This is a genomic window from Anthropogastromicrobium aceti (assembly GCF_020687335.1).
GTDB lineage: Bacteria > Bacillota > Clostridia > Lachnospirales > Lachnospiraceae > Anthropogastromicrobium > Anthropogastromicrobium aceti.
This window is the reverse complement of the sequence record NZ_JAJEQN010000009.1, coordinates 57,672-102,658: the sequence shown is the minus strand read 5'-3', so window position 1 is coordinate 102,658 and position 44,987 is coordinate 57,672. Positions and strand designations below refer to the sequence as shown.

Annotated in this window: 49 protein-coding genes and 2 pseudogenes (1 of these 51 only partly in view); 3 read left to right on the top strand and 48 right to left on the bottom strand. The window is 41.4% G+C overall.

The annotated features are described in order from the left end of the window. Positions 1-68: 68 nt before the first annotated feature. From LKD48_RS05380 to LKD48_RS05310, 15 genes and pseudogenes are all read right to left on the bottom strand, one after another. Positions 69-398: a YgjP-like metallopeptidase domain-containing protein gene (locus LKD48_RS05380; RefSeq protein ID WP_308731439.1), complete on the bottom strand. Its 330-nt coding sequence runs from the start codon at positions 396-398 to the stop codon at positions 69-71. A gap of 322 nt (positions 399-720) precedes the next feature. Next, the gene (locus LKD48_RS05375; protein WP_308731438.1) at positions 721-1,377 is read right to left on the bottom strand and encodes a vWA domain-containing protein; all 657 of its coding nucleotides are present in this window, start codon (positions 1,375-1,377) and stop codon (positions 721-723) included. Between the two features lie 166 nt (positions 1,378-1,543). Next, positions 1,544-2,545, bottom strand: coding sequence for an O-acetyl-ADP-ribose deacetylase (locus tag LKD48_RS05370; RefSeq protein ID WP_308731437.1), 1,002 nt, complete (start codon positions 2,543-2,545; stop codon positions 1,544-1,546). Between the two features lie 47 nt (positions 2,546-2,592). Then, on the bottom strand, positions 2,593-3,462 hold the full coding sequence (locus LKD48_RS05365; RefSeq protein WP_308731436.1) for a PHP domain-containing protein: 870 nt from the start codon (positions 3,460-3,462) through the stop codon (positions 2,593-2,595). A 127-nt stretch (positions 3,463-3,589) separates the two neighbouring features. Further along, a pseudogene (gene hisI, locus LKD48_RS05360) lies at positions 3,590-3,892 on the bottom strand (phosphoribosyl-AMP cyclohydrolase); the annotation flags it as partial. Between the two features lie 93 nt (positions 3,893-3,985). Continuing rightward, entirely contained in the window at positions 3,986-4,576 is a 591-nt protein-coding gene (gene hisB, locus LKD48_RS05355; protein WP_308731434.1) for an imidazoleglycerol-phosphate dehydratase HisB, read from the bottom strand. 25 nt (positions 4,577-4,601) lie between these two features. Next, positions 4,602-5,903: a histidinol dehydrogenase gene (gene hisD, locus LKD48_RS05350; protein WP_262535754.1), complete on the bottom strand. Its 1,302-nt coding sequence runs from the start codon at positions 5,901-5,903 to the stop codon at positions 4,602-4,604. Positions 5,904-5,926: 23 nt separating this feature from the next. Then, positions 5,927-6,574, bottom strand: coding sequence for an ATP phosphoribosyltransferase (gene hisG, locus LKD48_RS05345; protein WP_227099817.1), 648 nt, complete (start codon positions 6,572-6,574; stop codon positions 5,927-5,929). A 17-nt stretch (positions 6,575-6,591) separates the two neighbouring features. Continuing rightward, positions 6,592-7,860, bottom strand: a complete 1,269-nt coding sequence (hisZ, locus tag LKD48_RS05340) for an ATP phosphoribosyltransferase regulatory subunit (RefSeq protein ID WP_118612943.1) — start codon at positions 7,858-7,860, stop codon at positions 6,592-6,594. A 102-nt stretch (positions 7,861-7,962) separates the two neighbouring features. Then, positions 7,963-8,520, bottom strand: coding sequence for a Holliday junction resolvase RecU (locus LKD48_RS05335; protein WP_118612942.1), 558 nt, complete (start codon positions 8,518-8,520; stop codon positions 7,963-7,965). Between the two features lie 5 nt (positions 8,521-8,525). Beyond that, the gene (locus LKD48_RS05330; protein ID WP_118612941.1) at positions 8,526-9,560 is read right to left on the bottom strand and encodes an RluA family pseudouridine synthase; all 1,035 of its coding nucleotides are present in this window, start codon (positions 9,558-9,560) and stop codon (positions 8,526-8,528) included. After that, on the bottom strand, positions 9,557-10,126 hold the full coding sequence (locus LKD48_RS05325; protein WP_308731433.1) for a hypothetical protein: 570 nt from the start codon (positions 10,124-10,126) through the stop codon (positions 9,557-9,559). Before LKD48_RS05325 ends, LKD48_RS05330 begins: the two co-directional genes overlap by 4 nt. A 17-nt stretch (positions 10,127-10,143) precedes the next feature. Beyond that, on the bottom strand, positions 10,144-10,791 hold the full coding sequence (locus LKD48_RS05320; protein WP_408628570.1) for an HAD family hydrolase: 648 nt from the start codon (positions 10,789-10,791) through the stop codon (positions 10,144-10,146). Beyond that, entirely contained in the window at positions 10,788-11,486 is a 699-nt protein-coding gene (locus tag LKD48_RS05315) for a pseudouridine synthase (RefSeq protein ID WP_118612939.1), read from the bottom strand. Before LKD48_RS05315 ends, LKD48_RS05320 begins: the two co-directional genes overlap by 4 nt. Next, positions 11,486-12,853 carry an RsmF rRNA methyltransferase first C-terminal domain-containing protein gene (locus LKD48_RS05310; RefSeq protein ID WP_308731431.1) on the bottom strand — a complete coding sequence of 456 codons (1,368 nt, stop codon included), beginning with the start codon at positions 12,851-12,853 and terminating at the stop codon, positions 11,486-11,488. Before LKD48_RS05310 ends, LKD48_RS05315 begins: the two co-directional genes overlap by 1 nt. Before the next feature lie 48 nt (positions 12,854-12,901). Between LKD48_RS05310 and LKD48_RS05305 the strand changes: the two genes are divergently transcribed. Next, complete coding sequence (locus tag LKD48_RS05305) at positions 12,902-13,810, top strand: hypothetical protein (protein WP_308731430.1); 909 nt, start codon at positions 12,902-12,904, stop codon at positions 13,808-13,810. A gap of 68 nt (positions 13,811-13,878) precedes the next feature. Here LKD48_RS05305 and LKD48_RS05300 read toward each other — a convergent pair whose 3' ends face one another. From LKD48_RS05300 to LKD48_RS05270, 7 genes are all read right to left on the bottom strand, one after another. Next, positions 13,879-14,478 (bottom strand): vacuolar family H+-ATPase subunit H, encoded by a 600-nt coding sequence (locus tag LKD48_RS05300; RefSeq protein ID WP_308731429.1) that lies wholly within the window; start codon positions 14,476-14,478, stop codon positions 13,879-13,881. A gap of 53 nt (positions 14,479-14,531) precedes the next feature. Beyond that, entirely contained in the window at positions 14,532-15,032 is a 501-nt protein-coding gene (coaD, locus tag LKD48_RS05295) for a pantetheine-phosphate adenylyltransferase (RefSeq protein ID WP_308731428.1), read from the bottom strand. Positions 15,033-15,038: 6 nt separating this feature from the next. Next, positions 15,039-15,626 carry a 16S rRNA (guanine(966)-N(2))-methyltransferase RsmD gene (gene rsmD, locus LKD48_RS05290; RefSeq protein ID WP_227099926.1) on the bottom strand — a complete coding sequence of 196 codons (588 nt, stop codon included), beginning with the start codon at positions 15,624-15,626 and terminating at the stop codon, positions 15,039-15,041. A 159-nt stretch (positions 15,627-15,785) separates the two neighbouring features. Continuing rightward, a complete protein-coding gene (locus tag LKD48_RS05285) occupies positions 15,786-15,995 on the bottom strand; it encodes an alpha/beta-type small acid-soluble spore protein (RefSeq protein ID WP_066558953.1) in 210 nt (69 codons plus the stop codon). 167 nt (positions 15,996-16,162) lie between these two features. After that, positions 16,163-18,160, bottom strand: a complete 1,998-nt coding sequence (recG, locus tag LKD48_RS05280; protein ID WP_308731427.1) for an ATP-dependent DNA helicase RecG — start codon at positions 18,158-18,160, stop codon at positions 16,163-16,165. A 19-nt stretch (positions 18,161-18,179) separates the two neighbouring features. Beyond that, positions 18,180-19,868: a DAK2 domain-containing protein gene (locus LKD48_RS05275; RefSeq protein ID WP_227099827.1), complete on the bottom strand. Its 1,689-nt coding sequence runs from the start codon at positions 19,866-19,868 to the stop codon at positions 18,180-18,182. Between the two features lie 35 nt (positions 19,869-19,903). After that, positions 19,904-20,260, bottom strand: a complete 357-nt coding sequence (locus tag LKD48_RS05270) for an Asp23/Gls24 family envelope stress response protein (RefSeq protein ID WP_066558948.1) — start codon at positions 20,258-20,260, stop codon at positions 19,904-19,906. Between the two features lie 314 nt (positions 20,261-20,574). On the opposite strand from LKD48_RS05270, the gene rpmB reads away from it, so the two are divergent. Next, positions 20,575-20,760, top strand: coding sequence for a 50S ribosomal protein L28 (rpmB, locus tag LKD48_RS05265; protein WP_082868519.1), 186 nt, complete (start codon positions 20,575-20,577; stop codon positions 20,758-20,760). A 282-nt stretch (positions 20,761-21,042) separates the two neighbouring features. Here rpmB and LKD48_RS05260 read toward each other — a convergent pair whose 3' ends face one another. From LKD48_RS05260 to LKD48_RS05215, 10 genes are all read right to left on the bottom strand, one after another. Beyond that, positions 21,043-21,441 carry a GerW family sporulation protein gene (locus LKD48_RS05260; RefSeq protein ID WP_066558946.1) on the bottom strand — a complete coding sequence of 133 codons (399 nt, stop codon included), beginning with the start codon at positions 21,439-21,441 and terminating at the stop codon, positions 21,043-21,045. After that, positions 21,422-22,429, bottom strand: coding sequence for a hypothetical protein (locus tag LKD48_RS05255; protein ID WP_308731426.1), 1,008 nt, complete (start codon positions 22,427-22,429; stop codon positions 21,422-21,424). Before LKD48_RS05255 ends, LKD48_RS05260 begins: the two co-directional genes overlap by 20 nt. Positions 22,430-22,440: 11 nt before the next feature. After that, the gene (locus LKD48_RS05250) at positions 22,441-22,746 is read right to left on the bottom strand and encodes a hypothetical protein (protein WP_066558941.1); all 306 of its coding nucleotides are present in this window, start codon (positions 22,744-22,746) and stop codon (positions 22,441-22,443) included. 59 nt (positions 22,747-22,805) lie between these two features. Beyond that, positions 22,806-24,173, bottom strand: a complete 1,368-nt coding sequence (locus tag LKD48_RS05245; protein ID WP_308731425.1) for a hypothetical protein — start codon at positions 24,171-24,173, stop codon at positions 22,806-22,808. 24 nt (positions 24,174-24,197) lie between these two features. Continuing rightward, positions 24,198-24,728, bottom strand: coding sequence for a CDP-diacylglycerol--glycerol-3-phosphate 3-phosphatidyltransferase (gene pgsA / locus LKD48_RS05240; RefSeq protein ID WP_308731442.1), 531 nt, complete (start codon positions 24,726-24,728; stop codon positions 24,198-24,200). Beyond that, complete coding sequence (gene rimO, locus LKD48_RS05235) at positions 24,712-26,064, bottom strand: 30S ribosomal protein S12 methylthiotransferase RimO (protein WP_308731424.1); 1,353 nt, start codon at positions 26,062-26,064, stop codon at positions 24,712-24,714. Before rimO ends, pgsA begins: the two co-directional genes overlap by 17 nt. Further along, complete coding sequence (rpoZ, locus tag LKD48_RS05230; protein ID WP_066558932.1) at positions 26,054-26,368, bottom strand: DNA-directed RNA polymerase subunit omega; 315 nt, start codon at positions 26,366-26,368, stop codon at positions 26,054-26,056. Before rpoZ ends, rimO begins: the two co-directional genes overlap by 11 nt. Before the next feature lie 61 nt (positions 26,369-26,429). After that, positions 26,430-27,047 carry a guanylate kinase gene (gene gmk, locus LKD48_RS05225; protein WP_066558925.1) on the bottom strand — a complete coding sequence of 206 codons (618 nt, stop codon included), beginning with the start codon at positions 27,045-27,047 and terminating at the stop codon, positions 26,430-26,432. Next, positions 27,040-27,312, bottom strand: a complete 273-nt coding sequence (locus LKD48_RS05220; protein WP_066558922.1) for a DUF370 domain-containing protein — start codon at positions 27,310-27,312, stop codon at positions 27,040-27,042. Before LKD48_RS05220 ends, gmk begins: the two co-directional genes overlap by 8 nt. A 22-nt stretch (positions 27,313-27,334) precedes the next feature. Then, positions 27,335-28,213 carry a YicC/YloC family endoribonuclease gene (locus LKD48_RS05215; RefSeq protein ID WP_227099833.1) on the bottom strand — a complete coding sequence of 293 codons (879 nt, stop codon included), beginning with the start codon at positions 28,211-28,213 and terminating at the stop codon, positions 27,335-27,337. Between the two features lie 177 nt (positions 28,214-28,390). Between LKD48_RS05215 and LKD48_RS05210 the strand changes: the two genes are divergently transcribed. Continuing rightward, positions 28,391-30,136, top strand: coding sequence for an Rqc2 family fibronectin-binding protein (locus LKD48_RS05210; protein WP_308731423.1), 1,746 nt, complete (start codon positions 28,391-28,393; stop codon positions 30,134-30,136). A 415-nt stretch (positions 30,137-30,551) separates the two neighbouring features. Here the strand turns inward: LKD48_RS05210 and glgA are convergent. From glgA to LKD48_RS05130, 16 genes and pseudogenes are all read right to left on the bottom strand, one after another. Then, positions 30,552-31,988, bottom strand: a pseudogene (gene glgA, locus LKD48_RS05205) (glycogen synthase GlgA); the annotation flags it as partial. 156 nt (positions 31,989-32,144) lie between these two features. Beyond that, positions 32,145-32,960: a sporulation transcription factor Spo0A gene (spo0A, locus tag LKD48_RS05200; protein WP_308731422.1), complete on the bottom strand. Its 816-nt coding sequence runs from the start codon at positions 32,958-32,960 to the stop codon at positions 32,145-32,147. A 201-nt stretch (positions 32,961-33,161) separates the two neighbouring features. Continuing rightward, positions 33,162-34,232, bottom strand: a complete 1,071-nt coding sequence (spoIVB, locus tag LKD48_RS05195) for a SpoIVB peptidase (protein ID WP_308731421.1) — start codon at positions 34,230-34,232, stop codon at positions 33,162-33,164. A 48-nt stretch (positions 34,233-34,280) separates the two neighbouring features. After that, on the bottom strand, positions 34,281-35,972 hold the full coding sequence (gene recN / locus LKD48_RS05190; RefSeq protein ID WP_308731420.1) for a DNA repair protein RecN: 1,692 nt from the start codon (positions 35,970-35,972) through the stop codon (positions 34,281-34,283). Positions 35,973-35,993: 21 nt separating this feature from the next. Beyond that, a complete protein-coding gene (locus LKD48_RS05185) occupies positions 35,994-36,446 on the bottom strand; it encodes an arginine repressor (RefSeq protein WP_118612922.1) in 453 nt (150 codons plus the stop codon). 39 nt (positions 36,447-36,485) lie between these two features. Further along, positions 36,486-37,346 carry an NAD(+)/NADH kinase gene (locus LKD48_RS05180; protein ID WP_118612921.1) on the bottom strand — a complete coding sequence of 287 codons (861 nt, stop codon included), beginning with the start codon at positions 37,344-37,346 and terminating at the stop codon, positions 36,486-36,488. An 18-nt stretch (positions 37,347-37,364) separates the two neighbouring features. Beyond that, positions 37,365-38,168, bottom strand: a complete 804-nt coding sequence (locus tag LKD48_RS05175; RefSeq protein ID WP_308731419.1) for a TlyA family RNA methyltransferase — start codon at positions 38,166-38,168, stop codon at positions 37,365-37,367. A 30-nt stretch (positions 38,169-38,198) separates the two neighbouring features. Beyond that, positions 38,199-40,055 (bottom strand): 1-deoxy-D-xylulose-5-phosphate synthase, encoded by a 1,857-nt coding sequence (gene dxs, locus LKD48_RS05170; protein ID WP_308731418.1) that lies wholly within the window; start codon positions 40,053-40,055, stop codon positions 38,199-38,201. A 40-nt stretch (positions 40,056-40,095) separates the two neighbouring features. Next, a complete protein-coding gene (locus tag LKD48_RS05165) occupies positions 40,096-40,983 on the bottom strand; it encodes a polyprenyl synthetase family protein (RefSeq protein WP_227099928.1) in 888 nt (295 codons plus the stop codon). Further along, positions 40,983-41,213 carry an exodeoxyribonuclease VII small subunit gene (xseB, locus tag LKD48_RS05160; RefSeq protein WP_118612918.1) on the bottom strand — a complete coding sequence of 77 codons (231 nt, stop codon included), beginning with the start codon at positions 41,211-41,213 and terminating at the stop codon, positions 40,983-40,985. Before xseB ends, LKD48_RS05165 begins: the two co-directional genes overlap by 1 nt. Positions 41,214-41,231: 18 nt before the next feature. Next, positions 41,232-42,443 carry an exodeoxyribonuclease VII large subunit gene (gene xseA / locus LKD48_RS05155; RefSeq protein WP_308731417.1) on the bottom strand — a complete coding sequence of 404 codons (1,212 nt, stop codon included), beginning with the start codon at positions 42,441-42,443 and terminating at the stop codon, positions 41,232-41,234. After that, entirely contained in the window at positions 42,443-42,880 is a 438-nt protein-coding gene (gene nusB / locus LKD48_RS05150) for a transcription antitermination factor NusB (protein WP_066558897.1), read from the bottom strand. Before nusB ends, xseA begins: the two co-directional genes overlap by 1 nt. 80 nt (positions 42,881-42,960) lie before the next feature. Continuing rightward, positions 42,961-43,335 carry an Asp23/Gls24 family envelope stress response protein gene (locus LKD48_RS05145; RefSeq protein WP_227099842.1) on the bottom strand — a complete coding sequence of 125 codons (375 nt, stop codon included), beginning with the start codon at positions 43,333-43,335 and terminating at the stop codon, positions 42,961-42,963. A 76-nt stretch (positions 43,336-43,411) separates the two neighbouring features. Beyond that, on the bottom strand, positions 43,412-44,041 hold the full coding sequence (locus LKD48_RS05140) for a SpoIIIAH-like family protein (RefSeq protein ID WP_118612957.1): 630 nt from the start codon (positions 44,039-44,041) through the stop codon (positions 43,412-43,414). Between the two features lie 8 nt (positions 44,042-44,049). After that, the gene (locus LKD48_RS05135) at positions 44,050-44,670 is read right to left on the bottom strand and encodes a SpoIIIAG-related protein (protein ID WP_308731416.1); all 621 of its coding nucleotides are present in this window, start codon (positions 44,668-44,670) and stop codon (positions 44,050-44,052) included. Between the two features lie 17 nt (positions 44,671-44,687). Then, positions 44,688-44,987, bottom strand: the 3' portion of a protein-coding gene (locus tag LKD48_RS05130; RefSeq protein ID WP_308731415.1) for a stage III sporulation protein AF. 219 nt of this gene lie beyond the right edge of the window; only the last 300 of its 519 coding nucleotides appear in the window; its start codon lies beyond the right edge, outside the window; it ends in the stop codon at positions 44,688-44,690.

Below are 44,987 nucleotides of genomic sequence, written 5' to 3'. Positions count from 1 at the left end.
CCAAAGTCCTTGCGATGTACGCAGGCACTAGAACTCCGTCAATGGAACCCCAGTGGCTTGCCGCTGGGTTAAGTCAGTTTTCCATATGTAACACCGATATGCTTTGCGAAATAGCTTACTCGCTTCGGAATGTGCTGCAAGGCTTTGTCTGCAAGTTTTTTAATCTCCTCATTTGTCAAATACTCACTTTCCACAAACTCGCCTTGTGTTTCCTTCCTCTTTGCTTCCTGCTCTCTGATTTTCTCGATATGCTTTTGTATCCAGCCTTCCTTCTCTCTTAAAATACGCTCAATATCGCTTTGAGGCGCATACATTGGTGCTCGCACTGTCACTGATAAATCTGGATTAATCTGGATTGCCAGCGTCTTTCTGTTTGAGCGTATTATTTTAACATTCATGGCGAATCTCCTATTTTTATGCGGTAATTATTTATACCCATCACAAAACACAATTTTGCATGGCTCCGAATAGTTACCATTATACTATACAAGAAAGATGCGTTCATTTCCAGATCAAATCACCGTTTTATCCATGAACTATAGCGTTACAGTTCACGGCAAAGCCCGAAGGTGAATGGATTTCACGAGACGGACACTTGGAGCAGGTCTTTCAAAGTAATGTATAATAAGAAATAACATAAAAGGAACCTGCGGAGTTTGGTCCGTCGACGAAACCATTGCACCGAAGGGCTTTCGTAACGTAGCCTCATGAACAGTAACACTATAACTTCTTTCTCCCCCTTTTCTTATAGTCCTCGTCTATCCGTTTCTTCCAGTCCGCCTTCAACGGTGCACTGCATCTTACGGAACAAATTGCATCACTGACTACTTCGTAGTTTAATGCAGTTCCCTCGCTGTCGCAGTTATAGTTGACTGCACGGTCTGCTCCTATGCCAAAGTGACTTGCTGTTTCTACTGCATCGATATTTGCTCCCAGGAAAAGAAATTCCCAGCCATACTTTACCTTCTGGCGCTCGATCATTTTCTTAACCTTGTCACTGCTGTAATACCGGCTAGCATTCTCCATTCCATCTGTCGTGATTACAAACATGGTGTGCTCTGGTACATCTTCTTGGCGTGCATACTTATGGACATTTCCAATATGATGAATTGCTCCGCCAATTGCATCTAATAAAGCTGTTGTTCCTCGTACCGTATAATCGTGTTCTGTCATTGGCTGAATATCCTTCACATTTACGCGATCATGCAAGACCTCGCTCACATTGTCAAATAAAACCGTTGAGATCAATGCTTCGCCCTCTGCCTGTTTCTGCTTTCTAATCATTGAATTAAATCCGCCAATGGTATCGCTCTCTAATCCACTCATGGAACCGCTGCGGTCGATAATAAAAACAAGTTCTGTCAAATCCTTTCTCATGTGCCTTTCCTCCCAATTATCTCGCCACTTAGGCGTATTTTAATTACCATACAAAAATGGCTGCTTGGTTTTTCACCTCACAGCCACATGATAACATTTTCTTTTATTGGAATGGTCGCATGAGAAGCGACATTTTCAAATTTGATATTACTACCTAATGTATTTATTATCCTCCAATGAGGCTTTGGTCAAAGGCAAACAATGCCTCATTAATCTCATAGACATTATAATTGCCCTGTTCAACAAAATACTCTACAATAATGTCAAATTTGCTTGAATGAGAAAGCGCAAAACCTGCTTTTTGAAGCATGTCCTGCATCTCTGAAAGCGGCAATTCCAACGCTAATGCAAATGCTAGAACTGTTGTCTTGGATGGCTTATAAAACTTATCGGAGCGAATCTTAGAAAACAATTTTCGATCAATATTTGCTTTCTTATAGCACTGAGCGTCTGTCATTCCACTCTCATCAATCTTTCGCAGAAGCATTTGCGAAAAGCTCTCATCAAGCTGCTTCAATGCTTCCTCTAATGTTTTCTTTTTTCCAGGATATACTGCCTTTAGAAAAACATCTTCCTCTCTAGTTATCTCTTCCTCAGTCGCAAGATACCGTGCCTCTTCCGCTGCCCGATCAACATGTTCTTCTACATAGCGATCATCTATATAAGACGCAATATCATCAAATAGTTTTTCGCTGATCTGATACGAATTACGATCAAAAATGACAAGATATACTTTAAGCTCTTGTTCCAATAAGAAAGCTTGAATTGTATCTACAGCCACTTTTAATGCCTGATCTTTGGGGTATCCGTATATTCCAGACGAAATCAATGGAAACGCAACAGATTCGCACTCGTATTTTTTTGCAAGTTCCAGTGATGTGCGATAGCAGGATTCCAAAAGTTCCTTTTCATGATATTTTCCACCCTGCCAGCGCGGACCAACAGCATGAATCACATACTTGCAAGGAAGCTTATATCCTCTTGTGATCTTTGCACTTCCTGTTTCGCACCCATGTAATGTTCTGCATTCTTCAAGAAGCTCTGGACCTGCTGCCCTATGAATGCAGCCATCCACTCCGCCTCCGCCAAGCAGAGAACTGTTTGCAGCATTAACGATTGCATCTACTTTTAATTTTGTGATATCGTTGCGAATAATTTGTAATGGCATACTGCTCCCCCTATCTATTACTTTTCCAATATTTCCAAATACAGCCCTTACAGCCTAATCACCTTACTCCAGGCCTTTCTTCCCTGTTCATCTGTTACCTCTGCACGTATAAATTTCTCCCATGGCTGTACATGGCATACTGCTTTTGTCAGTCCTGTTCCTCTATGACCACGCTCTGGCGCCCATACGGCATTGGAAAAGAAGGAAATGCGGCTGACTGGTGAGCATAGTACTGTTATCTCATCGCCATTTCTTCTAATATGAATCTCTGGTCCCTGCGTTGCGTAAAACTTTTCTTCTTTAATTGCCTGTAGTAGCGCCTCATCTGAATCTGTAATCTTGGCTTCAAGCATAATCCATGCCTTTGTCTCATCGCAGTTATACATATGCGTATCATCATCTGCAACCAACGGATAAAATAAGCCCTGGCATGCTGCTGTATCAACAAAATCACCGGAATATGGACGTGAGGACTCACCCTCATCAGATACAGAGTTGAAAATTTCAGTAGCGTCCACACCATTAAGTGCTGCTGCCTGCTGCGCCGTATTTAATGACCATGCCGGATGCGCCAATATGGCAATTCCGCTGCAGCGGTGAACCTCATCAATAATCTTTTGTGGTCCTGCCTCCTGTGTCAGATTTGGCTTTTTGCTGCATCCGATGCCAAGAATATGGTATATACCAGTGCTGGCATCGCCTCCGCCAATATTATATTCAGCTCCTGATAAAATACGCAGACCGCCAATCTCTCCACTATCACGATGAATCCAATGATCTGTAATCGCAACTACATCATATCCTGCTTTTTTATAAATTTCTGCCGCTTCTTCTGGTGTTTTTGAGCCATCAGAAAGTGTCGTGTGCATATGTAGATTTACTTTAAGGCGGCTTACGCCGAACATGTCTTTTTCCATAGTCATTTTCTCCAATCTTGTTTTTCTTGTCCTATTTTACCACGTTTTTTGCGTTCTGTACAATCGTATTGCAAAATTCCTGGCAAAATAAAAAATAGCGCCAAGCTACCCAGCGCTATTTTTATATTTATTCTGTAATTTTATTAAAGAAACATGAATATGATCCCGTATGACATGCTGCTCCTTTTTGTGCTACTTTTGCTAAAAGCGTATCCTTATCACAATCTGCATAAAGAGATTTCACATATTGAAAATGACCGCTTGTTTCGCCTTTTAGCCATCTGCTTTTGCGGCTGCGGCTATAATAGCACATGGTTCCTGTTGCGGCTGTCTCAAGATATGCTGCTTCATTCATGTAGGCTAACATTAGTACCTGACCTGTTTTATAATCCTGTACTATGCACGGGACAAGTCCAGATGTATCCTTTTTTAGCTCATCCCATGAAATCTCTGCCTGAAATGGAACTGCCACAAATTCATTTTCGTTTGTAACTTCACCTGCCATTTGCTTTACCATCCTTTCTTACAGACTTCCCTTTGTTGAAAGTACATCTGTAATGCGCGGATCTGCAATTGTTGCCTTGTCAAGTGCCTTTGCAAAGGCTTTGAACATGCCTTCTATGATATGGTGGCTGTTCTCGCCTGCCAATTGACGAATATGCAGATTCATTGATGCTGAATATGAAATAGCATAGAAAAATTCTTTTGCCATCTCTGTATCAAATCCTCCCACGCGCTCTGATGAAATTGATGCTTCATAGCCCAAATATGGTCTGCCTGATAAATCAATTGCGCAGAGAATAAGTGCTTCATCCATAGGAAGAATGCAGTCTCCATAGCGGCAAATAGACTTTTTGTCGCCTACTGCCTGTGCTATCGCCTGACCAAGCACAATGCCGACATCCTCTATCGTATGATGGCAATCGACCTCAAGATCACCAGTTGCCTTTACTGTCAAATCAAACAGACCATGACGTGCAAAGCTGTTTAGCATATGATCAAAGAAGCCAATTCCTGTAGAAATATCTGCCTTTCCGCTGCCATCCAAATTTATGGTCAGAGTAATTTGTGTTTCCTTTGTATTTCTTGTAATAGTACTGATTCGCTGCTGCATAGTTTCCTCTCCTTTTGATACCCGATTACTCTTTGTCATCTTCAAAACGAACACGGATGGAATTAGCATGCGCTGTCAGGTATTCGCTTTCTGCAAACTGAATAATATCCCTGCTGACTGGCTTTAATGCCTTCTTGGAGTAATAAATAATACTTGATTTCTTTACATAAGCATCTACGCCAAGCGGTGAGAAAAACTTTGCCGTTCCGTTTGTCGGAAGAACATGGTTTGGTCCTGCAAAGTAGTCGCCAAGCGGCTCACTGCTGTACTCTCCCATAAAAATCGCACCGGCATTTCGTACCTGTGTCATCGTCTCAAATGGATTTATTGTCTGAATTTCAAGATGTTCTGGTGCAATTTCATTTACTACATCTACTGCATCGTCCATAGAATCTGCTACAAGAATATAACCATAATTATCAATGGACTTTTGCAGAATCTCTTTTCTGGATAATCCTGCGATAAATTCTTCTGTCAGCTTTGATACTTCCTCGGCAAGCTTCATGCTGGTTGTAACAAGAATAGCGCAGGCAAGCTCGTCATGCTCTGCCTGTGACAAAAGATCTGCTGCAACGAACTTTGCATTTGCACTCTCATCTGCAAGAACCATGATCTCACTAGGTCCGGCAATGCTGTCGATGCTGACATGACCATATACAGCCTTCTTTGCAAGCGCAACATAAATATTTCCAGGACCTGCAATCTTATTTACCTTCGGAATAGATTCAGTACCAAATGCAAGTGCGGCAATTGCCTGCGCACCGCCAACCTTATAAACTTCTGTTGCACCCGCAATGTGAGCTGCTGCCAGAGTGACTGGATTAACCTTTCCGTCCTTGCCAGGAGGTGTCACCATAACAATACGATTTACGCCTGCTACCTCTGCCGGAATGATATTCATTAAAACAGAAGACGGATATGCAGCCTTTCCGCCTGGAACATAAAGACCCGCACTGTCTAGTGGTGTAACTCTCTGACCAAGAATCGTGCCGTCCGGTGTCGTGTCAAACCATGAGAGCTGCTTTTGCTTTTCATGGAATGCACGGATATTCTTCATAGATTTTACCATTACTTCCATCAGCTTTGGATCGACCTGTTTAAGTGCCTCATCAATCTCTTCTTTAGTCACTCTAATGGTGTCCTTTGTCACTTTAACCTTGTCAAACTTCTCGGTATATTCAAACAGCGCTTCATCACCGCGCGCCTTCACATCATCTACAATTGCCTGTACAGTATCGGCATATTGTCCGTAGTTGTTCGGATCTCTCTTTAACAGATCTGCTAACAAATTTTCCTTTGATTCCTTGCTGAGCTTAACAATTCTCATGTGTGTTCCATCCTCTCTGTCTGCTATTTTCTTTTTTCAACCGCAGTCTTAAAACCGGCTAAGATCTTATTGATTCGCTCGTTTTCCATCTTCATGCTTACCTGATTTACAACCACACGGGCTGACAGCGGGCAAATCTCCTCTAATACCTCAAGTCCGTTTTCCTTAAGCGTCGTTCCTGTCTCAACTATATCTACAATAACCTCAGACAAGCCAACAATTGGTGCTAACTCGACTGAACCATTCAGCTTAATAATTTCAACTGTCTGATGCTTCTTATTATAGAAGTAATCCTTCGCGATGACCGGATATTTTGATGCCACACGAATCAGTTCATGGTGCTTAAGGCGCTCTCTTGCCGATGCAGGGCCAGCCACGCACATACGGCATTTGCCAATGCCAAGATCCATCACCTCATATAGATTTCGTCCTTCTTCAAGGATGGTATCCTTTCCTACTACACCAATATCAGCTGCACCATATTCCACATATGTCGGAACATCAGATGCCTTTGCCAGAAAAAATTTTAATTTTAGCTCTTCATTTACAAAAATCAGCTTACGGCTTGTCTCGTCCTTCATCTCCTCGCATGTAATGCCGGCAAGCTCCAGCATCTCCATTGCTTTTTTTGCCAAACGACCCTTTGCAAGCGCAAATGTAATATATCTCATAAAGCGTATTCTCCTTCTTATGCTTCTTCTCCGATCAAATCAGAAAGCAAATGTCGTTTGCGGTCATCTGTGAGTACATTTATAACCTCAACATATTTTCCTTCCTCATCAATATAAAAGATACCACCAATACCGCTTCTCTTCGCATACGCAATGTAGTCATCAATTGTCTTTTCATAAAACTTTTTCATAAGCGTAACTGAGGAATCTGCTCTTAATACATTTGCAAGACGAATGGCAAGATCCTTCTGACTTCTCTCATAAAGAAGAATTGTTCCAAGATAATCAGTGTCAATATCAATCTGCTGTCTTGACATAGCCATCAACAACTCATCTACATAAATACCAAAGCCGATAGATGGTGCGTCCTTTCCGAACTGGGAAAGCAACTTGTCATAACGGCCGCCCGTTGCAATAGGTGTTCCGCTTCCATATGTATATGCCTTGAAAATGATTCCTGTATAATACTGAAATTTGCCAAGCATACCAAGATCAAACGTAATATATTTTTCCAGTCCGTAGGAAGCAAGAATCTTATACAGCTTTTCAAGACGATATATTGCGCTGAGCGCCTTATCATTATCTGTAAGAGACGCTGCCTCATGGATCTGACTGATGCCTCCAAACAGCTTTGGCATAGAAAGAAGTGCCTGCTTTAACTGTTCAGGAAGCTCTTTTGCCGAAAGCATTTCCTCTACACCAAAATAGTTTTTCTGCTCAATCAGTGTTCTAAGCTCGTCTGTCTCCTGCTCATTAAAGCCTGCTTCTTCTACTAATCCATTAAAAAAATCAACCTGTCCGATCTCAACCTGAAACTCTGTCAGACCGCTGACCTGAAGAGACTGAATCAGCATAGCAACCATCTCTGCATCTGCATCTGTTGTCGTATCGTTAATCATCTCTGCGCCCATTACGGTAGACTCTTTTAAACTTCCGCGCAAGCTCATGTTGTTGATGAAAATGTTTCCATTATAACAAAGACGCACTGGCATGTCCTCATCCATGAAATATTTTGCCGCACATCTTGCAATTGACGGTGTAATATCAGGCCGAAGCACTAGTGTATTTCCATCGCGGTCAAAAAATTTAAACATCTGATTTGATGCAACTGAACCTCTGTCTTTATTAAATATATCAAAAAACTCATATGATGGTGTCTGGATGCTGCGATAACCAAAACGGTGGAAAACCGCTCCGATTTTTGCGCTGACAGTTTCCTTCTTCGCGCATTCTTCATTATACAGATCTCTTACACCCTCCGGTGTGTGCAGTAAACTGATTGCCATATTTTCCTCATTTCCTGCAGCACGTTTACTTTAGCAAATTAACGTGCTACCATGGTAATTTATGAATGTTAAATACGATTATAGCGAAGCAGCTTTCATTTGTCAAGTCCCATTTCCATTTGACTCATCAGCATGACGCAAAAGATCAAGCTGAAGCTGCTCCAAAAAGTGTAAAAACACGCCATTTTTTATTGGAATCTGCAGTGTCTTATCGATCTCGTCATATGTAAAACTCTTTCTTCCGCCATTTTTGCCGCGATTCCAGAAATAGACGATATCAGAAAGCGGCACATAATACGCTTCATGACGGTGCGTATAATACAACAGAATAAAAGCAATTCCGTTTTGTTCTTCCATTGCCTGCATAAATTTTACCTGATGCTCATGAATATTCTGCAGTGGAAAGGTATCAACTGCAGATTCCTTCGCATCAAAGCAGATTGGAATGCCCTGAACTGCACCAATATAATCGACTGTACTTTTTTGATCAAAATATGCAAGCGTTATATGACGCGTCTCCTGATCAATATTGATTGGTTTTATTGGAGTCGGAATCTTCTGAATTAGCGCAAGCTTTTTTGTGCTGTACTGCTCAATCGTATAGTTGATCATATCCTCTAATGCCGATCCTCTAAGTCCTCTTGATTTCCATGTTGGCATACGTATTACTCCTTCCAGTCATGGATTTTTGCATACTCCATTGCCTTTAAAAAATCATTTGGAAGCGGTGCCTGAAAGCTTTTTTGGGATAGATATGAAAAATGACCCTCACAGACAGGAAATACCATCTCATATGCATGAAGAAGCTGTCTCTTTGTGCCTGCCTTTTTTCTAAACTGCTCATTTATGCTGCTGTCACCATATTTTGAATCTCCAATGATTGGATGATTTATACTTGACAGATGAGCACGAATCTGATGAGAACGTCCTGTCACTAAAAGCACCTTTAAAAGCGTTGCCTGCTTTGTAGCTGCTACTGGCTCATATACAGTCTCAATCGCAAGAGCATCTTTTTTAAGATGCTCTGGAAATTCTTCAAGTGTCTCGTGGACCTCTACTTTATTTGTTTTTTCATCTTTATACAGATATCCTTTAAGCTTTTGCTGTCTGGTTACGCAGCCTGCCACTAGTGCCATATAATATTTGTGCAGATCTCTTGTTCTAAACTGTTCTGATAAAAACTGAAGACCTCGTATGGAAAAACCAGCCGCAATTAAGCCTGATGTATTTCTGTCTAAACGGTTGCAGACAGAAGGACGGCAGACTAACAGCTGCTCATTTGTTACTTTTTGTGTAGAAAGTGCATAGCCAATGACCTTTTCTACCATGGAAACATCTTTTGGCGATGCTTTCTGCGAAAGTTCTCCCGCTGCTTTATTTATCAGCAATATATCATCATCTTCATATATAATGCTCTTTGGTGAGAGCGATACGTTTTGAGTCTGTGTCTGAATACTGGAAGCTTTTTTTTCATCTGTATTTCCACGGAATTTTTCAATCGTGTCCTCTGCCAAAAATAGCTCAATGCAGTCTCCCGCGCAGAGTTTTTCGCTTCCATCACACTTTTTTTTGTTGCAGGTAATGTTCTTTTTTCTAAGCATCTTATAAAAGAAGCTCTTTGGCGCCTCTGGCATATATCTGCTTAAATATTTGTCTAAGCGCTGGCCTTCTTCTGCTGCCTGAATTTGTAATTGTCTCATATGGCAATTCCTCTCAGCACACCCTCGATTTTAAGAAGTTTTTCATCACAGCTGGCGCGATCCCACTTTTCAAGCTCGCGGATGCGGTTTAAATAATTTTTCCAGTCACGGATAACAAATATATCCGCCTTTAAGTCGTTAGCCTTCATAAAGCTCTTTATATACTCAGCTGTCTTTTTTTCTGATACATTCTTATCAGAACAATAGCAAAAAACACCTTTCTCATGAATACACGCATAATCTAGCAAAAATGACTTATCTGTTTTTGATGTAATGACAAGCTCAGTATCTAAAATTCCTTTACCTACAATAGATGCCACCTGCTCATACTCCTTATCTGGGCACGGCTGATATTTCCAAAGTGCAATCAAAATGACAAGCTGATTTACCATTGGTATTACTGAAACCATAGCCACAACCGTAAGCAGATTTTTGCGGCTTCCCGTTGTCACAACGCCAATCACCACAAGACCTATGATGCCGATTAAAAGACCAAGTACCTCTCCTAACAGCAGGCACTTCTTGCGTTTGATATAGCCATGATGACCTTTTTTTATTCGAAACATAACTACTGTGTCCTCCATTATATGAACTCTGTGTAATCTCTCACCCATCCATCGGCAAGCGCAAGCTTTTTCTCGCGAAGCGGCTCTGAAAATTCATCTTCTACTGCAAATACAGTCATCCCTGCCGCTTTTCCTGCCATGATTCCCGCCGGAATATCTTCAAATACAACACAGTCACACGGATTCAAATTAAGAAGCTTCGCTGCTTCTAAATAAACATCTGGTGCTGGTTTTCCGGCTTTTACATCACAGCTAGTCACTATAGCTTCAAAATATGATGCTATACCATGCGATTCTAATACAGCCTGAATCAATTTGCGTGAATTGCTGCTTGCAATGGCAATCTTGCACCCATTTTTATGAAGATAAGAAAGAAATAGTGCTGCACCTGGTTTTAATGCGACCTCATGACAATACTTTTCATATGCCATCTGATTCCAACAGTCTTTAATTTCGTCAACCGTCTCTTTCAGGCAAAAGCGCCTTTTAAAATAGGCAGCTGTCTCTGTAAAGCTCATTCCTTCAATTTCGTCATGAAGATCATCTGGCACATCATATCCATGCTTTCCCAGATAACTGACGTCAATCTCTTTCCATACATTCATTGAATCTACAAGTGTGCCGTCTAAATCAAAGATCACACCCTTTGCATTTTTCACAATCAGCTTTCCTTCAGACATTCAAGCTCCTCCTGTGTCAGTGCGCGGCTCTCACCAGGTGCAAGTGTTTCGTCTAGCTTAAGGCTTCCCATTGAAAGGCGCTTTAAATAAACAACTGTTACTCCAACTGCCTCGAACATTCTCTTTACCTGATGAAATTTTCCTTCCTGAACAATTACCTTTGCCTCACAATCTCCAATAATTTCCAACTTTGCAGGCATTGATGTGAAATCGCCAAGATCTATGCCTTCTTCAAATTTTTTTACAGCATCTGCCGGAATTGGAAGATCTGTTTTTGCAAAATAACATTTGTCAACGTGATGCTTAGGAGAAAGAAGTCTGTGACAAAGCTCCCCATCGTTTGTAATTAAAAGAAGTCCTTCTGTGTCAATATCGAGGCGTCCAACTGGAAATAAATCCTTTCGCTTATCGTCTAATAAATCAAGAACAGTCTCTTTTTTCTTATCCATGGTTGCTGTAATTACGCCAGCCGGCTTGTTTAACATATAGTATGCATACTGAGAATAAAAAAGCTTCTTTCCATCAAGCGTAATGCTGTCGTTCTCTGGATCTACCTTTAATTCTGGTTTTGATGCGTGCACACCATTTACGCAAACGCGTCCTTTTTTGATCATATCCTTGACCTGGCTGCGCGTTCCCACTGGAATCTGTGTCAAAAACTTATCAAGACGCCACTCCATTACATCCACCTCCAGCCTGCAAGATACTTATTTTTCACTGATCCGCCTGCTGCCTTTCCAAAGCCGAGCGGATAATTGTCTACACAAATCAAAACCCAACCCTTCTCTACAGATTCTTCATCTTTTAAATCAATCGTCTCACCCTTTAAATAACGAATTACGCGATCATCCTCTCTTGACAGATAAAGTACATTTGGATATTCATCTGCACGAAGCGCCATTGCTAATGCCTGACTTGGTTCAAAGCGATTTTTCAGGCACTCACCAAGAAGCAGACCAGAGCGCATTATACGAAGGCCTTTTAAATCACGTCTGCAGTCTGGATGAACAAATACTTTTTCCTGACGAATCTCCAGACGATCAAGCGCAAGCGGTTTCTTTACAGTCTGCAAAAAGTCGAAAAGCTCCTGCGGCATTTTGGCTTTTTCTGTCTGTCTTTCTTTTAGACGGCTGCTCTCTCCCTTCTTTTTAAGGAGTGCAAGGAAATGGCCTTCTCCTTTCATTCGATGCGGCCAGATACGCACACATTTTGTGAGTTCTTGATTGTTATCTGACCATTCCGGATGACCATGGTCAAAGCCTTCATACCACTCTGGCTCTACAAGCTCTAAATCTGGATCTTCTTTAAGCATGCGTGACACAATCTGTTCATCTTCAAGCGGTGAAAATGTACATGTTGAGTAAAGCAGCATTCCGCCTGGACGAAGCATCTTTAATGCATATGAAGTAATCTCCTGCTGCAGCTTGACAAAATAGTCATTTCCATGCTCCACCCAGCTTTTCATAACTGAAGGTTCCTTTCTAAACATTCCTTCACCTGAACATGGCGCATCAATAAGAATCTTATCAAAATAGCTTTCAAAATGCTCTGCAAGCTTGTATGGTGCCTCGCTGATTACATAAGCATTTGAAATGCCAAACAACTCAAGGTTCTTTAATAATGCTTTTGCTCGTGAATTACTAATATCGTTGCTTACTAAAACTCCTTTTCCCTTAAGCTTTGCTGCCAGCTCAGTACTCTTTCCTCCTGGAGCTGCACAGATATCAAGCACGCGATCACCTGGTTCAATAGGAAGTACGTGTGCCGGTGTCATTGCTGATGGCTCCTGCAGATAATACAGACCGGCATAATAATAAGGATCCTTTGCCGGCTTATCTTTTCCACTATAATAATAACCATTATCAATCCACGGTATCTTTTTAATCTCGAATGGACATATTTTTTCAAATTCTTCTGGCGTGAGCTTATTTGTATTGACGCGAAGGCCGTAAACACGCTCCTCACTGTAGCTGTCAAGGTATGCATTAAACTCCTCTGGTGACAGCAGTTTTTTCATGTTCTCTAAAAAAGAAACTGGTAATTCCATATACACCTCATGTTTTTCTTATCGTTGGCATAAAATAAAGCAAGATAAATGCCTGGTGGCTGTATGCTTCTTACTCTTTTCTCTGCCGTATTTCTAATATTTTTAATTTATAATCCTGCACTGTGTACGCTCGGCGCCACGAAAGGTCTTTCGCTGTGGTACAAGCAGGTTTTGCCAGCTCTGTTTCCTGCAATGGCTGCCGCATCCTTTTTGATTAGCCGAAAATCCGTACAAGCCGCATTAAAACATCTTCCTTTTCCATCTGGCGCAGCTTTTCTAAGTGGACTTTTATGTGGAAGTCCGATGGGTGCTCTGACATGCAGCGGTCTGTACGCCAGCAAACTTCTCTCCAAACGGGCAGCTCGGTGGATTGTTTGCTTTGTTCAGCTGCCAAGCCCACTATTTTTGTCTGGCTTTGTCGCATCTGCTTTGCTTGCGCTGCCTACAAAAATGCGTTTTGTTTTTCTTTTATGTGCATATCTGCCTTTTTTCGCATCTTTTTTGCTGTGCACGCTTCTTTTTTTCTTAAAATCCGTAGCAAAACGCAGTATTTCAACTAAAAAAAATGTACAAGAAACATCTTCGCCAGAGCCTTCGCTAAATGATATCTGCGATACTTGTCTGCTTCTTTTAGTTAGAATCGGTGTGCTTTTAATGTTTTTCTCGATTCTTTCTGAATTTTTAACTATTGCAACACCACAATCAACCGCCCAAACGATCTTAATCGGAATGCTTGAAATGACAACTGGGATCAGCAAGATTAGTTCCCTCAATACACTTTCTTTGCGTTACAAATCAGCCATCTGTCTTTTTTTACTTGGCTTTGGCGGAATCTGTGTTCATATTCAGGTGCGCCAAGCCTGGCAGCAATCTGATTTTCCGATATTTCGTTACATACTTGTGCGTTTTTTATTTGGGCTGTGCAGCAGTCTATGTTTTCTTTTTCTGAATAGTTAAATTTAGACTTATTTAGACTTAGAAAAGGAAAGACCGCTGCATCAGGCAGCGGCCTATAAGCCTGAATTTTATTCTTCTTCAGACTGCTCTTCTTCTGCCGTATCTGCAGGTGCGGCACTGATGATTACATCTTCTGCCTTTGGCAGCTCCTTACGATTTGCACTGATTGTCTCAACGGTAGTATTCATAGTGGATAACATCTCCTCATACTTTTCCTTTAATCCGTCTAAGCCCTGTGCAAGAGTCTGCTCCATACTTCCCATCATATCATCAGTATAAGCAATTGCACCTGTACGAAGTGCATTTGCATCCTCGATTGCCTTATTAACAATTTCGTTTGCCTGCTGTGTTGCCTGTGTGATGATTTCGTTTGCTCTCGCATAAGCACGCTTTGTGATCTCACTCTGGTTAACCATCTCGCTTGTCTGAACGTTTGCAGCACTGATAATAGCCTCTGCCTGCTGCTTTGCATCGTTGATGATCGCATCCTTGTTGTTTAAAATCTTCTGATATTTTTTGATCTCATCAGGTGTGCGGTGACGAAGCTCTACTAAAAGATCTTCTAACTGTGCCTTATCTACAACAATCTTTGTACTTGAAAACGGCTGAAGCTTGCAGCCATCAATAAACTCTTCAATTTCTCCAATTAACTGTTCAATTTTGCTCATTTTAATTTTCTCCTTTATATCAGACGTCATATCAAGCGTCTGCTTTTTTACTTTTATTTATTGTTATTTCTTTGTGCAAACTTTTGCTTGATAGCCTTTTCAACTGGTTCTGCGACAAATGCACTTATATCGCCTCCGTACTGGGCAACTTCTTTTACAATGCTGGAGCTAAGGTATGCATATTCCAGGCTGGTTGTAAAGAAAATCGTATCAACCTCTGGTGCAACCTTTCGATTTGTCTGTGACATCTGAAGTTCATACTCAAAATCAGTGACTGCTCTTAATCCTCTGATTAAAATATGTGCACCACTCGCACGCGCAAAATCAACAAGCAGTCCTTCAAAGGAACGAATCTCTACATTGGGATATTGCGCTGTCACCTGCTTTAGCAAAGCAACCCTTTCCTCCACTGTAAACAGCGGTGATTTTGCACTGTTTACAAGCACACCAACAATCAAATGATCAACTGTTTTACTGGCACGCTCGATAATATCCATATGTCCGCGTGTCACTGGGTCAAAGCTTCCCGGATAAATTGCTATTGTCTTTCCCATACTGACTTATGCCTCCCGACTGCTTTTTTGCAAAAAAATATGTTTGTTTGTCTTGTATTCCTTTACGCGAACAACATCAAAGCAAGCAAGTTCATCCTCGCTAAACTCTCTGTCAAGTGTTGCTTCGATTATAATCTGCGTATCCTCATCAGCTATTTTGCTGTCAGCAATTGCAGTGAGCACTTCCTTTTCTGCATTCAGCTGATAGGGCGGATCCATAAAGATAATATCAAAATGCATTTTTTTTGCATCCAATGCATGTATAGCACCTGCACAATCCTGACCAATAACTATTGCCCTGTCTGCCAGATGCGTCTTTTCCAGATTCTGACGAATACACGAAAGTGCTTCTTTGCTGTTATCTACAAAAACAGCCTTTGCAGCACCGCGGCTTAATGCCTCAATGCCTATAGCACCGCTTCCTGCAAACAAATCAAGAAAATGACAGCCTGGCAAGTCATTCTGGAGAATATTAAATAACGTTTCTTTTATACGGTCCGTAGTTGGACGCGTTTCCATTCCTTTTGGTGTAACAAGTGGCAACCTTCTGGCTGTACCTGCAATTACTCTCATATGTCTTCCACCTTGTTCTATGTTTGTTTTTCTAAATTTTGTAGTTTTGTATACTCTAACTACTCTATTATAGTATGCAAAAAACAATCTGACAAGTGCTTTTTCGCGGTTTTATTTATTCACGCAAAAAAGGAAGCAGAGTATTTGTCCCTGCTTCCTTCTTGTTACTGGCTTAGATGATTACTTGTTGGACATTTCCTTTTCCTGCTTTTCAATCATCTTCTTCACCATATAGCCTCCGACACTTCCGTTCTGGTAAGAGGTCAGATTTCCGTTATAACCGTTTGTTAACGGTACACCCAGCTCATCAGCAACCTCCATCTTAAACTGGTCGAGCGCCTGCTTTGCTTCTGGTACTTCAATTCGATTACTGTTCTTATTTGTAGACATCAGTAGTCCTCCTTTTTTTCTGTGCGTATTGCTCTGTTTCACAGTTTTTTTGTAAGTGTGTTGTTTGTAACTTTACATCAAAGCTTTGTTGTTTGTTACATTCCTAGTATATGCACAGATAAAAAGATTACGCTGGTAAGTTATGAGAAATTTTTATATCAGAAACTCTAAATGCTGTGCGTCTCCACCTCTGCCATAACCTGCGCACTGTCGGCAGCCTCTTTCGCCCACTTTAAAAGCTGCGCATCCTGATAGATATCAGCGACTGCAAAGGCAATTTCACCGCTCTGACGTATTCCAAAAAAATCACCAGGTCCGCGAAGCTTTAAATCTTCGTTTGCAATTGCAAAGCCATCGTTTGAATGATTGAGTACTTCAAGACGCTTTGCTGATTCTTCTTTTCCTGAGGTGTCTATCATTATGCAATATGACTGCGCATCACCGCGCCCAACACGGCCGCGAAGCTGATGCAACTGTGCCAGACCAAAGCGCTGTGCATCCTCAATCAAAATGACAGTTGCATTTGGTACATTAATTCCAACCTCGATTACTGTTGTCGAAACAAGTACCTGCGTCTCATTCTTTGCAAAATGTGCCATAATATCATCTTTTTCTTTGGCTTTCATTTTTCCATGAAGATACTCAATTGAAATATAGGAAGGCAAAGCTTCTCTCAGCTGTTCTGTATAACTGACAACATCTGCCCCCTGCGATGTCTCGCTCTCTTCTACCATGGGACAGATCACATACGCTTGGTGTCCTGCCTGCACCTGCTTTATTATAAAATCCCATGCCTTTGGACGGTATGAAATATTGACCACACAATTTTTTATTGGCAGCCTTTTTGCCGGAAGCTCATCCATAATAGAAATATCAAGGTCTCCATAAAGAATCATCGCCAGACTTCTTGGAATTGGTGTCGCGCTCATTACAAGCACGTGCGGAGTATGACCTTTCTTGCTTAAAGCATCACGCTGTGCGACTCCGAAGCGATGCTGCTCATCTGTAATTACAAGTGCCAGATCATCGAACTCAACTTTTTCCTGAATAACGGCATGTGTTCCAATCACAATATCTGCCTCATGCTCTCTAATCTGACGAAGTGCCTCTTTTTTTTGTCCTGCACGCATGGAGCCTGTCAATAAAACAATTGAAAGATTCAGATGATAACGCTCTGATAATTCAGTAAAGCCCTGATAATGCTGTGACGCTAATACCTCAGTTGGTGCCATAAGAGCGCTTTGATAATGACATAATGCAGCCTGATACATTGAAAGAAAGGCAACGATAGTTTTTCCTGAACCTACATCTCCCTGTAGCAAACGGCTCATCATATGATCACCTGTCATATCCTGTGTAATTTCTTCAATTGTGCGAAGCTGCGCGCCTGTCAAATCATATGGAAGCTGTTTAATCAGATTTGTGACTTCCTCACGCCGCGTCAGTGCGAAATGGTTTTTCTCCTGCAAAAGCCGCTTTTTCATCTGATTTACGCCAAGCAAGAAATGATAAAATTCGCCAAACGCTATTGTTTTTCGTGCATGTGTCAGCTGTACTTCATCTTTTGGAAAATGCATAAGATATCCAGCCTCATCCTCTGGCAGCAAATTATACTGTGAAAGCACCTTTTCTGGAATCGTGGCCTTCTGTTTTACACCAGCATCATATGCTGCTGCAACTGCCTTTGAAATGCTTTTTGATGTAATTTTTGCTGTCAGTGCATAAACAGGCTGCAGTGATTTTTGAAGCTGTTCATATGCATCAAGTGCATAAACCTGAGGCTGATCAAGCGTTCGTGATTTACCATTTCCTGAAAGCTTTCCGCGAAGCACATACCACCCGCCTGGACGAAGCACGCTTGCCAAATAAGTTGTCTGAAACCAAGTAACACGAAGCTCACTTCCTTCCTCATCGCGCACCTTTGTATTTATAATAGAGAGATTACGCACACGCTTTATTGTCGGATAAGAACAAATCACGACCCGGACCGCTGCGAAATCCATTACAGCTGCGGCCCGGATCGTGACTGGTGGTTCAAATCGTTCATAGCTTCGGGGGTAATAACGCATAAGTTCTCCAATGGTTACAATCCCCAATTTTTCGTAAAGCGCTGCCGTCTTCTCTCCGATTCCCTTTAAACATGTAATGGGATCGTCGTAATTCACGGCTGCCTCCTTATAAAGATTACTCTACTGATAAGAAATAATAGTATACTGGCTGATTTCCGGCATTAACCTCAACATCAACAGATGGGAACTCTTCGCTCAAACGATCACAAAGTTCCTTAGCTCTTGCCTCATCAATTTCCTGACCATAATAAATACTGATCAGTTCAGAATCCTCAGACATCATCTTACATACAGTCTCAAATGCAACATCGTTGATATCTGTTCCATCTGCCAGCATTCCCTTATCACCAAGACCAATAATGTCATCCTTATGAATCTCGATATTGTCGATCATCGTATCACGAACAGCATAAGTAATCTGTCCTGTCTTGACACTCTTGATGCTCTCTGTCATGTTCTCTGCATTTTCTTCCATCGAACTATCCGGTACAAAATTAATGATAGCAGTAATACCCTGCGGGATAGTTTTTGTCGGAATTACAAAAATTTCCTTATCCTTTGTCAGCTGCTTTGCCTGCTTTGCTGCCATTATGATATTTGAATTGTTCGGCAGAATGAAAATGTTTCTTGCCGGAACCCGACGAATTGCATTAAGCATATCCTCTGTACTTGGATTCATGGTCTGTCCGCCCTCGATTAAATAATCGACACCAAGCCCCTTAAAAATTTCTCCAATTCCTGCACCGGCAGATACGCTTATAAAGCCATATTCCTTCCACTTGGACTTGTCTTCCTGCTCACGCTCCTTACGATCTTCCTCTGCCTGCTTGATAGCTTCTCTCTCTGCATTCTTGATAACGCGCTCCTGATGCTCTTCACGCATGTTATCAATCTTCATGCTTGTCAGCTGACCATAGGTAAGTGCCTTTTGAATTGCAAGACCTGGATCATTTGTATGCACATGTACTTTAACAAGCTCATCATCTGCTACGCACACGATAGAGTCACCTATAGAAGACAGGAATGCTTTAAACTCCTTCTCATCCTCGTGTGTAAAGGCACGGCTTGTCATAATAATAAATTCGGTGCAATAGCCAAACTTAATATCTGCAGTATCGATTTCATCGTTTGCTGCACCTGTTACAGTGCGTGATGCAGCTGGCTTTTCAGCGGTGAATGTGATCTCTTTTCCAAGATAACCATCATATGCACCCTTTAATACCTGCATCAGACCCTGTCCGCCAGAATCAACAACGCCTGCCTGCTTTAAAACAGGAAGCATCTCTGGTGTCTGGCTTAATACATAATCACCTTCCTTTAACAGTTCCTGAATAAAAACATCCATATCGCAGCCGCTTTGTGCAAGTTCTTTCGCTTTATCAGAAATTCCCTTTGCAACAGTAAGGATTGTACCTTCCTTCGGCTTCATAACAGCCTTGTAAGCTGTCTCTGTTGCACGCTGCAAAGCTTCTGCAAGCAGCTCCATATCAATCTCTGTACTGTACTTAATGGCCTTTGTAAAGCCACGGAACAGCTGAGACAAAATAACACCTGAGTTACCTCTAGCACCGCGCAGTGAACCAGATGAAATCGCTTTTGCTAACGTCTCCATCGTTGGTTCCTCAACAGAATTTACTTCCCTTGCTGCGGAGAGAATTGTAAGTGTCATATTTGTTCCTGTATCACCATCCGGCACTGGGAATACATTTAATTCGTTAATCCATTCTTTCTTTGATTCCAGATTTGCCACGCCTGCAAGAAACATGCGCTTTAATAAACCTGCGTCTATCACATTACTACCCAAAATATAGCTCCTCCTTAGGCGGCATCTGTCACTGATCAGTCAATGACTCTGACACCCTCTACATACATATTAATTTTTTTAACACGGATTCCTGTAAACTCCTCAACATGGTACTTTACACTATCCGTTAAATTGTTGTATACAGCCAGAATACTTACTCCATATGAAACAATTACATGGAAATCAATTGTAAGCTCATTATCTTCTAATGATACATTAATGCCTCTTGTTATGCTGTCCTTTTTCAGCAGATGAACAAGTCCGTCCTTCATGCTGACACTGGCCATACCAACAATGCCGAAGCATTCCACCGCCATAGAACCTGCATACTTTGCGATGACATCTGTTCTGATCATAACATCACCCTGAGGATTCGATATACGTCCCTTCATTCGGTTACCTCCAACTAACAAATTCAGAAAATACATTTTTACTGATTCTGACTTAGACTAAGAGCCTGCTCCTAGTATTCCATCAGAGAATTTATTAATTCTGGACGGATTCTAAGCAGAATACTCTATGTTTAGAATATCTCATTACCACGTATAAGTCAAGCAAAATCCTTTTGATCTGGAATGACTACAGTTCACTGTAATAATCCTTTTTAAATCTTTTTAAAAAAAGTCCTTGATTTTTTTCTGAATATCTGTTATGATATCTATGTTGTGAGCCTATACGGCTACATTTGCGTAAGGAGGTGCGATTTATGGCAAAGTGTGAGATCTGTCAGAAGGGTGCTCATTTCGGAAACAATGTTAGCCATTCCCATAGAAGAAGTAATGCGGTTTGGAAGTCCAATGTTAAGTCCGTTAGAGTAAGTGTCAACGGAACCAACAAGAAGATGTACGTTTGTACTTCCTGTTTACGCTCTGGCTATGTTGAGAGAGCTTAATTTCGTTACGGGTATGATTTAAAGCGGTCGCTTGTCGACTGCTTTTTTTCTGTCTAAAATTAGCATCCGCAGCAAAATAGAACATACCCTAAAATAAGGCAAAATAAAATCACTATTACTGAGCAAAGACAAACTGGGACAAAAAGCATCACTGCCATTCCCAGTCCAAAGAAAAATAAAAGAAGTCCGCATAAACGTTTCATAAAGACCTTTTTCGGTTCCTTATTCATTATAGTTTATGCGGACTTTTTATGTCTATTCTTTTTGCTACTGAATCAGCTATTATTTTTTATCGTCGTTTAAGATATCATCTACTGCCTCATCAACAGCTGGATCGTCTGCCTTCTTGCTTGTGAAGCGGTTAATCAAATCAGGAACCATATCCACAATCTTAGTAGTAAGATCCTGGTTCTTGATATTAACAACCTTTGCCATACCCTTTTGAATGATTAACACGGCACATGGACTAATATTAGCTCCAATTCCTCCTGCCGTCTTATTGTCACTATTTTTTTTGAATGCGCCTGCTCCCATGCCGAACTTCATATCAACCAGTGGAATGATGGTGGCATCGTTTACCTGAATCGGTTCACCGACAACAGTTTTTGAGCTGACAAATCCTTCCAGCCCTTTTAACAGCTCATCTACTGATGAGCCAAAGTTAATTTCTTCCTTCTCCATCTTTATTTCCTCCTTGTCTCAGCCGCTTATATTGACGGCGAATGTTTTTATTTAGTACGACACTGAGCGCCACATACACCAGATATCCTAATCGTATTCTTCCACGAAATGCAATATCTCCTTCGAGTATAAGTTCTTCTGTTTCAAACTCAGGCTCTATTACGAGATTCTCTTTCGTAAATGGATACAGCATCGAAAAATAAGCTAACGTTTTTCCCGTCTTAGACGGATCCTCAAAACCAAAGTGAATGCGTCCTGTCATCCTTCTTGGAAGAATATGATGAAGCAATCCCTTTGCTTTTTTCCAAAGAAATCCCATAGCTTCCTTCACAGGATCAGATGTCAGCAGATTTTTCCAGTAATCAATTTTATTTTTGATTTTTTGAATTCCTGCCTTACTGTCAATAAACTTCTCTTTGACTGCAAGAAGCTTTTGTTTTATAGCCTCAAATTTAGACTTCACATCTGGTCTGGCAGATTTTTCTTTTTGTGATTGCTGCTTTTTTTCTGACTCTGGCTCATCCATTTTCTTTGCTTCTGGCGCCTCATCAGCGATCTTTTTTTCTTTCTTTGGCAATTCTGGAATTGGCTTTTGCGGCTCGTAGATTGTTGCAACATCTTTAGATACAGTGTCAGACTGCTGTTTTGGCTTTTCTGATTTCTCTGACTTTTTTGGTGCCTCTTGTTTAGGCATTTTCTTTGCTTTGCTTTTCTTAGGCGGCTTTTTTGTCTTAGGATAAATCGTCTTTCCAAACAAGCAAACCCTAATTTTCGTCCCGTCTTCTGAAAGTGAAGCACTTGCCGATATCATATGAAGAAGCCACGTTAGTTTTACATTTCCAGAGAGTATCTTTTCCTCTCGTGCACCCTCGCCATGATATCGTATTGGCACTAAAAGAATGACTGCCGCTGCCAAAAGAATCAATCCAATCAGCACAAGAAGGATTATGCCAATTATTTTCAATATTGTAAGTAAAATACCTAACATTGTCCTCCTTTTTAAAGCTTCATGAATGATTTCACATCAAAGCCACCAGTCTTCTGATACATTTCTTCAATCAAAGCTCGAACCACTTCAATCGCCTCGCTCTTATTCGCTGCTGCCGCAATCACTGTGCGCCCATACTGCTTTTTTCTGCGAAGTTCTTCGTATGCACAGATTTCCATCAGATTTTCTGGAACCACTTCAGGAAGAACAACAACATAAATGCTGCCAGACGGACGATTGTGCTTAAGCTTCCATGTAAGCTCAAAACGCTTTCCCGAAACTTTTTCGCCAAGGCGGATATCCTTACACAGTTTCAATTGATCCCTCTCCTTTACTATTGCCAGACAAGATCACTTCACCTTAGAACCTTTTTTTGTTACAGGCTTCTGATGATTTCGATACATGCTAATTTTTCCGCAACATCTGAACATGAGGACAGACTGTTTTGAATATATTCCTCAAGCTGATTATAATCACGGATAAACAGCGGAACCATCGTGACAAGCTTTGCCATAACAGCACGGGCTAACGGTTTTGATGATGACTTTAAAAATGTCTCCAGCTCTGAAATAAGCGCTGCTGTCTGTTCTTCGATATAAGAAGCTTCCACAGTCTCGCTCTCTTGCTTTTGCTCAATATCTGCAAAGCGGCTGCTTGAAAGAAGCTTTGAAAGTACCTCTAACTTGCTGAAGGTTTCGATCATTCCCTGCTCACTAAGCTGTTCTTTGCTGCTTTGCATCAGCTCATCTACCAATGTTGATTTTTCCTGAAAGGTCATGCTGTACTGTTCCTGAATTCCCTCAAGCGCTGTAAGCATTGCATTTAATGCCGCCTCATCTGTTCCCGGTGTCAGCGTAAAGGAAATAATGCTGCTGCAGGTCTTATGCTGCTCTGTCCATGTACAGCCGTCTGTCATTGTTACAACACACAGATCATTGATAAGCTCCTGCAAAAGAAGCATACGATCCATCTGGCTGTTTAGCTCCTCCATAGCGTCAGCAAGCATATCGTGAAGTTTATTCCACTCGGCCTCACTTACGGTAGACAGCGGTGCCTGTTTAAAAGTCTCTACAACTTCATAAAATGCTGGAAAGCTCTGTTTAAATTCTGCTGGCTCCTCTAACATTGCAGCTGTACGAAGCATAAACAGCTGTCCATCTACTGCTTCTTTGTCTGAACCCTTATAGGCATCCATTCCTTCTGCGAGGACCTGGAAGAAACGCTTTCTTGTCATTCGCATCGGAAGCTGCTCTATAATAGATACAAGCATTGACTGACGAACTGTCTGATCAGTCTCTGATGACAGCTTCTGCAAAATTTCCTGCGTCATATCTTCATCGCTGTAGCCCGCCTCAAGTGAAGCACCGCTAAAACGATACTCAAGTCTGTTTAACACATATTCATATACCGTGAAGCGATCTGTATATGCGCTAAGCAGCTCCATAATTTGTGTGCTCTCTTTGCGAAGCGACAGCGCTTCCTCCTCACGCTTTTCATCCAGACCTGAGACAAGCTCTTTATTGACACGGCCAAGCAGACCGCAATACGCTGCGGACAACTTGGAGATTCGTGTATATTCATCAGACGGCTCCTCTCCCATATCCAGATAAACTGGCAGATTCATGGCAATTCTTGCCAACGAGAGTGTTCTGGCATCAGATGTCATCATAGATGCAAATCCTGTCAGATTGTCTTTTGTCATATGTCCGTGAGCAATCCCGCGGATGGTTGAATTGGTTTTCATAATAAATAAGTCCCCTTATTTTTCTTACTTCTGGTCTGATAATACATCCAGATTGTGTACAATATAGTCAACCAGTGAGATAATCGTAAGAATCAAAGCGGCATAAATTGCGATTGTTGTAACAACAGATAATGCAGAAACATCCATAATCAAAAGGATGCACATAATCATCTGAACAACCGTCTTTGCCTTTCCCCAGATTCCTGCGGCAATCACACGGCCGTTTTCAGCAGCTATAAGGCGAAATCCGCTGATAATAAATTCTCTGGCTACAATAATAATAACAATCCATGGTGCCAACGTTCCAAGTCCTACAAAACAAATCATGGCAGAGCAGACTAACAGCTTGTCTGCGAGTGGATCCATGAATTTTCCAAAGTTTGTAATCAGGTTATACTTTCTTGCAATCGTACCATCGAGTTTATCGGTAATAGACGCTGCCACAAAAATTACCAGTGCAACCCACTTTCCCCAGCTGTATGGAATCAGCTCACATACAACAAAAAACGGGATCAGTATTACACGCAGCATAGTCAGTTTATTCGGCAGATTCATGTTCTTCATACAATTCTCCAATCAAATCATATTCATCTGAGCCGGTAACAACTGCCTCGGCAAAATCACCGGACATCAGTGCTTCTCCTGATTTTATAAAAATGTAACCATCAATGCCTGGCGCATCCATGTAGGTTCGTCCGACATAGGCATGCTCATCTGGAAGATATCCTTCAATCATAACAAGCAGCTTTTCGCCAACACAGTCTGCCTCAAAATCAAAAGAAATCTCCTGCTGCAGCTCCATGATAGCATCACGTCTTTGCTTTTTGACTTCTTCATCAATCTGATCTTCCATCTCGGCAGCCGGTGTTCCTTCCTCTGGTGAATATGGAAAAACACCAAGGCGCTCAAAGCCAACCATGTCTACAAATGAGAGCATCTCTTCAAAATCTTCTTGTGTCTCGCCTGGGAAACCTGTAATTAACGTTGTTCTAAGAACAATATCCGGAATCTCTGTACGAAGCATCTCAATTTTATCTAACAGCTCTTTGCGGTTTGTACGTCTGCCCATCTTCTTTAAAATGCGGTCTGAGGAATGCTGTATTGGCATATCCAGATAATGACAGATCTTTTTTTCTTCTTTCATTACCTGAACAAGCTCTGGCGTAATTTCCTCTGGATAACAATATAAAAGACGGATCCAGACAATGCCCGGGATTGCACACAAACGATGAAGGAGTTCTGGAAGCATTTTCTTTTTATAGAGATCAATTCCATATACGGTAGTCTCCTGTGCAACAAGAATCAATTCCTTTACACCTTCTGCTGCAAGTTCTCTTGCCTCTTTTTCAAGTTCCTCCATCGGTACGCTGACATAAGCACCGCGCACAGATGGAATTACGCAGTACGTACAGCGCTTATTGCATCCTTCTGCAATCTTTAAATAGGCATAATGACCGCCTGTTGTCAGCAGTCTCTTTGTTGTATGACTGTTTAACACACCTGTGGACATCAGATTTCTTGGTCGTTTGCCTTCAAGTGCCTCACGCACAACATCCGCAATTGTATGCCATGCGCTTATTCCAAGGATTCCATCAAGCTCTGGCAGCTCTTCTAACATTTCATCCTGATAACGCTGTGAAAGACATCCCGTTGCGATAAGTGCTTCAAGCTTCCCTTCTGTCTTAAAACGTGCCAGATCTAAAATATTTTGGATGCTTTCTTCCTTTGCATCTCCAATGAAACAACAAGTATTTACAATAATTACCTGTGCCTGTGCTTCATCATCCGTAAATGTACATCCCTCATCTGCAAGAATGCCAAGCATTTTCTCAGTATCCACCAGATTCTTATCGCAGCCAAGGGATACGATCATTACCTTCTTATTCAGCATCTTCTGTCTCCGAAGTTTCTGTATCTGTGAAAGAAAGTGGGCTTTCCATAGTGGCTACTGGTGTGAAATCATCCTCACCTTCCTTTGTAATATGAACCTTGCCCTCACGAATCTCCTCTACTGCGATGGAAAGAGGCTTATAGGTAGAAACATGATCGGCAAGCGGCTCCTGTCCGTTTACAATCTGGCGTGCACGCTTTGCAGATGCAATTACAAGTGAATAGCGGCTGTCGATTTCTGGCTCATTCTCGTCACGAACCTCATTAAGTGTCTTTAATAACTCATTATAAGATGGATGGATCATTTTTTCATTCTCCTTATCATTTTTTATTTGTTTATTGATCATTACAGCAGTCAAATTATCTTTAAAGTGTCTTTAAATCATCTTTGATTGCTGCAACAAACTCTTTGTTAAATTTTACTGCGTGATGTGTGCTCTGCATCAGTGCGTCAAGCTCCTTGACGCATACATCTAAGTCGTCGTTTACAATAATGTAATCATATTGATCCATGTAAACGCCTTCTTCAACGGCACGCTTTAAACGCTTTTCAATCAGCTCTTTCGTCTCAGTTCCTCTGGCTGTCAGACGTCTTCTTAATTCAGCTGCAGACGGCGGTGTAATAAAGATAAGAATGGTGTCTGGGTATGTTTTCTTTACCTGCAAAGCGCCCTGCATCTCAATTTCAAGTATAACATCCTTTCCGGCTGCCAAATTCTCCTCAACAAAGCCAAGCGGTGTTCCATAGCCTTTATTTACATAGATTGCACTCTCTAAAAAGTAACCCTCTGCCTGTCTTTTTACAAACTCCTCATGAGAAATGAAATAATACTCTTTTCCGTTTGTTTCGCCATCTCTTGGTGCTCGGCTTGTGCAGGATATTGAAAGTGCATACTGCTCATTTTTGCAAAGCTGTTTCATCACAGTTCCCTTTCCTGAACCTGAGAAACCGGAAACAACAAATAAATTACCTCGTTTACTCATCTTCTTCCTCCTCTTGTAGCTGTGTCTTTCCCACTGTCAGATTACATCTGGCGGTAAGCGTCTCTGGTGTGAGCGCTGAGAGAACCAAATGACCGCTTCCAGTAAGAATGACTGATTTTGTTTTTCTTCCCTGTGTCGCATCAACTGCACTTCCTTTGCTTCTAGCCTCGCTGACCATACGCTTCATCGGTGCAGAATCTGCTCTGCAGATAGATACAATCTGACTGGAATTTATAAAATTGCCAAATCCGATATTTACAAACATACAAAACTCCTGTAGTGAAACTTTATTCGATGTTTTGAACCTGTTCACGTATTTTCTCAATCTCAGTTTTCATGTCGATTGCCACATCTGCAAGTGTTACATCGTTGATCTTTGAAAGTGTGGTATTCGCCTCACGATTCATCTCCTGTGCAAGAAAATCAAGTTTTCGTCCAACGCTTCCGCCTGTGCACAACGCTTCCTTCATGTGGCTGATATGAGTGCGAAGACGAACCATCTCCTCATCCACACAAATCTTATCCGCATACAGAGTTACTTCCGCTGCAATTCGATTTTCATCAATCACAGAAGCTTCAATAAACTCTTTTACCTTTTCTGTCAGACGAATGCGGTATTCCTGTACCATCACAGGTGCTCTATCTGTCACCATATCCACTAACATATCCATGTGATCTAACTTTAACAGCAGATCCTTTTTTAGCTGCTCACCCTCTGTCTGACGCGCCTGTACCATTGCAACACAAGCCTGCCTTACTGCCTGCTCTACATCTGGCCACAGCTCCTTTGCATCAGTATCCCGCTGCTCCATAGTAAAAACCTCTGGCATACGTGCAAGCTCTGTCAATGTCAGATTATTTTCAAGATTAAATGTATCAGCCATCTGCGCCATATGTGCCATATAGTCTCTTGCAATATCCTCATGATAGCACAGCACTGTCTGATCATCAGACTCTGTTTCATAGCTGATATACATATCCACTTTTCCACGCTGCAGCTGTTCTTTTACAAGACTGCGGATCGCAGTCTCAAAGCAGTTAAAGATCTTTGGCATCTTAATTGAGAGATCAAGATACCTGTGATTTACTGATTTCATCTCTACGATGATCTTATGCGATTCGCCCGCAAATTCAAAGCGCCCGAATCCTGTCATACTTCGTATCATAAATGTATTCGCCTTTCCGGCAGCTGCTTTTATCGTGCAGACTACGACTTATTATTATACGCTAATTTAATTCTATCGTCAACTTGCAATCGAAGAAAGATTGCGTTTTTTTTTACATTCTGTTATACTGTCAAATATCAAGGTCCAAGACTGTTTTAGAAAGGTTGATTACGTACTATGGCTTTTGATGGAATTGTAATTTCAAATATTGTATCTGAATTAAAGCAAAAATTAACTGGCGGGCGCATCTCCAAAATTGCTCAGCCTGAGCCAGAAGAACTTGTTTTAACAATCAAAAACAAAAAAGACACCTACCGTCTGTTTCTATCAGCAAATGCAAGTCTTCCGCTGATTTATCTGACGCAGGAGGCAGGGCTTAGCCCGATGACTGCACCTAATTTCTGTATGCTTCTTAGAAAGCATATAGGAAATGCCCGCATCACAGATGTCACACAGCCAGGACTAGAGCGAATTGTGCGCTTAGAACTGGAGCATCTTGACGAACTGGGTGATCTTCGTCAGAAATCTCTTGTAATTGAGATAATGGGCAAACACAGCAATATAATTTTCTGTGATGGCACAAAGATCGTTGACAGTATCAAGCATGTAAGTGCCGCTGTAAGTTCTGTGCGCGAGGTTCTTCCTGGCCGCGACTATTTTATTCCAAACACAACAGGCAAAACAAATCCGCTTGCTGCCGACAAGACATTTTTTTCTTCTCTGTTTTCTTCTGGAAAAAATATTGCTGCCATACTTTCAGGAAATTTTACCGGAATCAGCAATGTCAGTGCAGAGGAAATCGTCTATCGCAGCGGCCTAGACAGCTCTCTTGCCGCAGAGGCCTGCACATTAGAAGAACAGACTCGCCTATGGAACGCTTTTTCTGGTGTCATGGATTTGATCCGCACACAGCAATTTTCTCCATGTATCGCTTATGACAACAATGAGCCAAAGGAATTTTCTGCATTTTTGCTAACAGGACTAACTGAGTATCGTCTTCAGACTTTTGACTCAATCAGCGAGGTTTTATATACTTACTATAATTCCCGCAGTGCCATTGCTCGCATGCGCCAAAAATCGGCAGATCTTCGCCATCTTGTTCAAAATTTGATTGAACGCACTGCCAAAAAGGCTGATCTTCAAAGACGACAGCTTTCTGACACCGACAAGCGTGAAAAATATCGCATCTATGGCGAGCTTTTAAATGCATATGGCTATGATTGTCCGCCCGATGCAAAATCGTATGAGGTATTTAATTATTATACTGATCAAATGATGACGATCCCACTTGATCCGACAATGACAGCAAAAGAAAATGCACAGAAATATTTTGAGCGCTATAATAAATTAAAACGAACTTTTGAAGCGCTGTCTACTCTGACTGTTGAGACAGAAAATGAGCTTGCTCATCTCGAATCTATCATGACATCAATTGATATCGCTGCAAGTGATATAGATCTTGATGAAATTCGCAGAGAGCTTGGAGAAAGCGGTTATATTAAATCGCATGGTCCAAAAGGGAGAAAGGACAATCGAAGAAAATGTGTTCCTTATCACTATCTTTCTTCTGATGGCTTTGATATCTATGTTGGAAAAAACAACTACCAGAATGAAGAACTGACCTTTAAGTTCGCACAAGGAAATGATATCTGGATGCATGCCAAAAAAACACCAGGATCTCACGTCATTATTCAGACAAATGGCAGAGAAGTGCCAGACCGCACCTATGAAGAGGCTGGAAGTCTTGCTGTTTACTATTCCAAGGCAAAGACTGCACCAAAGGCTGAAGTTGACTACATTGAACGCAAGTTTGTAAAAAAGCCAGCTGGAGCAAAGCCAGGTTTTGTAATTTACCATACTAATTATTCACTTGTAGCAAGTCCTGATATCAGCAGCCTTAAGCTAATCTCCGGAGGCGAGTAAAAAGTATATATCAAAAAAGAATGGCAATCATCCTATTTTTAGAATGATTGCCATTTTCATTAGGTTATACATTTACATCAGTTATCGTATAGCCAAATAATTATTCTTTTGCTTTTACTGATGTCTCCGAAGTTTCTGAAACTTCTAAAGCTTCATCTGGTTCTGGTGCTGCTTCTGGAGTTTCTGAAACTTCCTCTGGCTCTGATGCTGCTTCTGGAGTTTTATCTGCTTCTACTTCGGCAGTCTCTGTTCTTTCATCTTCTGTCTCGTCTTCAATACCACTAAACTTACGAATTGCTTTTTCTTCAGCACGCTTTGCAAGCTCTAAGGCTTTCTCAGCTTCTTTTAATGCAGCCTCAGCAGCCTCTCTCGCCTGCTGTAAACGAATTGCTTCTTTTCTACGTGCTTCTTCTTCGATAAGTCCATCATAAAGCTTTTCATACTCTCTTGCAGATGCATCCCATGAGAAATCCTGCTTCATTGCACGAAGAACCATTTCATTCCATGCCCTGCGATCATTGAAATAAGTTTTCTTTGCATAACGAATGATAGCAAGCATCTCATGCGCATTATAATTAGTAAATGAAAATCCTGTTCCTGTTCCATCCACTTCATTATATGGTGTAACGGTATCGCGAAGTCCGCCTGTCTCACGTACAATCGGAAGAGTACCATAGCGAAGACTCATCAGCTGGCTAAGACCACATGGCTCAAACAGAGATGGCATTAAGAACGCATCACAGCTTGCGTAGATACGATGTGACAGCGCCTCAGAGTAGAAAATATTTGCAGATACACGCTCTGGATATTTTCTGGAGTAATAGGTAAACATATCCTGATATTTGCCCTCTCCTGTTCCAAGAACGACAAGCTGCACATCTTCTGCACAAATCTGATCAAGAACACACTCAACAAGGTCAAGTCCCTTCTGATCAGTCAGACGTGAAACAATTCCAAGCATGAATGCATCTGGATTTTCCTCAAGGCCAAGTTCCTTTTGCAGTGCTGTCTTATTTGCTGCCTTTGCCTTAATTACATCTTCTACTGAATAATTAACTGCAATGTCCTTATCTGTCTTCGGATTGTAAACATTATAATCAATACCATTTACAATACCGCTAAGCTGCTTAGAACGTGCACGCAGCAGTCCATCTAAGCCTTCTCCATAGAACGGCATTCTAATCTCGCTTGCGTAGCTGCGACTTACTGTAGTGATGCGGTCTGCATAGACAAGTCCGCCCTTTAACATGTTTCCGTTTCCATATGCCTCAAGCTTGTCACTCGTAAAGTAATAATCAGACAGACCAGAAAAGCCCTTAATCGTATCCACACTCCATGTACCCTGGAACTTCAGGTTATGAATAGTAAAGATTGTCTTGATGCCCCAGAAGAACGGATCAGACTGGAAGCTGTCATGCAGATATACTGGAATCAAACCTGTCTGCCAATCATGACAATGGATGATATCCGGCTTAAACCCAATTAATGGAAGGATGGAAAGAACTGCCTTTGAGAAGAAGCAGAATTTCTCAATATCCTCGTACATATTTCCATACGGCCATGGTCCGCCAAAATAAAACTCACTGTCTACAAAATAGAAATGAACACCTTCATACTCCATTTCCAGAACGCCGACATACTGTGTACGCCAATAAAAATCGGTGTAGAAATGCGTTACATACTTCATCTGGGAGCGCAAAGATTCCTTTATGCATAAGTACTTCGGCATAATTACTCTGACATCATACTCTTCTTTATTAAAATACTTTGGAAGGGAACCGACAACATCAGCAAGACCTCCCGTCTTGATAAAAGGTACGCACTCAGACGCAGCGAAAAGAATTTTCTTCATAAACCTCAAACCTCCACTATTTGGTACCAGGACAAACAACCTTTGTCAGCTATTTCATCCATCGTTTTTTCTTAATTATACACGAAAATGCCGAATAATGGAAGCTCTTTTTATACAAAATGCAATACAAATTTTCGTTGATTGTGTCAATTGGCTTTAACTTTTAAAAAGATTCAGCTCCAGTCGGATCTTATCAGCAATGAGCGCCACAAATTCTGAATTAGTGGGCTTTCCTTTTCCAGAATTTATCGTATACCCAAATAACGAATATATCGTATCCATCTTGCCGCGGCTCCACGCAACCTCAATAGCATGACGCAGGGCACGCTCTACACGGCTTGGTGTTGTTACATATTTCTTAGCGATTGACGGATACAATGCCTTTGTGATCGAATTTAATAGATCCATATCGTTGACACACATAATAATTGCATCACGCAAATACTGATATCCCTTAATATGGGCTGGAACACCAATCTCATGAATCACACTCGTGACATACTGTTCCAAACTCTTTCCCTGTCCTCCATATATAAACGCAGGTTCTTTTAGTGCTGTACTCTGTGTTAACAGCTGTGGGCGCATATCATAGCCTCGTCTTCCTAACTGCTTCACACGGTTTAACAATGTAAAATTGTCAAACGGCTTCATAATATAATACGTAGCTCCGGCAGACATGGCATTTTCTGCCACTGATTCATTCTGAATACCGGAAATTATGATAAAGGATGGCATCGACTCCGCATTTTTCTCAGCATGAACCTTATCCATTACGCCAAGACCATCAATTCCCGGCATGACTAAATCAAGCAAAACCACATCTGGCTTCTTATCCAGAATCATCTCGTATGCCTGCTCTCCATTTCTAGCTGTCCCCACTACTGTAATATCATCATCTGCTGTTAATACCTCATCCAACATTGTGAGTATTCTTTCATTATCATCTGCAATTGCTACATTTAATTTTGCCATTTTCCTCATCCTTTCTCTTGCTTTCTGCTAATTGTTCATTCATTTTTACGTTTGTCTTTTCAATCGACATACTCACTATAGCAGTTTTTTCTATTTTCTACAAGAGTAGTCAAGCGCGCATTTCGCGCTATATAAGACAAAGAACTGTCTTTTCATGTAGATTTATGCTTTTGTAATATTCAGGCAATTCGACACTTCATATTAATGATTCAACATATCTTCTGCATATATTGCATAGCCCTTCGTTGGATCATTGACAAACACATGTGTTACTGCACCGATCATTTTGCCATTTTGAATGAGCGGTGAACCACTCATACCCTGAATAATGCCGCCTGTTTTTTCAAGAAGTAGCTTATCTGTAACGCAAATCTGAAATCCTCCAGTACTGCCTGGCTGCGTTTTTATAATTTCTACTTCATAATCCTGCGGCTCGCCATTTACTGCACAGCGAAGAAAAGCTTTTCCGCAGACAACCTCTTCTTTGTGTGCCATCTGCATTAATGCTGATCTTACTAATTTTTCTTTCATCAAAGCAGATACATTTCCATAAATTCCACAACTTGTATTTTCATAAATGTTTCCTAAAAAAGTAGATGTATCATAACAGATTATACCGCAGAACGATCCTGGTGTACCGTTTTTGCCACGGATTATCATCTGAATCTGCGATTCATATAGACCACCTTTTCGCACACTAACTCGTTTTCCTGTATCGCTGTCGTTAATTGGATGACCAAGCGCACCGAAATGACCATCCTCACTTATATAAGTCAGCGTACCAATTCCCTGCACATCATCTTTGACCCATACACCAAGACGATACGTTCCGCTTGTATCCTGAATAGGAAGTACAGAAATGTCAAACGATTCCTGTTCGCGAACAATATGAAGAGTGAGCGGCTGTCCCGCGCATGCTTCTACACTAGAAACCAGTTCTTCTTTCGAGTTGACTGGATTTCCATTGATCGACGTAATATAATCTCCCTGCTGCAGGCTGCCCTCACATGGAGAAGAAAGTGTTTCCATATTTGTTGGAATCTGCGCCGTTGTCACCACCATAACACCTTCTGTTTCCATATAAATTCCAACTGGAAATCCACATGGATATACTTGCGGCATTTGGACAGTGTTTTGAACAGCCGTATTTTTCATCGCAGTCGCTGCAACACTTTGAAATGAACTGTGATGTGCACAGCAAACTGCTATGGCTATGGCAAATATAATTGCCACAGCCTTTCGTATTTTAAAGTACTTTATTTTCATTTGCATACCAACAGCCTTCCTTTCATTTTTCTGCTGTTAGTATGCGTTTGTTTATCATTTTGTAATCTGGGATTCTTTTGTTCTATTTGCCATATCTTTCATCTCTTTTGCTGTATCAAGAACGTTCTTTGTAATTTCTGCTCCGCCAAGAAGTCTTGCAACTTCACGGATGCTTTCCTCTTCTGATAGTTTTGTGATATGTGTTGTCGTTCTTTCATTTTCTGCATTTTTCTCAATTAAAAAATGCGTATCTGCCATTGAAACGATCTGAGCCAGATGACTGATACAAATAACCTGACTTCCTTTTGCCGTTTCTGACAGACGTTTTGCGACTTTTTGTGCTGTTCGGCCACTGATTCCCGTGTCTATTTCGTCGAAAATAAGTGTTTCTATTTCTTCCTTCTGCGCCATAACAGACTTCACCGCTAACATAATTCTTGATAATTCACCACCTGATGCGACAGCAGCAAGCGGCTTTAGTGCTTCTCCTGGGTTTGTCGCTATGTAAAATGTAACGACATCCTTTCCTCCTGGACCAATCTGCTCTGTCTGATCCATATGAATCTCAAAACGCACATCTAAAAAATTCAAATCTACAAGTGCCTTAATCAATTGGCTGCAAAGTAAATCTGCGCATTTTCTTCTTTTGCTGCTAAGATCGTTTGCGGCCTGTTCTAACTTAACAAATGCATTTTGACATAATTTTTGTGCCCGCGCCTTCTCTTCCTCGAAATGACGGTATTTTTCAAGCTCCTGCTCTTTTTTCTCTGTCAGCTCCAGCAACCCTTCCTCATCACAGCGATATTTCTGCATAAGATGACGAATTTGATCAAGACGTTCTTCAATCTTTGCTGTATCAAGCTCCTCATCCTGCATTGCATCAAGACGTTCTGAAGCTTCACGACAGATATCATGAATAATTGACTCGGCATCCGTAAGCTGATCATATAAAGACTGCGCTTCTTCGTCTGCATCTGAAATACCTTTTAATGCATGCTCTGCTCTTCCACAAAGATCACAGGCACCATTTGACTCATAGCCTAAAAGTGATGTCAATTCCTGATACGCTGTTATGATATGTTCACGCTCCGATAAGCGTTTCCATTCTTTTGAAAGACGTGCCTCTTCACCAGGTGTAATCGATGCCTCTTTAAGCTCATCAAGCTCATAACATAAAATATCCATGCGCCTAAGCCGCTCGTCCTCGTCTACGCTGTAACTGTCAAGCTCATCCTTATACTGTTTCCATACGCGGTAATACTGTGCTGTCTGTTCTTTTGCTTCTTTTAATTTTTTTCCGCCGCTTCTGTCTACGATCTCAAGCTGCTTATGCTGATGAATAAGTGCCTGATGATCATGCTGACCATGCACATCAAGAAGAAGTGACGCAACCTCGCGTACTTTCGAGGCTGGATATGCCTCTTTATTGATTTTGCTCACGCTCTTTGAAGCAGTGATCTTTTTCGAAATAATCAGCTGGCCATCTTCTGGTTCAATATCATATTCTCGAAGCTTTTCGAGAACTGCCGGATGTGTCGGTGAAAAAATCAGCTCAATATAAGCCTCCTTTTCATTTGCGCGAATCATCTCTTTGTGTACCTTTGCCCCAAGTGCAATCAAAACAGAACCAATCAAAATGGATTTTCCTGCTCCCGTCTCTCCGCTTAGGACATTTAATCCTTCTGTAAAAGTCACCTCTTCTTCATCGATCAGAGCGAGGTTTTTGACGTACAGACTGTCCAGCATTTTTCTCCTGCCTTTCTATATTCAATCATTGAGAATACTCTCAATTTTTTTCATCAGATGAATGGTGTCGGGCACGGTACGAACCGCGCACATAATCGTATCATCACCTGCAATACATCCGACAATCTCACTAAAATGACACGCATCAAGTGCTGCTGCCGCTGCCATTGCCATACCAGAAACTGTTTTTATGACAAGTATATTCATTGCCATATCCATACTGACGTAAGATTCCTTTAAAATACGAAGATATTTTGGTTCGGCCTGTTGGTGCTTTGATTCTGCTGCCTTATAGACAAGTTTTCCATTTTTTCCAGAAACTTTTTTTAACCGAAGCTGGCTTATGTCTCTTGAAACAGTTGCCTGCGTCACATCAAAACCATCCTCACAAAGCATCTGCACCAGTTCTTCTTGTTTTTCTATATCATGCATCTGAATCAGCTCTAATATGCGCTGCTGTCGTACCGTTTTCATAGCCATCTCCTTTTCAAAACTTTTTTCGCGGCTTTTTATTTATCGGCTCAGTTTTTTTCCAAGCGTATCTAAAAAGCTTCTTTGATCCAAACGGATTAATCTAACCTTATCTGATGCACTTTTTATCACAATCTCATCTCCTGGATGCACTGATACCACATTGTCTGAGTCAAAGCTTACTGCCTGATGAAGCATGCGAATGCCATCCTTTGCCTCAACAATCAGTCGAATATACGCATTATCCGGAAGAACAATGCTTCTTGCCGTTGTCAGTGTCTGAGCACAGATTGGCGTAAGCACAAATAAATTTGAGGTCGGAAGTACGATTGGCCCTCCTGCTGAAAGACTATATGCCGTAGAGCCTGTCGGTGTTGCAACAATAATGCCATCTGCATTATATCTTGTGATAAACTGATCATTCACATAGAGAGAAAAGCGAAGCATCTTCATGCTTTCAAGTCTCGTCAGAACAATGTCGTTTAATGCCGTATCACTGCAGACAATCTGTCCATCACGCACAATCTCGCCAAGCAGCGTCATACGTTCCTCGATAAAAAAATCATCCATCAAAAGTCTGTCGAGACTTGGAAACAGATTTTCCTGATCTACTTCTGACAGATAGCCAAGATTTCCCAGATTAATGCCGATCAGCGGATAGCTTGTACCTTTTAAGTCGTGTGCTGCCTGAATCAATGTTCCATCACCGCCTAAAACAATAACGCATTGTGTGTCGCCGGGAATCCGGCCAGTATCTGTATAGTGATACCGGCCATTATCCGAAGCTGCCGGTCCGGCAATGACACACTCTGCGCCTTTCGCTGTCAGGTATTCTTTTATTTCCTGCACACAAAAAAGTGTGTGCGGCTTTGCATAATTTGCAATTACATAAAAATGCCTCATAGCTTCCTCCCAGTCAGCTTACAGCAGTTCATGTGACTGCTCTACAAGTGCCTTTACATCTGGCAGAGGCCGATTTAACTCTTCCTCTGTCGGTGTTTTCTGAAGATAAAGAAGATATTCAATGTTTCCTTCTGGTCCCTTAATTGGTGAGAAGGCAAGGCCAAGCACGCCAAAACCAATGGATAGTGCAAAGTCCATCACCATGCGCACAACCTCCATATGAGTTTCCTTCTCGCGTACAACACCCTTTTTGCCAACCTTTTCTCTTCCAGCCTCAAACTGCGGCTTAATAAGGCAGACTATCTGTCCACGCTCTGCCATCAATTCCTTTACCGGAACAAGTACCTTTGTAAGCGAGATAAATGAAACGTCAATTGACACAAAATCAACGGCGCATCCAATATCCTCTGGCACAACATAGCGGATATTCGTCTTCTCCATACAAATGACACGCGGATCATTTCGAAGACTCCATGCAAGCTGACCATGACCGACATCAACCGCAAAGACCTTAACAGCACCATTTTGAAGCATACAGTCGGTAAAACCGCCAGTGGAGGCTCCTACATCCATGCATGTCTTCTGGTCAAGTGCGATGGCAAATTCTTCCATTGCCTTTTCCAGCTTCAATCCGCCTCTGCTGACATATTTTAACGAATTGCCGCGCACCTCAATCGCTGCATACGTATCAAACATCGTGCCAGCCTTGTCCTCCTTTTGTCCATTCACATAGACACAGCCAGACATAATAACAGCCTTTGCCTTCTCTCTTGAAGGCGCGTATCCCAAATTTACTAATAGTACATCTAAACGTTCTTTCACTTTATTTTGTCCTTTAACTCACTTTTTTAATTACAGCATGGTACTTATTTTCTGATAAATACTTTGTGCATCCAGCCCAGTCTCCTCTAAAAGTTCCTTAATAGAACCCTGATGAATAAACTTATCTGGAATGCCACATGCAATAACACGCACACCAGTAGAATGCATCTCGACATAACGACAAATATGCTCACCTACACCGCCTGAAAGCACATTTTCCTCCATTGTAACGATAAGGCTGTGATAATCTAATACTTCATCAAGCATCTCGTAATCTAGCGGCTTTGCAAAACGAAGATTTACAACTGTTGCATCGATTCCATCCTTTGCCAACAATTCCTCAACCTCCATGGCTGTCTCTACCATAGTGCCAATTGCAAGAAGCGCTACACGGCTGCCTCTTCTAATCCACTCGCTCTTTCCAAGCTTTATTGGTTCACGGTATTCCTTTAATACACGCACTGCATCTGTTTTCGGATAGCGAATTGCCATCGGTGCTTCAAAATCAGCAGCAAATGCAATAGCATCCTGAAACTCATAGCGGTTTTTCGGTGCAAATACTGTCATATTTGGAATCATTGTCAAATACGATAAATCAAACACACCCTGATGCGTCTCTCCATCATTTCCGACAAGTCCTGCACGATCAAGCATTAGCGTAACAGGAAGATTCTGCATACACATATCATGCAGTATCTGATCGTAGCCTCGCTGTAAAAAAGAGGAATATACTGCAAAAAACGGATGAAAACCACCTGCTGCCAAACCGCATGCAAATGTCACTGCATGCTCTTCAGCAATGCCAACGTCAAAAAAGCGATCTGGAAAACGCTTTGCAAAGCCTTTTAAGCCACAGCCGTCCATCATAGCTGCTGTAATAGTTACAAGTTTTTCGTGCGTCTGTGCAAGTTCACAAATTGTTTTTGCAAAGATATCAGTATATGTTGCCTCTTCCTTTGGCTTTTTCGCCATTCCATTTTTCTTTATAAATGGTCCAACTCCATGGTAGGATTCCGGATGAAGCTGTGCCGGCTCATATCCCTTTCCCTTTTCTGTGATCACATGAATGAGCACCGCACCTTCTACCTGTTTGGCATCCTCAATGACCTCTGTAAGTGCCTCAATATTATGACCATCAATAGGTCCAAGATATGTGATGCCCATATCTTCGAAAAACATTCCCGGAATAAAAACTTGCTTCAGCATACTCTTCGCACGGCGAATGTTGCGCTCAAGCTCCTCTCCAATTGCATTCATCTTGCTTAATGATGCTTTCACATTTTTCTTGAAATTAGTGTAGCCCTTTGCAGTACGCACACCTGCCAGATAATGCGAAAGCCCTCCAACATTTTCAGAGATAGACATATGGTTGTCGTTTAAGATCATGATATAATTACTCTTAAGCGATGCTGCGTTATTAAGTGCTTCAAAAGCAAGGCCGCCTGTAAGAGAACCATCACCAATCACAGAAACAACTTTATATTTTTCTTTCTTGAGCTCTCGTGCACAAACCATACCAAGTCCTGCTGATAAGGACGTAGAGCTATGACCCGTATCAAATGCATCACAATTACTTTCATCACGCTTTGGGAAACCACTCATGCCGTGATATTTGCGAAGTGAGTCAAAGCCATTCTTTCGTCCTGTCAAGATTTTATGTGTGTATGATTGATGTCCTACATCCCAAATCAATTTATCCTGTGGGAAATTCAAGCACCGATGAAGTGCAATTGTCAGCTCCACCACTCCGAGGTTCGAGGCAAGATGACCACCATTGTCGCTGACTTTATCAATTATAAACTGCCGAATCTCATCTGCCAGAATAGGAAGTTCTTGCTCTTTTAATTCTTTGACGTCATTCGGCCTCTGTATTTTATCAAGTACCATAAACGGCCCCCTTTAGCATCATTTGGTTTGAAAATAATGCCTATTTTTTTCTTACAATTAGATACTCGAAGAGTCGCTTTAAAAATGATGCATTCGGACATACCTGATCAAGAAGTGTCATTGCTGTATGAGAATATTCCTCTACCAGCTTAGAAGCACCATCTAGTCCATAAATTGTCACATAGGTAGTCTTATTATTCTTCTCATCGCTCTTTACCGGCTTTCCAAGCTCCTCAGTCGTAGAAATTACATCGAGAATATCATCACGAATCTGAAATGCCATGCCTACATGATGGGCGATCTGCTCTGCTGCTTTTACCTGATTATCATCTGCTCCTGCAAGCACAGCACCAATCATCATTGCTGCTTCTAAAAGCGCTGCTGTCTTTAATTCATATATAAATTCAAGCTGGCTCTTTGTTACAGGACGGTCTGTGTACTCAACATCTACACTCTGTCCTCCGATCATTCCATAAATTCCAGCCTTATTTGCCAAAATCGAAATAGCTTTTCCAACAAGATCAGCACGATCTGTCAGCGCAAATGCCTTTGCTGCTATCTCAAATGCATAGATAAAAAGCTTGTCTCCTGCAAGCACGGCCATATCATAGCCATATTTTTTCCATGTAGTCAGATTTCCTCTTCTATACTCATCATTATCCATACATGGAAGATCATCATGTACAAGTGATCCTGAATGAATCATCTCAAGTGCTGCCATAAACGGCTCCACAACATTTCCTGTTCCGCCAAAAGCTTTAAAGCTTTCTAACATAATCATCGGGCGAAGACGCTTTCCACCAACTAAAACACTATAATTAGATGCTTCGATAAGAAGTTTTTGATGACCAGTCTCCTCAGGAAGATAACCTTGTACAACCTTCTCTGCCTCTTTTGTATGCTGCTGTAACTCTTCTTTCCATTCCATCATAACTCATCCTCTGTTTCTGTCTCTATGACTGTAATGCGTTTTTGCACTCGGTCGATTTGACCTGCACACCCGCGAACAAGACGTACACCTTCTTCATATTTTGCAAGCGCCTCCTCGAGTCCAAGACTGCCGTTTTCAAGTTCAGCTGCAATCTCCTGAATCTTTAGAAGCTGCTCTTCTATTGTCATATCCATTAGCATGTTTTTTGTCTGTTTTTTCTTATTCATCAAAAGCTGCCTCTTTTATCATTCCATCTTGTCTTTTGGCATGCACTTTGTCACATCTGCCTGCACGATACCATCACTTAGATAAGCAAAAAATGTTGTTTGTGGTGTCATCTGATTCACACTGCAAACTGGTTTTTTATTCTCATCTGTCAAAAATGCATATCCGCCTCCTACCTTTTTAAGCGGCGACTGCGCTTCTAACTTTGCTGCTGCAATAGAAAGCTGTGCTTTTTTTTGATCGATCAGATGCATTATCTGCCTTTTTATCTGTGCTTCGTACTGCTTAAGCGTTTCACTTTGCGCTTTTAATCGTACGCTTGGATGAGAAACTTTTAGTGAAAGCTTTGCATGTTCAAGTTCCTTTTTTCTGCTCTCTATAAGTGCTTGCATACTCTGCGAAAGCTGTGCTGCAAAAAAATTTAGTGTATTTTCAAATGTATCATACTCAAATACAGCAAGTTCAGCTGCCGCGGATGGTGTTGGTGCACGCAAATCTGCAACAAAATCGGCAATGGTAAAATCTGTCTCGTGGCCGACTGCTGAAATCACAGGTGTCTCACAGCGAAAAATGGCCATTGCTACGCATTCCTCATTAAATGCCCACAAATCTTCAATTGAACCGCCTCCGCGTCCAACAATGATCACATCAAGTCCTAGTGTATCAAGATAGTCAATTCCTGCAGCTATATTGACTGCTGCTGATTCACCCTGAACAAGCGTCGGATATAAAATCAGCTGAACATATGGATTTCTTCTGTGTGTAATATTTATAATATCCTGAATGGCAGCTCCTGTCTTTGCAGTGACAACACCTACTTTTTTAGCAAAGCGGGGAATCGGCTTTTTATATTCCTCTGAAAACATGCCCATTTCCTCAAATTGAGCTTTTCGCTCTTCAAAAAGGCGAAACCATTCTCCTACACCTGCTGGCTCTAGCTGCGTCACATACAGCTGATAGACACCATCACGCTCGTAAATACGAACACTGCCTCTTGCAATCACACGCATACCTTCTGATGGAATAAATGTAAGCTTTGCCCGATTAGACGCAAACATCACACATGACAGTGTGCTCGTTTCATCTTTTAAGGTAAAATACAGATGACCGCCTGAATGTTTTTTGCAATTAGAAATCTCGCCCTGAATGGAAATCCTCTTCAGGGCGAAATCTTCTTCAAACAGATGACTTATATACGATGTGACCTGTGCTACTGTATAGACAGATGCCATTAAGCCAGCTCCGGATGCTTATGAACAAGCTTTGCCAGCACACCATTTACAAACTGAGGTGACTCATCTCCTCCATAGCTTTTTGCAAGCTCGACAGCCTCATTGATGGCTACTTTTCCTGGAACATCCTCGTCAAATATCAGCTCATATGCTGCAAGACGAATGATTGACAAATCAACCTTATTCATACGGCTAAGCTTCCAGCCCTCTGCCGCCTGTGTGATTTCTTCGTCAATTTCAGGAAGCTTTTCTACGATCATGGAAAAGCGCTTCTCAAGCTGCTCCTTTTCCTTCTCGATTAAAAGCAGCTGACCTTCTTCTGGATACATACATTCCTCTAAATAATTGTCAGCCTGCTCATTCAGCTCTTCCTTATCATAAAAATTTGCATGAAATAATAACTTAAACGTGTATTCACGTAACTGTCTGCGGTTCAAATTCTACCTCGTTTCCTGCCTGTTCTTTTTATTTGTTTTAACTATAAGCGCAAAAAGGGTGCCGGTACGACACCCTGATCTTACATATTTACTCCGGCAACAGTAATTTTTACTTCTGTAACTTCAAGTCCAGTCATATTTTCAATTGCGGACTTAACGCGCTCCTGTACCTTTGCTGTTACAACCGGTACGCTGCATCCATACTCGATAATAAGTGAAATCTGTACAGACACATTTTTTCCTTCGACTGTGACCATAACACCCTTGGAAAGATTCTTGCTTGAATGCTTTGCAATGACATCATGTGTCAGTGAGCCAGACAGATATGCAACACCTTTTGTCTCAGTTGCTGCAAGTGCGGCAATAGTTGCCACAACATCGTTTGCAATCTTGATTTCTCCGGTGCTTTCTTCAACAGGAATAGTAACTTCTCCAGATTCTGATTCCAATCCCACAACGGTACCTCCTCTACTTCTATCTATCGTTTTACCTTTTTGTATTATATCAAATCAAAAGACTTTTGTAAAGAAGTTATTCTGTCTTTGCTGTTCCCATCAGTGTAACGCAGATTTGAGATGCACTTACGGAAGTCTTGCGTTTTACAATATCTTCGATCTGAGCAAGCTCTGCATCTGTTAGATTATCCTTGCAGATTACTACATCAACGGCATCCTGTGTGATGCTGACAATTGAATGATCAAACCCTTTCGCGCTAAGAAGTGTCTCTACAGCATTTTCCTTATCACTATAGTCTGTCAGACGAACAACTGCATCAATTGCGGCTTGTTTATCTAACTCTGTCTGCGCATCACTATCAATAATTGCCAAGAGATCTTCCTTATTTTTCCCTCTTGTCTGCTCTCTTGCAAGCTTTGTCTGTGCCATATAATCAGATACTGTCAGCCCGTTTGCCAGCACCATTTTTCCTGGATCATCAATATCCTGATCTAAGCTTTCGATATCAGTGAGTGCAGCATCTGTGGCATCTTCTTTAGCAGTATCGATCGTATCATACTCTGCAATTGCCTCTTTAGCATCACTTGTGTTTTCCATGCTGATATCCCTACTGTCAGCAACTTCCACTCTTCCGGCATATGTAAGATACCCAGCAATCGCAATCATCACTGCAAGTACGGTGATAATTACCTGATTTTTTCTCATGATCCGCTTCACTTTGCTTCCTCCGCCTGAGATTTCTTTTCAATTACCTTAATTTTATGCGCCTCTATACCAAATAATGCCTGCACCGCCTCACTGATCTCACGAATTTTTGTCTGCGTGATATTTCCCCTAGCAGCTACCACCACACCCTGAATTGATGGGCTCATTTCCTTTATGATATATGGCATACTGCCTGAGGTGTTTCCTGTCAGCAAAGCCTCATTTTTTTTGCTAAGACTGCTTGTTACACTTTTTTCTAACGATTCTCCACTTCCTTTTTCTATCTCCTGCTTATTTTCCTCAAGCTGAATTGATTTTTCAAGCACTTTTTCTGACGTTGCAGAAAGAGTGATCATCACATCAACAGATGTGATGCCTTCCATTCCTCCAAGGATTTGTTCCAGACGTTTTTCAAGCTCATGCTCATAAGAAAATAAAGATGTATCACCATCTGTATCTAAACTGCTGCCCATGCTTTGTGCCTGATTAGAATAAGTACCTGCCTGATTTAAGTTTGATAATTGATTTTGTGGAAGGGAACAGATGATAAGAATAATTGCTGCAACTGCTAAAAGACCAAGCCGCAAAAAACCAATCTTTTTTAATTCAGAAAGCCATTTGGATTTCATAACCTTGCTCCTTATTTTTATCTGTCTTTAAAAATAACTGTGATCTTGCATGTGGATGAAAGCTGCTCTTCCAAATATTTTTTCAATTCATCTTGTCCTATCTGCATATGATCTTTTTCATTCGTTTTTATTTCACTTACTGTCACCTCAATCTGTATGATCGTTCCACTAGAATCAGTCTCTAGCGACAGATCTTCTAAAAAACACTCACGCTTTTTTAGAAGATCTCTTATCTGCTGCTCAAGGATCTTTTTCTGGGCAGACACTTCAAGCGTAGTCTGCTTATCATTTAATTTTTGCAAATCTGCTTCTAAATA

Coding starts and splice junctions, on each gene's coding strand:
- LKD48_RS05380 (WP_308731439.1), bottom strand. CDS start 398: ATGAATGTTAAAATAATACGCTCAAACAGAAAGACGCTGGCAATCCAG.
- LKD48_RS05375 (WP_308731438.1), bottom strand. CDS start 1,377: ATGAGAAAGGATTTGACAGAACTTGTTTTTATTATCGACCGCAGCGGT.
- LKD48_RS05370 (WP_308731437.1), bottom strand. CDS start 2,545: ATGCCATTACAAATTATTCGCAACGATATCACAAAATTAAAAGTAGAT.
- LKD48_RS05365 (WP_308731436.1), bottom strand. CDS start 3,462: ATGGAAAAAGACATGTTCGGCGTAAGCCGCCTTAAAGTAAATCTACAT.
- hisB (WP_308731434.1), bottom strand. CDS start 4,576: ATGCAGCAGCGAATCAGTACTATTACAAGAAATACAAAGGAAACACAA.
- hisD (WP_262535754.1), bottom strand. CDS start 5,903: ATGAGAATTGTTAAGCTCAGCAAGGAATCAAAGGAAAATTTGTTAGCA.
- hisG (WP_227099817.1), bottom strand. CDS start 6,574: ATGAGATATATTACATTTGCGCTTGCAAAGGGTCGTTTGGCAAAAAAA.
- hisZ (WP_118612943.1), bottom strand. CDS start 7,860: ATGGCAATCAGTTTACTGCACACACCGGAGGGTGTAAGAGATCTGTAT.
- LKD48_RS05335 (WP_118612942.1), bottom strand. CDS start 8,520: ATGCCAACATGGAAATCAAGAGGACTTAGAGGATCGGCATTAGAGGAT.
- LKD48_RS05330 (WP_118612941.1), bottom strand. CDS start 9,560: ATGAGACAATTACAAATTCAGGCAGCAGAAGAAGGCCAGCGCTTAGAC.
- LKD48_RS05325 (WP_308731433.1), bottom strand. CDS start 10,126: ATGTTTCGAATAAAAAAAGGTCATCATGGCTATATCAAACGCAAGAAG.
- LKD48_RS05315 (WP_118612939.1), bottom strand. CDS start 11,486: ATGGAGTGGCGTCTTGATAAGTTTTTGACACAGATTCCAGTGGGAACG.
- LKD48_RS05310 (WP_308731431.1), bottom strand. CDS start 12,853: ATGGAATTACCAGTTTCTTTTTTAGAGAACATGAAAAAACTGCTGTCA.
- LKD48_RS05305 (WP_308731430.1), top strand. CDS start 12,902: ATGCCTGGTGGCTGTATGCTTCTTACTCTTTTCTCTGCCGTATTTCTA.
- LKD48_RS05300 (WP_308731429.1), bottom strand. CDS start 14,478: ATGAGCAAAATTGAACAGTTAATTGGAGAAATTGAAGAGTTTATTGAT.
- coaD (WP_308731428.1), bottom strand. CDS start 15,032: ATGGGAAAGACAATAGCAATTTATCCGGGAAGCTTTGACCCAGTGACA.
- LKD48_RS05285 (WP_066558953.1), bottom strand. CDS start 15,995: ATGTCTACAAATAAGAACAGTAATCGAATTGAAGTACCAGAAGCAAAG.
- LKD48_RS05270 (WP_066558948.1), bottom strand. CDS start 20,260: ATGAAGGGACGTATATCGAATCCTCAGGGTGATGTTATGATCAGAACA.
- rpmB (WP_082868519.1), top strand. CDS start 20,575: ATGGCAAAGTGTGAGATCTGTCAGAAGGGTGCTCATTTCGGAAACAAT.
- LKD48_RS05260 (WP_066558946.1), bottom strand. CDS start 21,441: ATGGAGAAGGAAGAAATTAACTTTGGCTCATCAGTAGATGAGCTGTTA.
- LKD48_RS05255 (WP_308731426.1), bottom strand. CDS start 22,429: ATGTTAGGTATTTTACTTACAATATTGAAAATAATTGGCATAATCCTT.
- LKD48_RS05245 (WP_308731425.1), bottom strand. CDS start 24,173: ATGAAAACCAATTCAACCATCCGCGGGATTGCTCACGGACATATGACA.
- pgsA (WP_308731442.1), bottom strand. CDS start 24,728: ATGAATCTGCCGAATAAACTGACTATGCTGCGTGTAATACTGATCCCG.
- rimO (WP_308731424.1), bottom strand. CDS start 26,064: ATGCTGAATAAGAAGGTAATGATCGTATCCCTTGGCTGCGATAAGAAT.
- rpoZ (WP_066558932.1), bottom strand. CDS start 26,368: ATGATCCATCCATCTTATAATGAGTTATTAAAGACACTTAATGAGGTT.
- gmk (WP_066558925.1), bottom strand. CDS start 27,047: ATGAGTAAACGAGGTAATTTATTTGTTGTTTCCGGTTTCTCAGGTTCA.
- LKD48_RS05220 (WP_066558922.1), bottom strand. CDS start 27,312: ATGTTTGTAAATATCGGATTTGGCAATTTTATAAATTCCAGTCAGATT.
- LKD48_RS05215 (WP_227099833.1), bottom strand. CDS start 28,213: ATGATACGAAGTATGACAGGATTCGGGCGCTTTGAATTTGCGGGCGAA.
- LKD48_RS05210 (WP_308731423.1), top strand. CDS start 28,391: ATGGCTTTTGATGGAATTGTAATTTCAAATATTGTATCTGAATTAAAG.
- spo0A (WP_308731422.1), bottom strand. CDS start 32,960: ATGGCAAAATTAAATGTAGCAATTGCAGATGATAATGAAAGAATACTC.
- spoIVB (WP_308731421.1), bottom strand. CDS start 34,232: ATGCAAATGAAAATAAAGTACTTTAAAATACGAAAGGCTGTGGCAATT.
- recN (WP_308731420.1), bottom strand. CDS start 35,972: ATGCTGGACAGTCTGTACGTCAAAAACCTCGCTCTGATCGATGAAGAA.
- LKD48_RS05185 (WP_118612922.1), bottom strand. CDS start 36,446: ATGAAAACGGTACGACAGCAGCGCATATTAGAGCTGATTCAGATGCAT.
- LKD48_RS05180 (WP_118612921.1), bottom strand. CDS start 37,346: ATGAGGCATTTTTATGTAATTGCAAATTATGCAAAGCCGCACACACTT.
- dxs (WP_308731418.1), bottom strand. CDS start 40,055: ATGGTACTTGATAAAATACAGAGGCCGAATGACGTCAAAGAATTAAAA.
- LKD48_RS05165 (WP_227099928.1), bottom strand. CDS start 40,983: ATGGAATGGAAAGAAGAGTTACAGCAGCATACAAAAGAGGCAGAGAAG.
- xseB (WP_118612918.1), bottom strand. CDS start 41,213: ATGAATAAGAAAAAACAGACAAAAAACATGCTAATGGATATGACAATA.
- xseA (WP_308731417.1), bottom strand. CDS start 42,443: ATGGCATCTGTCTATACAGTAGCACAGGTCACATCGTATATAAGTCAT.
- LKD48_RS05140 (WP_118612957.1), bottom strand. CDS start 44,041: ATGAGAAAAAATCAGGTAATTATCACCGTACTTGCAGTGATGATTGCG.
- LKD48_RS05135 (WP_308731416.1), bottom strand. CDS start 44,670: ATGAAATCCAAATGGCTTTCTGAATTAAAAAAGATTGGTTTTTTGCGG.